The organism is Streptomyces caeruleatus, assembly GCF_001514235.1.
GTDB classification, from domain to species: Bacteria; Actinomycetota; Actinomycetes; order Streptomycetales; family Streptomycetaceae; genus Streptomyces; species Streptomyces caeruleatus.
In genome coordinates this window covers 227,006-282,965 of sequence record NZ_KQ948936.1, presented here as the reverse complement: position 1 = coordinate 282,965, position 55,960 = coordinate 227,006, and the positions used below count along the sequence as shown (strand labels likewise).

Sequence of the window (55,960 nt, the reverse complement as noted above, 5' to 3'; positions counted from 1 at the left end):
GGTCGAGCGCGGCGACCGCCCGGGCGCGGGCCTCCTTGCGGGAGACGTGGGCCACCGACCGTACGGCGGCGGCGAGTTGGTCGCCCACCGGGTGCACGGGGGAGAGGGCGGAGAGGGCGTCCTGCGGGACCAGGGAGATACGACGGCCGCGGTGGGCCGACAGGTCCGGCTCGATCGCGCCGCTCGTCGTCGCGCCCCGCGGCAGCATGCCCAGCAGCGCCCGGGCGGTGAGGGACTTGCCCGCGCCCGACTCGCCGACGATCGCGAGGGCCTCGCGGGGGCGGACGTCGAAGGACAGACCGCGCACCACCTCGATGCCGTCGAAGGCGATGCGCAGGTCGCGCACCGAGAGAAGTGCCTCGGTCGAGAGGAGTGCGTCAGACGGCAACGGAGGCCTCCTTCTTCGGGGCGCGCTTCTTCGGGGCGCGCTTCTTCGCGGCGCGCTTCTTCGGGGCGCGCTTCTTCGCGGTCGGCGTGGCTCGCCGTACCCATGCCCTCCTGCCCTGCACGGCCGCCGCCCCCGACACCGCGAGGCCCGCCAGCAGGGCGAGTGCGACGGCCGGGGCCAGGGCTGCCCAGGGGGCGCGTTCGACGTAGGCGCGGGACTCGTCGAGGAGCAGGCCCCACTCGGGGGCGGGCGGCTGGGCGCCCAGGCCCAGGAAGCCGAGGGAGGCCAGGGCGAGGGCGATGCCGGGGAGGCGGAGGAGGGCGTGCCGGGCGACGGGCGCGGCGACGGACGGCAGGACGTGCCGGGTGAGGATCCAGAACGGGGTCGCGCCCATGGCGCGCTGGGCGGTCAGGAACGTCGACGCCCGCACCTCCTGCACCAGTGCCGCCGCGTGCGCGGACAGGGCCGGCCAGGAGATCAGCGCGACCGCGAGGGCCGCGCCGCCGGTGCCGGGGCCGGTCGCCGCGGCGACCAGGATGCCGACGATCACCGGGGGCAGGGCGTTGGCGATGTCGGCGGCGCCGGCCGCGACGCCGGGCAGGAAGCCGAGGGCGAGCGCGACCAGCAGGCTCAGTACGCAGATGGCGGCGGCCGTGCCCACGGTCGAGGCGGCGCCGTGTCCGAGCCGGGCGAGCACGTCACGGCCGAGGGCGTCGGTGCCGAGCGGGTGGGCCCAGGTGGGGGCGGCGAGGCGGGCGGCGGTGTTGACGGTGTACGGGTCGCGCAGCAGACCCCAGCCGATGGTCACGGCGAGGACTGTGAACAGAGTCAACGGGATCGCCGGGTGTGTACGGACCGGACGCGCCGGGGGCAGCGTCAGACCGGCGTCACGCAGGGCGGGGCCCAGCAGCCGTCGCCGGGTGAACGCGGCCGCCGCGCCCGCGACCAGGCCGAGCAGCAGCAGCGCCAGCACCGACCCCTGGAGCAGCGGCAGATCCTGCGACTTGGCCGCGCCGAGCGCCGTACGGCCGATGCCGGGCACCGCGAACACCATCTCCACGGCGACCGCGCCGCCGGTCAGGCCGACCGCGACCATGCCGAACTGCGGTACCAGCGGCGGCAGTACGCGCTTGAGGGCGGCCGCCGAGATCGCCGTACGACTCACTCCCGCGCCCCGCCACAGCTCCACCCACCGTTCGTCGAGGACGGCGGGCAGCGCGTCCGCGACCAGCCGGCCGAGCAGGCCGCCCGCCGGGACGCCGAGGGCGAGCGCGGGCAGCACCAGATACTCGGGGCCCGCCCACCCGGCCGTCGGCAGCCATCCCAGCCACACCCCGCACACCAGCAGCACGACGGTGGCCAGCAGGAACTCGGGGACCGCGGCGAGCATGGCGGCGAAGGCGCCGGCCGATCCACGCCCCCGCACCAGCACGGGCGCCACCAACACGGCGGCGAGTACGACCGCCACGCCGAGCGCCGCGCCCATCAGGCCCAGCGACACCTGGAGCCCGGCGATCACGGACGGCAGGACGTCGGTGCCGGACACCCAGGAGGTGCCGAAGTCGCCGCGCAGCAGGTCCGAGGCCCACCTTCCCAGCAGGGAGAGCGGACCGGCGTCCAGCCCGAGGTCCGCGCGGATCGCCGACAGGGCCTCCTCGGTCGCCTCCTGCTCGGCCGACCGGGCGCGCAGCACGGTGAGCGCCGGGTCCCGGTGCGAGAGCCAGGGCAGCAGGCCGACGGTGGCCAGGACGGCGACGAGACAGACGAGGCGGGTCAGCCCGGCGGAGCCGACCAACTTCCTTGCCGCGGACCTCACTTGACGCTGAGGGGCCTTCACTTGACGTAGGTGTCCGCCGTGACGAGTTCGCGCTCGCGCGGGTCGTGGGCCGCGTCGACGACACCGGCCGCGTCGCCCTGGATCACCCGCTCGTGGAGCAGGGGAACCGCCGCGTCGGCCGCGAGCACGGCGGCCTCGGCTGCCATGACCGCCTTGCGGCGGGCGTCGCCGACCTTGGCGCCGGAGGCCTTCTGCAGGGCCTTGTCGACCTCCGGGGACGCCAGTTGCGCGATGTTGAAGGTGCCCTTGGAGGCGAAGTCGCTGTAGAGGTACGCGGCCGGGTCGCCGGAGTCGAGGACGGTGGCGCGGGAGAGGATGAACGCGTCGAAGCGTCCCGCGAGCGCGTCGGACTCGATGTTCGCGTACTCGCGGATGTCCAGCTTCACCTTGAACCCGGCCTTCTGCAGCTGCTGCTGCAACGCGGCGGCGACCTCCGGCAGTTCGGCCCGGTCGGTGAAGGTGCCGATGGTGATCTCCGTGCCGTTCGGCCGGCCGGCCTTGGCGTGCTCGACGGGCGAGCGCAGTTCGGAGGCCCAGGGGAGGGCGGGGCCGAGGAGGCCTTCGGCGACGTCGGCGCGGCCCTCGTACACCCCCTCGACGATCGACTCGGCGTCGATGGCCTCGCGGGCGGCGGCCCGCAGCGAGGCGTCCTTGAAGGCGCCCTGCTCGGTGTTGAGGTAGAAGGTGTTGGTGCGCGGCATCGGCACCTCGGTGATCAGGTCCTGGTCGAGCACCGCGGCCTGCGAGACGGGTATCGCCTCGACGATGTCGGCCTCGCCGCTGCGCAGCGCCGCCGCGCGGGCGGTGCCGTCCGGGACGAACGTCACGTCGATGCCGGGGGCCTTGGCCTTGCCGCCCCAGTAGGCGTCGTACCGGTCGAGACTGGCGGAGGCGGTGCCGTTGACCTTGGTCAGCTCGAAGGGGCCGGTGCCGGCGCCCACCGGGTCGACCGTCTTCCCCTGGTAGGCCTTGGCCGCCAGGATCGACAGCTGTGGTGAGCTGAGCCGCTGCGGGACCAGGGGGTCCTCGGTTGCGGTGGTGACGGTGACCTTGTCGCCGGCGGCCTTCGCGGTCAGGTCCACGCCGTCCAGGATGCGGGGCTTGGGGGAGGCGGTGGCGGCCTTGGTGAGGGAGGTGACGACCGCTTCCGGGGTGAGCTTCGTGCCGTCGTGGAAGGTGACGCCGTCGCGTATCTCGAAGGTCCAAGTGCGCCCGGACTGCTGCCACTTGGTGGCCAGCGCGGGCCGGGCGTCACCGTCCTCGTCGAGCTTCACCAGGGTTTCGGCGGTCGACCAGCGGGACAGTTTGAACGCGTCGTCGGACAGCGGTGACAGCCCGGAGCGCGGGGGCTGCATCATCGCGACGCGGACGCGCTTGCCGTCCGCACCCGCGTCAGCGGTGTTCTCCGCCCCGGCGAAGCAGCCGGTGAGCAGTGCGGAGGCCGCGGTGAGGGCGGTGGCGGGGAGCAGGCGGCGAGCGGGCAGGCGCACGGGACCCTCCGGGTAAAGGGGCGGTCAAGAGAGCGGTTGCTGCGAACCGTAGCATGATGACAATCATTTCCAATACTTCCCCCAATGGCTCCGAAGCCGCGCTCCCTTCAACGCCATGTGCAGCAACAACCGGTCCTCCCCGTCGTCCAGGTCAAGGCCCGTGAGCTGTTCGACGCGGGAGAGGCGGTAGTAGAGGGTCTGGCGGTGGATGCCGAGTTCGGCGGCGGTGCGGGCGGCCTGGCCGGCGCGGTCGAGGTACGTCTCGGCGGTGCGGGCGAGTTCGTGGTGGGCGGGGGAGAGGAGCTGGGCGACCGCGGGGTCGTCGGCGGTCTCCGGGGGCAGGGACGTCAGCAGGCGGTACGGGCCGATGTGCGCCCACTCGGCGATCGGGCCCAACCGGGGTTCGGCGAGGGCGGCGCGGGCCGCGGCCGAGGCCTCCTGCCAGGCGGCGGGCAGTTCGCCGAGGCCCGTGCGGGGTGCGCCGATACCGACCGCCGAACGCGCCGCCTCGTCCTTGAGCAGCCTCGACGCCGCCGCCTGGGCAGGCGTCCGCACCTCCGCCGAGCGCAGCCGCACCAGCACCGCGAGGCTCTGCCCGCCCGCCCCCCATGGCACCGTGCACAGGGCCGTCGCGTGCGGCACCGTACGCACGGACGGGGCGTCGTCCGGGTCGGCCGACGGCCACGGGGCGACGCAGACCACGGTGTGCGGGCCGTCGCCGCGGGCGCCGAGGGCCGTACGCAGCGCCGCCACCGCCATGTCGCCCTGCCAGCCCGGCTCGGCGACCAGCACGGCCCGCAGTTCCCGGCTCAGATCCGCCCCGTGCTGCGCCTCGTCCGCGAGCAGCGCGCCGATCCGTGCCGTCACGTCCATCGCGGCCGCCAGCTGCTGCTCGGTCGGCCCCGGATCGTCGTCCAGGAGCCAGACGTAACCGAGCACGACCCCCCGATGGCGTACCGGCAGACAGATACGCCCCCGGTACACCCCGGCCTCCGGAGTCGGCGGGATCCGCACCGGGCCCGTCGCGCGTGTGATGCCGAAGCCCTCGAACCACGTCCGTACGGCCGCCGTGGAGCGGCGGGTCAGGATCGAACGGGTGCGGACCGGGTCAAGGGCCGACGCGTCGAGCTCGTCCTCACTGTCGTAGGCGCCGAAGGCGATCAGCTCGAAGTCGCGGTTCTCCAGCGTCGCGGGCACGCCCAGCAGCTCCGAGATCTCGTCGACCAGCTCCTGGAAGTCACCCTTGTATTCGGACGTCACCCGGGCATTCTCCCGCATTTCCGCGCGCCCTTCATACATCTGTCTGAGATCTGCGGCACGGATGCGTGACAGCTGTCGATGGCCGACGATCGGAGGGATCCTTAGGTTTCACGGTGGTTCTATCTGCTGGTTTGTGGAGGTGCCCCGTGCTGGGTCCCGTGATTCTTGCCGCGTCGCGCAGCGACCGGATGCGACGCCTGATCTCGGCGGCCCCGGTGACCAAGCAGGTCGTCGACCGCTTCATCCCCGGCGAGACGGTCGACGGGATCGTGCCGATCATCCAGGACCTGACCTCCCGGGGCCTGGAGCTGACGATGGACGTCGTCGGCGAGGACATCACCAGGCCCGAGCAGGCGGAAGCCGCCCGGGACGCCTATCTGGCGCTCATCGACCGGCTGAAGGAGCTGGAGCTGGGCACCAGGGCCGAGATGTCCGTCAAGCTGTCCATGTTCGGTCAGGCGCTGGAGGGCGGCCACGAACTCGCCCTCGCCAACGTCCGGCCGGTCGTCGAGGCCGCCGCCGCCATCGGCACGACGGTCACGCTCGACGCCGAGGACCACACCACCCTCGACTCGATGTTCGCCATCCACGAGGAGCTGCGGAAGGACTTCCCGCAGACCGGCTGCGTCATCCAGGCCTACCTCTTCCGCACCGAGGCCGACGCCCGTCGCCTCGCGGACAACGGCAGCCGCGTACGGCTGGTCAAGGGCGCCTACAAGGAACCCGCCGAGGTCGCCTACCAGCAGAAACACGAGATCGACAAGGCGTACGTCCGGGTCCTCGGCATTCTCATGGAGGGCGCCGGGTACCCGATGATCGGCTCCCACGACCCGCGCCTGATCGCCATCGCCCAGGAGCTCGCGTACCGCGTCGGCCGAAAGCTCGACGAGTACGAGTTCCAGATGCTGTACGGGATCAGGACCGACGAGCACCTGCGGCTGGCCGCGGAGGGCCACCGCATGCGCGTCTACACCGCCTACGGCACCGACTGGTACGGCTACTTCATGCGCAGGCTCGCTGAGAAGCCCGCCAACCTGCGGTTCTTCCTGCGCTCCATGGTCAGCAAGGGCTGAGCCCCACACAACGGCTCGAAAACACACCGCTCAGTAAGGAGTTACGGAACCCATGGACGCTGTGACCCAGGTCCCCACCCCCGTCAACGAGCCGGTGCACGGCTACGCCCCCGGCTCGCCCGAGCGTGCCCGGCTGGAGGTCAAGCTCAAGGAGCTGGCCGAGAACCCGATCGACCTGCCCTGCGTCATCGGCGGCGAGAAGCGCATGGGCGGCGGCGAGCGGTTCGACGTCGTGCAGCCGCACAACCACAAGGCGCGCCTCGGCAGCTACGGCAACGCCACCCAGCAGGACGCCCAGGACGCCATCGACGCGGCCCTCGCCGCCGCGCCGGCCTGGCGCGCGATGTCCTTCGACGACCGCGCCGCGATCATCCTGCGCGCCGCCGAGCTGCTCTCCGGCCCGTGGCGCGAGACGCTGGCCGCCTCCACCATGCTGGGTCAGTCCAAGACCGCCCAGCAGGCCGAGATCGACACGCCCTGCGAGCTGATCGACTTCTGGCGCTTCAACGTCAAGTACGCCCGTGACCTGCTCGCCGAGCAGCCCCCGGCGAACTCCCCGGGCGTCTGGAACCGCCTCGACCACCGCCCGCTGGAGGGCTTCGTCTACGCGATCACGCCGTTCAACTTCACGGCCATCGCGGGCAACCTGCCCACCGCGCCCGCCCTGATGGGCAACGTCGTGGTCTGGAAGCCGTCCCCGACGCAGACCCACGCCGCCGTGCTGCTCATGCAGCTCCTGGAGGAGGCCGGTCTGCCCAAGGGTGTCATCAACCTCGTCACCGGCGACGGCATCGAGGTCTCCAAGGTCGCCCTTGAGCACCGCGACCTCGCGGGCATCCACTTCACCGGCTCGACCAAGACCTTCCAGTACCTGTGGAAGACGGTCGGCAACAACATCGAGAAGTACCGCTCCTACCCGCGCATCGTCGGTGAGACCGGCGGCAAGGACTTCGTCGTCGCCCACCCGAGCGCCGACAAGGCCGTCCTGAAGACCGCCCTGACCCGGGGCGCCTTCGAGTACCAGGGCCAGAAGTGCTCGGCGACCTCCCGGGCGTACATCCCGGCGTCGATCTGGAACTCCGGCTTCAAGGAGGAGTTCGCCGCCGAGGTCGACTACATCACCATGGGTGATGTCACCGACCTGTCCAACTTCATCGGCGCCGTCATCGACGAGCGTGCCTTCGCCAAGAACAAGGCCGCCATCGACCGCGCGAAGTCCGACCCCACCTGCACGATCGTCGCGGGCGGCTCCTACGACGACTCGGTCGGCTACTTCGTCCGCCCGACCGTCGTCGAGTGCACCGACCCGGAGAACGAGGTCTTCACCACCGAGTACTTCGGCCCGTTCCTCGCCGTGCACGTCTACGAGGACGACAAGTACGACGAGATGCTGGAGCAGATGGAGTCGGTGTCCGCGTACGCGCTGACCGGCTCGGTCATCTCCGGCGACCGCGCGGCGGCGGCGTACACGATGGAGAAGCTGCGCTACGCGGCCGGCAACTTCTACATCAACGACAAGTCGACGGGTGCCGTCGTCGGCCAGCAGCCCTTCGGCGGCGGCCGTGCCTCCGGCACCAACGACAAGGCCGGCGCCCCGCAGAACCTGATGCGCTGGACGCTGACCCGCGCCATCAAGGAGACGCTGGTCGCGCCGACCGACTACGGCTACCCGCACATGGGCTGACGATCAGCCGGAGTGTGATGAGGGCCGGGCGCTTCGCCCGGCCCTCGCGCGTCCGCGGCAGCGGGCAGACTGTCCACCATGACGGACGCGGAGATGGTGACGACCGACGACGGGGCGGGGCTGTGGACCTCGCGGACGGGCCGGGGCCGGCCCCTGGTGCTCTGCCACGGCGGCCCCGGCCTGTGGGACATGTTCGGGGACGTGGCCGCCATGCTCGCCGACCTGGCCACGGTCGTCCGCTGGGACCAGCGCGGATGCGGACGGTCCGAGCCGTGCGCGGGCCCCTGGACCACCGACCGCTTCGTGGCCGACCTGGACGCCGTACGAACGCACCACGCGCTCGACCGGCCGGTGCTGCTCGGCCACTCCTGGGGCGCGCAACTGGCGCTGAGCTACGCGCTGGCCCACCCGGAGCGGGTCGCCGCGCTCGTGTACGTGAGCGGCACGGGCATCGACCCCGTGCCGTCCTGGCACGGGACGTACCGGGACCAGTTCACCGCCCGGCTCGACGAGGTGCCCGAACGGCACGCCCGCTGGCGGGAGTTGCCGGACGGGGACCGTGAGAAGGCGGTGCTGCAGTGGAGCGTCGAGTTCGAGGACCGGGAGCGGGCCCTGGAGCAGGCCGGGCGGATGGCCGAGCCCTGGTTCGGGATCAACCGCGAGTGCAGCAAGGCCCTGAACGCCGAGACGAAGCGGACCTGGGGCACTCCTGAGCTGTACGCCGCCTGCCAGGCGCTGGACGTCCCCGTCCTCGTCGTCGACGGCGAGCGGGACATCCGGCCGCGCTGGGCGGTCGACTCCCTGGAGCGGGCGCTGCCGAACGTGACGCGGGTGATCCTGCCGGGCGCCGGGCACCTGCCCTGGGCGGAGGACCCGAAGGGCTTCCGGGAGGCGGTGGCGGCCGCGCTGAGCTGAGCGCGGCCGACCGTCGGCCTACTCGGCGATCTCCGTCCGCTCCCACCACTCGTACACGGGCAGCGCGCCCTCGGACGTGTCCGACTGCCGCGAGGTCGGCCGGAAGTGCTCGTACCCGCCGCGGAGCTTGATCTTCACGTCCGGGCCGGGGGACGGGGCCGGGACGATCCGCTCGGGCAGGTCGTCCGGGCCGCCCTCTAGGAACACTTTCGCCGTGTCGTTCATGACCTCACCGTTCCCCTCGCGGTCACCGTCTGTCCCGTACCGCGCGGAGGATCAGCCGAGTGGGCGATCCGCCGCCGCGCGGATACTGGACGGATGACCACACCCACGGCCCCCGGCACACCCCGCACCGCGCACACTGCCGACCTCACGGCCGCCGAACTGCGCGCCGTCCGCGCCCTGTTGGACGAGGCGTTCGACGGTGACTTCTCCGACGAGGACTGGGACCACGGGCTCGGCGGCATGCACGCGCTCGTCCACGACGACGCCGGAAGGCTGGTCGCGCACGGGTCGGTGGTCATGCGCCGGGTGCGGCACCGGGAGCGGTGGCTGCGGGTCGGGTACGTCGAGGCGGTCGCCGTACGCTCCGACGCGCGCCGGGCCGGGCTCGGCGGCCGGGTGATGGCCGAGCTGGAGCGGGTGATCGACCGGGCCTACGACGCGGGGATGCTGTCCGCGAGCGGCGAGGGGGCCGCGCTGTACGCCGCCCGGGGCTGGCAGGTGTGGAGCGGGCGGGTCTGCGCGCTGGGTCCGGAGGGCGTCGTCCATCTGCCGGACGAGGAGGGCGGCACGTTCCTGCGGCCCGCGCTCGCCGGTCCGCTGGACCCGGCGTTCGAGCTGGTCTTCGACTGGCGGGACGGTGACGTGCTCTGACGGGGTCACGGGGAAAAGCGCAGGTCAGCGGTGTGTGACCTACTCCACCGTCTCAGATAGTAGGAAGTCCGAGTAATTGTGGAGACAGACGCGCTGTCCTCCCTTAGCTTTGTAGAAGCCGAACGTCTCGCTCGATCAAGCGAATGGCGGTCGTGAGCCGGGCCCCGTGCAGGCAACCCCTGCGGCACCGCTCCCCGCCCCATCCGGCGTCTCGTAACCCTTTCCGCACTCCGGAATGTCGAAGGAGTCGATTTCCCATGGCCGAGACGACCGCCCGCCGCCGAGTCCGTCACCTCTCCCGCACGAGCGAGTCCGACCGTAAGAACGCCGCCGCCGCCCTCCAGCGCGCCCTGGACCGCAGGGACAATGGGGGCGCCACGGGTCACCAGGCCGCGTGACCTCGGCGGGGCGTCGGGCGCCGCACCTCGAAGTGGTCGATGCGCTCCCCGCTCTGCGCCAGTGCCGACACCGTCAGCCGGGGCTTCGGGCCGCTCTCCGCCTTCACGGAGAGGAACGAGAAGCCCCGGTAGCGCACCCGGGACCACTCCACGCTCTCCGCCTTGGTGTCGCGTGACCTGGTCCACTTGAAGGTGGCGACCGACTCCCGTTCGGTCACCTGGCCCTCGTAGCTCTCCTCGACGCCCGTCGGGAAGCCGTACAGCTCCTTGCCGCCCCCGCCGGCGGTGACGTACACGATGCCGTCCCGGGTCGGGTCGGTGGAGGCGCCGATCGGGACCTGCCTGCCGACCTCGCCGTTCTTGATGGCGTCCGTCCGCTCGTAGACGTGGTTGTGCCCGTTGATCACCAGGTCCACCTGGTGCCGGGCGAACAGCGGCACCCACTCGGCCCGCACACCCCCGTCGGACGCGTGCGTGGACGTCGAGTACGCGCAGTGGTGGAAGTAGACGACGACGAAGTCGACGTCCTTCGCCGCCCGCAGCTCACCGAGCCGTTCGTCCAGCCACTTGGTCTGACGGCCCTCCGTGTGCCCCCGGTTGGCGGGGATCTCGTACGACACGTCGTTGGCGTCCAGCGCCACGAAGCCGACGTTGCCGTAGACGAAGGAGTACGCGCCCGGAGCCTTCCGGGGATCGAAGCCGCTCTCCGGCAGGGACCAGCGGGCCAGTTGCCCGCCGTAGCCGTCCGGCGAATACCAGGCCTCCATGTCGTGGTTGCCGGTCGTCACCATCCACGGCACCGACCTGGACACCGCTTCGGTCTGCTTCAGATAGAAGTCCCAGAAGCCGGGGTCGTAGGCGTCCGACTCCTTGCCCAGGCCCTTGACGTCGGCGTAGCAGATGTCACCGGCGTGGAGGTGGAAGGCCGGGTTCTGGCTCAGCAGGAGTTTGTCGTTGGTGGCGGCCGCCTCGCTGACGCCCTGGTCGCCGAAGGCCGTGAAGGTGAAGGCCTCCGGGGTCGCGGGCGCGGTCCGGAACTCGGCGATCGTCGAGCGGTTCTGCGGGGAGGCGGGATCGAAGCCCTCGTGGCCCACGCCGTAGTAGTACGTCGTGCCGGGCCGCAGGCCGTCCAGCGCGGCGTGCAGGTAGTACTGCTCCAGCGCCGCGCGGACGCCCCGCAGTTCGGGCGTGCGCAGATCACGGACCTCGGCCTCGATCCTGCGGCTCAGGTCGTCGGGGCGCAGGCCGACGCGGATGTACGGCTTCCGCACCGCGGCCGGCACCTGCCAGGAGACCCGCATCTGGGCCTTGGGGTCGGCGCCGAAGGCGAGATGGCGGCCGAAGGGGGCGACGGCGGAGCCCGGCACCTTGGCGAGAGAGGACGCGGCAGCCGAGGCGGAGGCCGGCGTACCGGAGGCACCCGTGCCCGGGCCCGACCCCGAGCAGCCCGTCAGCAGGCCGCCCGCCACCGCGCCGGCGGTGACCAGTGTGCGGCGCCGGGTCAGCTTCGTACGCAGGTACTCGTGCTGTTCCGCCATGGTCATGCGGCGGGCGAGCCGGGGCGGGATGCCGAAGTCGGGGAGGTCCATGAGAGGGAACTTCCCAGCGGAGGCCAACACCTGCCCTACATGCGGGTGAACGGCACTCGAAGGGCAAGAGCCTTCCCCCGTCCGGCTGTCCGTATCGCGGACATCGCGTGTCATCCCATGGGACGAGGAGTAGGGTGCCGACATGTCTCGCAGCCTCAATCTCGCAGTGATCCCCGGTGACGGCATCGGGCAGGAAGTCGTGGCCGAAGGCCTCAAGGTCCTCTCCGCCGTCCTCCCGCAGGATGTGAAGCTGGAGACCAAGGAGTACGACTTCGGCGCCAGGCGCTACCACGCCACCGGTGAGACCCTCACCGACGCGGACGTCGACGCCCTGAAGAAGCACGACGCCATCCTGCTCGGCGCGATCGGCGACCCGTCGGTCCCGTCCGGTGTCCTGGAGCGCGGCTTCCTGCTGAAGCTCCGCTTCCTCTTCGACCACCACGTCAACCTGCGTCCGTCGAAGCTCCTCCCGGGTGTCGCCACCCCGCTCGCCGGCCAGCCCGAGATCGACTTCGTCGTCGTCCGTGAGGGCACCGAGGGCCCGTACACCGGCAACGGCGGCACCATCCGCAAGGGCACCGAGCACGAGGTCGCCACCGAGGTCTCCGTGAACACGGCCTTCGGTGTCGAGCGCGTCGTCCGTGACGCCTTCGCCCGCGCCCAGGCCCGCCCGCGCAAGAAGCTCACGCTGGTCCACAAGAACAACGTGCTGGCCTTCGCGGGTCACCTGTGGACGAACGTCTTCAACAAGGTGGCCGAGGAGTTCCCCGAGGTCACCACCGACTACATCCACGTCGACGCGGCGACCATCTACCTGGTCACCGACCCCGGTCGCTTCGACGTCATCGTCACCGACAACCTCTTCGGCGACATCATCACCGACCTCGCCGCGGCCGTCTCCGGCGGCATCGGCGTCGCCGCGAGCGGGAACATCAACCCCTCCGGCGAGTTCCCCTCGATGTTCGAGCCGGTCCACGGTTCCGCGCCCGACATCGCCGGCCAGGGCAAGGCCGACCCCACCGCCACGGTGCTGTCCGTCGCCCTGCTCCTGCGCCACCTCGGCTACGACGCCGAGGCCGCCCGCATCGACGAGGCGGTCTCCGCCGACCTCGGCGAGCGCACCGGCAAGCCCGCCCGCTCGACGTCGGAGATCGGCGACGCGCTGGCCGTACGAGTAGCCGGCTGACCCCGCCGCCACTCGAACACCCTTCGAAGCCGCCGGGTCACTGAAGCACCCGGCGGCTTCCCCATGTCCGCCGTCGGGTGACACCATCAACCCCTGGGTCGCGAATCACTCCGGATCACGCCGATCAGGCCGATTTCTTCCACGGCTCCCGCTTGCGATAATCGAACGCGGAGCCGCGGAACGACGGAATGCTCGGACGTCCTAGCACTGGCCACTGGCAGTACTGGCGTGAGCACGGCCCGCCACAATCAAAACCGGTGAAGGACATCTACTCATGACGACGCCCACGATCGAGCTCAAGCCCTCCGCCAGCCCGCTCTCCGCCGCCGAGCGCGAGGCGATACTGGCCAACCCGGGGTTCGGACGCCACTTCACCGACCACATGGTGACGATCAAGTGGACCGAGGGCCGCGGCTGGCACGATGGCGAGCTCGTGCCGTACGCGCCGCTCTCCCTCGACCCGGCCACCATGGTCCTGCACTACGCGCAGGAGATCTTCGAGGGTCTGAAGGCCTACCGCCAGCCCGACGGGTCCGTCGCCTCCTTCCGCCCGGAGAAGAACGCCAAGCGCTTCCAGGCGTCGGCCCGCCGGCTCGGCATGCCGGAGCTGCCGGTCGAGACGTTCATCGAGGCCTGCGACGCGCTGGTGAGCCAGGACGAGGCGTGGGTCCCGGCACACGGCGGCGAGGAGTCCCTCTACCTGCGTCCGTTCATGTTCGCCACCGAGGTCGGGCTGGGCGTGAAGCCCGCCAGCGAGTATCTCTTCATCGTCATCGCCTCCCCGGCCGGCGCGTACTTCCCGGGCGGCGTCAAGCCGGTCTCCATCTGGGTCTCCGAGGACCACGTCCGCGCCGTGCCCGGCGGCATGGGCGACGCCAAGACCGGCGGCAACTACGCCGCGTCCCTGCTCGCCCAGGCCGAGGCCGCCGCCGAGGGCTGCGCCCAGGTCTGCTACCTGGACGCGGTCGAGCGCAAGTGGGTCGAGGAACTCGGCGGCATGAACCTGTACTTCGTGTACGGCGACAGGATCGTCACCCCGTCCCTCACCGGCTCCATCCTGGAAGGCGTCACCCGCGACTCCCTCCTCGCCGTCGCCCGTGACCTCGGCTACGAGGCCGAGGAGGGCCGCGTCTCCGTCGACCAGTGGCAGCGCGACTCGGAGAACGGCACCCTCACCGAGGTCTTCGCCTGCGGCACCGCCGCGGTCATCACCCCCGTCGGCACCGTCAAGCGCACGGGCGCGCAGTGGCGGCAGGGCGACGGCGAGCCCGGCGAGGTCACGCTGAAGCTGCGCCGGGCTCTGCTCGACATCCAGCGGGGCACTGCCGTGGATCAGCACGGGTGGATGCACAAGCTGGGCTGATCTGTGCTCGGGGTCGAGGTCGAGGTCGCTGGGGGCTGCCGCCCCCAGACCCCCGCTTCGGCCTAAACGGCCTCGTCCTCAAACGCCGGACGGGCTGTCATTCCCGGGCTCGGCTGGGGCTGAGTCCGGGGTTCCAGCAGCGTGTAGGCAACGCCCCCCACCAGCCCCGACAACAGGAAGCTGCAGTCCACCCCGCCGGTCAGCCCCAGCAGCGGCCCCTCGTACGACGGGAGGGAGACGGCCAGCAGGCCGACCGTCGCGCCCGCCGCCCAGGCCGCGGTCGCGGGGATGTTCCAGCCGCCCCGGAACCAGTAGATCCCGCCCCGCGCACGGCGGTTGAAGACCTGGAGGGCCTCCGCGTCGTACACGCCTCGGCAGCGGGCGAAGCCGATCAGGGTGATGACCGCCCACGGGGTGCCGATCGCCGTCAGCAGCAGTACGAAGGACGTCATGGCGTCCTGGGCGCTGGAGGCGTAGTGGCCGACGAAGACGCAGGCGGTCGCGACGACGGCGACACAGTAGGTGGCCCGGGCACGCGAGGCGCGCGGGAGGATGGCGTCCAGGTCGAGGCCCATGGAGTAGAGCATCAGACCGGCGTTGCCGACGGAGCCGGCCGAGGCGGCCAGCAGGAGCGGGACCAGGTACCAGGTGGGCGAGGCGGAGACCAGCGGTCCGGCGTAGTCGAGGGCCGCCCGGGCCGCGTACGCCGTGAAGGTGCCGAACAGCTGGGGGACCAGCAGGCCCAGGAGCAGGCCGAGCCAGGTCGCGTGCAGCACCCGGCGTGAGGTGTGGCGGGCCGGGGAGATGTAGCGGGTGTAGTCGCCGAGCAGGGTGATGAAGGCGATCGGTCCGGACAGGCCCGCGGCCACCGTCGCCAGCAGCCACGTCGGCCAGAACCCGCCCAGCAGATAGCCGCCCGCCTCGGGCAGCGCGGTGGTCGAGAAGTGCGGGGCGTAGGCGACGACGCCGAGGACCAGCAGGGCCGTCATGCCGATCGCGAGGACGCGGGACAGGGCGAGCAGCACCCGGTAGCCGTACACCGCGCCCGCGACGGTCGCCGCCGCCAGCAGCCCGTAGACCACGCCGTACGACACGCCGCTCGCCGGCAGCTCGAAGAGCCGGCCCAGTACGCCGACCATCACGTCGCCGCCGATCCACACGGTCAGGGCCGTGTAGCCGAGGGCGAGCAGGAGGCCGACGACCGAGCCCACGAGCCTGCCGCGTACGCCGAACTGGGCGCCGGAGGAGGTGGAGAGGTTCGTCGCCGTGCGCAGGGAGATCAGCGCGAGCGGGGCGGTCAGGGCCGTGCCGACCACCGTGCCGGCCACGATCGAGCTCACCGAGGCCCACCAGCCCAGGCCGAACGACGGCGGCAGCCAGCCGAAGACGATCACTCCGAGGCAGAGGTTCGAGCCCAGCAGGATCGAGACGAGGTCCCGGGGACCGCTGGTGCGTTCCTCGTCGGGGATGGTGTCGACTCCGCGCTGTTCCATCGGCATGGCAGGTCTCCTTCGATCGGCCGCCAGAGTTAGAGCGACGTTCAATATCGAGAATCCGTGGTGTCGAGTCAACACTTCGTTGCACTGGATTTCGTGTTTAGAGTGATGCTCTAATGCGGGAGAGGCAAGGAGGTGCCCGCGTCATGAGACTCACCCCCACGGAACGTGACCGGCTGCTGCTCTTCGGAGCCGCCGAGCTGGCCCGGGCGCGCAGAGCCCGCGGGCTCAGGCTGAACGTGCCGGAGGCGACCGCGCTGATCGCGGACACCGTGTGCGAGGCGGCCCGAGACGGGGCCCGGCTGGCGGAGGCCATCGAGCGCGCCCGCTCCGTGCTCGGCCCGGACGACGTGCTGCCGGGTGTCGCGGACGTCGTCACCGAGGTCCATGTCGAGGCCGTCTTCGACGACGGCTCGCGGCTCGCGGTCGTGTCCGATCCCCTCGGGGCCGGGCTCGGGGCGCAGGCGCCCGGCGCGCTGCTGCCGGGGCCCGAGCACGCCGACCCGGAGCCGGTCGTCCGGCTGACGGTCACCAACACCGCCACCGTGCCCGTCTCCGTGACCTCCCACTTCCACTTCTTCGAGGCCAACCCGCGGCTCGACTTCGACCGCGCGGCCGCCTACGGCATGCGGCTCGCCGTGCCCGCAGGCTCCTCGGAGCGGTTCGGGCCGGGGGAGAGCGCCGAGGTCGGGCTCGTGCCGATCGGGGGCGAGCGGATCGCGATCGGGTTCGCGGGGCTCGTCGACGGGGCGCTGGACGCGCCCGGCGCCCGCGCGGAGGCACTGCGCCGCGCCGCCGCCTGCGGCTACCTCGGCGTCACGCGAACACCCGACCAGGAACAGGAGGCCGAGCGATGAGCCGTCCCGGAGGCCACCCCGCCGAGGCCCGCCGCCTCACCCCGTACGAGTACGCCGCCACCCACGGCCCCCGCGCCGGCGACCGGGTCCGCCTCGGCGACTCCGGGCTGACGATCCGCGTCGAGTCGGACTCCCAGCGGTACGGCGACGAGTTCCTCGCCGGGTTCGGCAAGACCGCCCGGGACGGACTGCACCTCAAGGCCGCCGCCGTCCGCGAGACCTGTGACGTCGTCATCAGCAACGTCGTCGTGATCGACGCGGCGCTCGGCATCCGGAAGGTCTCCATCGGGATCAGGGAGGGCCGGATCTGCTCGATCGGGCGGGCCGGGAACCCCGACACCCTGGACGAGGTCGACGTCGTGGTCGGCACGGGTACGTCCATCGTGTCCGGCGAGGGGCTCATCGCCACCGCCGGAGCCGTCGACACCCATGTGCACCTGCTGTCGCCGCGCGTCATGGAGGCCTCGCTCGCGTCCGGCGTGACCACGATCATCGGGCAGGAGTTCGGGCCCGTGTGGGGCGTCGGCGTCAACTCGCCGTGGGCCCTCAGGCACGCCTTCAACGCCTTCGACGCCTGGCCGGTCAACATCGGCTTCCTGGGCCGCGGTTCGTCGTCGTCGTCCGCGCCCCTGGTCGAGGCGCTCGCCGAGGGCGGTGCCTCGGGGTTCAAGGTGCACGAGGACATGGGCGCCCACACGCGCGCGCTGGACACGGCACTTCGCGTCGCCGAGGAACACGACGTCCAAGTCGCCCTGCACAGCGACGGGTTGAACGAATGCCTGTCGGTCGAGGACACCCTCCGGGTGCTGGAGGGCCGCACCATCCACGCCTTCCACATCGAGGGCTGCGGCGGCGGACACGTCCCGAACGTCCTGAAGATGGCCGGCGTCCCGAACGTCATCGGTTCCTCCACCAACCCCACCCTGCCCTTCGGCCGGGACGCGGTCGCCGAGCACTACGGCATGATCGTCTCCGTCCACGACCTCAAGACCGACCTGCCGGGCGACGCCGCCATGGCCCGCGACCGCATCCGCGCCGGGACCATGGGCGCCGAGGACGTGCTGCACGACCTGGGCGCGATCGGCATCACCTCGTCGGACGCGCAGGGCATGGGCCGGGCCGGCGAGACGGTCCGCCGTACGTTCGCGATGGCCGGGAAGATGAAGGCCGAGTTCGGCGCCCCGGACGACGGCCACGACAACGAGCGCGTCCTGCGCTACATGGCCAAGCTGACCATCAACCCCGCCATCGCCCACGGACTCGCCCACGAGGTCGGCTCGATCGAGGTCGGCAAGCTCGCCGACATCGTGCTGTGGCGGCCGGAGTACTTCGGCGCCAAGCCGCAGCTGGTGCTGAAGTCGGGCTTCCCCGCGTACGGCGTGGTCGGCGACCCCAACGCCGCGACCGACACCTGCGAACCCCTCGTCCTGGGACCGCAGTTCGGGGCGTACGGGGCCACACCCGCCGACATCTCGGTCGCCTTCGTCGCCCAGGCCGCCGTCGACCAGGGGGGCGACTCCATGCCCACGCGCAGGAGGCGGGTCGCCGTCCGGGGCACCCGGGGCATCGGACCGGCCGACCTGCGCCTGAACTCCCGTACCGGAGCCGTCGACGTCGACCAGCGCACCGGTCTGGTCACCCTCGACGGCGAGCCGCTGCGCTCCGAGCCGGCCGACTCCGTCTCCCTCAACCGCCTCTACTTCCTCTAAGGATCACTCATGTCCGCAGCCGCCGACGGCTTCCGCATGCCCGCCGAGTGGGCCCCGCACGAACGCACCTGGATGGCCTGGCCGGGCCCCAACGCGACCTTCGACGACCCGCAGGACCTGGCCGACGCCCGCGCGGCCTGGGCGTCGGTCGCCCGTGCGGTGCGCCGCTTCGAGCCGGTGACGGTGGTGTGCGGACCCGGGCAGTCGGCCGAGGCCCGCGCGCTGCTGGGCGACGGCGTCGAGACGGTCGAGCGGGACCTCGACGACGCGTGGATGCGGGACATCGGCCCGACCTTCCTGACCGACGGAAAGGGCGGACTCGCCGCCGTCGACTGGACGTTCAACGGCTGGGGCGCCCAGGACTGGGCCCGCTGGGAGCACGACGCGAAGATCGCCGCGTACGTCTCCGACCTCGCGGGCTCGACGAAGACGTACGCCTCGAAGCTCGTCAACGAGGGCGGTGCGATCCATGTGGACGGCGACGGGACGGTCCTGCTGACGGAGACGGTCCAGCTCGGTCCCGAGCGCAATCCGCACTGGACGCGGGAGGAGGTCGAGGCCGAGATCCACGGCATGCTCGGCACCCGCAAGGCGATCTGGCTGCCGCGCGGTCTGACCGGCGACTATCCGCCGTACGGCTTCGGCACCCTCGGCCATGTCGACATCGTCGCCGCGTTCGCCCGTCCCGGCGTGGTCGTCGCCCATGTGCAGCCGGACCCCGCGCACCCCGACCACGAGCTGACCAAGGAGGTCGTAGGGCTGCTGCGGGCGCAGACGGACGCGCGGGGCCGCAGCCTGGAGGTCGTCGAGGTCCCGGCGCCCACCGTCCTGGAGGCGGAGGGCCACTGGGCCGACTACTCCTACATCAACCACTACCTCTGCAACGGCGGCGTCGTCCTGTGCGGCTTCGACGACCCGCGTGACGAGATCGCCGCCGGCATCTTCCGCCGGCTGTTCCCGGACCGCACGGTGACGCTCGTCGACGCGCGGACGGTCTTCGCGGGCGGGGGCGGCATCCACTGCATCACCCAGCAGCAGCCGAGGACGGTCGTCAGGTAGAACGTACGGGTGAACGTACGACTGCTCTGCACGGCCTGCGGCCGCCGTCTCAGCGAACCGCTGCGCCCGCTGCCCGAGCTGCCCGCACGTCCCGAGCACGACGGGCGGATCAAACCCGACGGCTCGCGGCACGCCCCGTCCACCGTGCCGCGCGGCGCCTACGCGGTGGACCCCGAGCCGTCCGGGGCGCCCTTCGTCGCGCACCCGGACCCGGAGTGGGCGGGCGCGGCGATCCCGGGGGTCAGCATGTCGGACCCCGAGGGCGACGGGTTCCTGATGTCGGCCGGACCCCGGAACACGCTGGTGGTCCACCACGAGGACACCGTCGGCTTCCTGGCGCCCAACCCCGCCCTGGAGGAGATCGGCTGCTGCGGCCCGCCCGGACTGGAGGGGCCGAACTGGGTGTGCCCGGGGTGCGGGGCACCGGTGGCAACGTTGTTCGCCGACTGCTCCGGCCCGTTCGAGACGCACTTCCTGCCCGACGTCGTGCGGGTGACCGCCGTATGACCACCCCGGGAGCCCGCCGCCGTACCCCCGCCCCACCCCGCGAGGACGTCCTCGCCGCCGCCATGGAGATGATCGCCGAGCGCGGCCTGGAGAAGCTGACCATGGCCGCGCTCGGCCGTGAGGTCGGCATGAGCAGCGGCCATCTCCTCTACTACTTCCACTCCAAGGACGAGTTGCTGCTGCGCACCCTGGAGTGGAGCGAGGGCCGGCTCGGCGCCGAGCGCGGACGGCTGCTGACCCGGGCGTCCGCCTCGGTACGCGAACGGGTCGAGGCGTACGTCGACCTGTACGTTCCCGAGGGCCACCGCGACCCGCACTGGACGCTGTGGCTGGAGGTCTGGAACCGCTCGCAGAACGCCGACGACGACGCCCGTGACCGGCAGGCCGCGATCGAGGGCGCCTGGCATCGCGACCTGGTGGCGCTGGTCGCCGAGGGCATGTCGCGCGGGGAGTTCCGGGCGGTCGACCCGGACCGTTTCGCGGCCCGGCTGCGGGCGCTGCTCGACGGGTTCTCCATCCATGTGGCGATCGGCCTGCGCGGCACGGACCGGGCACAAGTTCTCGGCCACGTAAGGGAGTTCCTCCACGACAGCCTCCTCGCGGACTCCTGAGCTCACGTCCAGGTTGTACGTAATACGTCGGATTGACCCTGTCACGCGTGGTGCGTTTGCCTCGATGGGAGCCCTCGGCAGCGAGTCAGGCGAAGAGGAGAAGAGGAGAAGAGGAGGGGGCCGGGGGAAAGCGTCCACGGGGACCACAGGGGGGAACATGACCAGAGTCGCACGTGTGTCCGGAGGCTCCTTGGCGGCGGCGCTGCTGCTCGCGCTCACCGGCACGATCGCGTCCGCCGCGCCGCCCGCACCGCACGTCGAGCGGGTCAGCACCGCCGCCGACGGCACCCAGGGCGACGGTGCCTCCAACGCCGCCCACACCACGCCGAACGGCCGTTTCGTATCGTTCCGTTCCTCGGCGACCAACCTCGTGCCCGAGGGCATCACCCACCCGGGCACCTACTCCTACATACGCGACCTGAGAACCGGCCACACCACCAAGATCGAGGCCGCGCTCAGCACACCCCGCCTCAGCGCCGACGGCCGCTGGGCCACGTACACCGACTGGGGCGTCCGCAAGATGAACGTCTTCCTGACGGACCTGAGCACGGGTACGCGGATCCGGGCCGGCGGCGACGCCCAGGACAGCGCGTCCGCCCCGGACATCAGCGCGGACGGCCGCTACGTCGTCTACACCTGGTCCGGACACCCGCAGTACCCGAACCGCATCGACCTCTACGACCGGGTCACCGGCACCCGCGAGACCGTCAGCGCCGGACCGCAGGACGACGAGAGCCGGGACATGGACGACGCGTCGATCAGCGGCGACGGCCGCTATGTCGCCTACGAGGACGAGGGCAGCGGGGACGTGTGGGTGGCCGACCGCACGACCGGCACCCGGACCGAGGCCGACGACGGCACGTTCTCGACCGTGGTCCAGCTGAGCGCCGACGGCCGTGTCCTGGCGATGGACTCGGCGGACGGTTCCTACGTACGGGACCTGCGCACCGGCCGTGTCCAGTACTTCCCCGGCGCCGAGGCGCGGGCCGTCAGCCCCGACGGGCGCCGGATCCTCCTGCAGGACACCCAGTCGAACCTGTGGCTGCGCAACCTCCACGGCGGACGCCAGGTCCTCGTCGGACACGGCAGCGCCGTCGACGGATCGCTCTCCGACAGGGGCCGCACGGTCGTCTACTCCTCGCCGGACACGGACATCGTCCCCGGTGACACGAACGGCGTGGACGACGTCTTCCTGCGGACCGTTTCATGACAGCGGCCGGCCACAGGGGAACCAACATCCTGCCGGGCCGCGTTGCCGACGACGCCGACGTCTGCGTACGACAGTTGCGGTGAATGGGAACATCGGGCAAGCACTACGAACCACGGGGGAAATCGTGTTCAGAACCATGCGCGGAATGTCCGTCGCCGTCCTCGCCGGGGCGATGGTCGCCCTGACGGCCACCTCGGCCGCACCGGCACCGCCGCCGAGCACCGAGCGGGTCACGCTCTCGGCGACGGGCGAACAGGGAGACGGCGACTCGTACGGCCCGCGGTTCAGCGCGGACGGCCGGTTCGCGGCTTTCACGGCCTACGCGACCAACCTGGTGCCGGGCGACACCAACGGCCACGCGGACGTCTTCGTGCGCGACCTGCGCAAGGGGACGGTGGAACGGGTCAGCGTGGCGTCGGACGGCACACCGGCCGACCAGCCCGCCACGCTGGCCGCCATCAGCGCGGACGGCCGCTACGTCCTGTTCCGCTCCAACGCCCGCAACCTGGTCCACTGGGACCAGCCGCCCACGAACGACGCGGCCGAGGACATCTACCTGCACGACCGCCGCACCGGAAAGACGGAGCGGATCAGCGTCGCCCACGACGGCGGCTCGGCCTTCGCGGCGGGCGCCCACATGTCCGCGGACGCCCGCCACATCGTCTTCAACGCCAAGGCAGACCGCATGGAGCCCGGCGCCCGCGACCTCTTCGGCGCCGTGTACGCCTTCGACCGGCGCACCGGCGCCACGCAGCGGATCAGTAACGGCGACCGCCCGACCAACCCCGCGCTCCTGGAGGACATCAGCGCCGACGGCCGCTACGTGGCGTACACCCAGCTGGTGCCGCGCAGCGGGGAAGGCGTCACCTGGGTACACGACCGCCGCACCGGCACCGAGGAACAGGTCAACGTCAAGGCGGACGGCACGCCGGCCCGGCGCTACGCGATGCCCGTCTCCCTGTCGGCGGACGGCAGGACGGTCGCGTTCAAGTACGTCGGCGACGACCTGCTCCCGGACGACGCCCCCGGCGACGGCACCGACCTCTACGTCCGCGACCTGCGCTCGGACGTGACCCGGCGCATCGCCCCCGGCCCCGACGGGGAACGCCTGCCGGACAACCCGCTGCTCAGCCCGGACGGCCGCCACCTGGCCTACGAGGCGGAACCGCGGCTGGCCGACGGACAGTACGGGCCGGACAACGTCTACCTCCGCGACCTGCGCACCGGCGCGACCCGTCTGATCAGCGCCTCCGTCACCGGCGGCCCGGTCACCGACGAGTACGTGACGCTCTACGAGGTGGGCACCGGCGGACGGATCGGCCTCGGCAGCCGCTCCGCCCAACTGGTCCCGGACGACACCAACGGGCACTACGACGGATTCGTCCACCGCCGGCGGTGATCAACGCAGTGCTCGCATCCTGAGACGGACGGTGAGCCCGGGGGCGGTGTGTGCCAGACTTCCCCCGTGCTCTCGTTCGCCATGATTATTGGCAGCAGGCGCGCCGGTCCGCAGTGACCGCCACGTACGACCAGGTACGGGCGGACACCGTCGTCCTCGACCCGCGCGCAGACCTCTCGCACCCGCGAGGGGTTTTTCGCTTTTCTGGCCCACCTTCAGCCGGGAGTAAAGCGCGAGGGATCATTGGGGACGGTGGAGCCGGTCATTCCGGTAACGACCGTGATCCGACGGGATCCAACAGCAGGAGCCTTGACACCATGACCGCAACCAGCGAGCTCGACGATTCGTTCCACGTGTTCGACACCACCCTGCGCGACGGCGCGCAGCGGGAGGGCATCAACCTCACCGTCGCGGACAAGCTGGCCATCGCCCGGCACCTGGACGAGTTCGGCGTGGGCTTCATCGAGGGCGGCTGGCCCGGTGCCAACCCGAGGGACACCGAGTTCTTCGCGCGCGCCCAGCAGGAGATCGACTTCCGGCACGCCCAGCTGGTCGCCTTCGGCTCCACGCGCCGCGCAGGCGCCAAGGCCTCCGAAGACCCCCAGGTCAAGGCGCTCCTGGAGTCCGGCGCCCCGGTGATCACGCTGGTCGCGAAGTCCCACGACCGGCACGTCGAACTGGCCCTGCGCACCACCCTCGACGAGAACCTGGCCATGATCCAGGACACGGTCGCCTACCTGTGCTCCCAGGGCCGCCGGGTCTTCGTCGACTGCGAGCACTTCTTCGACGGCTACCGCGCCAACCCCGAGTACGCGAAGTCGGTGGTCCGCACGGCGTCCCAGGCCGGCGCGGACGTCGTCATCCTCTGCGACACCAACGGCGGCATGCTCCCCGCCCAGGTCCAGGCGGTCGTGGCGACCGTCCTCGTGGACACGGGCGCCCGCCTCGGCATCCACGCCCAGGACGACACCGGCTGCGCGGTCGCCAACACCCTCGCCGCCGTCGACGCGGGCGCGACCCACGTCCAGTGCACGGCCAACGGCTACGGCGAGCGCGTGGGCAACGCCAACCTCTTCCCGGTGGTCGCGGCCCTGGAGCTGAAGTACGGCAAGAAGGTCCTCCCCGACGGCCGCCTCCGCGAGATGACCCGCATCAGCCACGCCATCGCCGAGGTCGTCAACCTCACCCCCTCCACCCACCAGCCCTACGTCGGCGTATCGGCCTTCGCCCACAAGGCCGGCCTGCACGCCTCCGCGATCAAGGTCGACCCGGACCTGTACCAGCACATCGACCCCGAACGGGTCGGCAACACCATGCGCATGCTGGTCTCCGACATGGCGGGCCGCGCCTCCATCGAGCTCAAGGGCAAGGAACTCGGCATCGACCTGGGCGGCGACCGCGAGCTGGTCGGCCGGGTCGTCGAGCGCGTCAAGGAACGCGAACTCAAGGGCTACACCTACGAGGCGGCCGACGCGAGCTTCGAGCTGCTGCTGCGGGCGGAGGTGGAGGGCAAGCCCCTCAAGTACTTCGACGTCGAGTCCTGGCGCGCCATCGTCGAGGACCGTCCCGACGGCACCCACGCCAACGAGGCCACCGTCAAGCTCTTCGCCAAGGGCGAGCGCATCGTCGCCACGGCCGAGGGCAACGGTCCCGTCAACGCCCTCGACCGCGCCCTGCGCGTCGCCCTCGAGAAGATCTACCCCCAGCTCGCCCAGCTCGACCTCGTCGACTACAAGGTCCGCATCCTGGAGGGCGTCCACGGCACCCAGTCCACGACCCGGGTCCTGATCTCGACGTCGGACGGCTCGGGGGAGTGGTCGACGGTCGGCGTCGCGGAGAACGTGATCGCTGCTTCGTGGCAGGCCCTGGAGGACGCGTACACCTACGGGCTGCTGCGAGCCGGCGTCGAGCCGGCCGAGTAGGCACGCGTAGACCGAACGGACCTCGCCGCCGCCTCCGGGCCTGTCGTCCACGGCACAGTGGAGCCATGGACGACAAGGACACGGACTCCCGACACTTCCTCGCCCGGGGGCAGGTGGCGACCCGCCTGCCCGCCCACGATTTGGAGCGGGCCCGGCGCTTCTACTCCGAGAAACTGGGTCTCGAACCGGCCGACGAACGTCCGGGCGGGCTGCTGTACCGCTGTGGCGGCACGGAGTTCGCCGTGTACCGGTCGACCGGGTCCTCTCCCGGCACCTTCACGCAGATGGGCTGGCAGGTCGAGGACGTCGAGGCGGTGGTGGCGGAACTCAGGCGGCGCGGGGTGCGGTTCGAGGAGGTCGACGTCCCCGGCTTCCACACCACGAACGGCATCGCCGACATCGAGGGCCACTACCCGACCAAGGGCTTCAGGGGCGAACGGGCCGCCTGGTTCCACGACAGCGAGGGCAACCTGCTGGGCATCGGCGAGCCGTACGTCTGAGCCGGGGCCGGTGACCAGAGGATTCCGGCCACCGGGGCCGCCGCCTTTTCCCGGTCCATCAGGTAGCGTCGAAGTATGAGGACTCCGCTCTTCCGGGGTCTCATGCGTCTGCTGATCGTGCCGGTCGCCGCGACGGTCGCGGTGCTCACGGCCGGCGCGCCTGGCGCACATGCGGCCACGGACCTCTCGAAGGTCGCCGAGGCGCTGCGTGAGGAACCCGTGTATGTGGACCCCGCCGCCTCCGACCAGCTGTCGTCGGCCGACGCCGAAGCGCTCGCCGACAAGATCAAGGATGCCGACAAACCCGTGTTCGTCGCCGTCCTCCCGGCCGACCAGCCGACCGAGAACCTCCTGCTGAACCTCCGTACGGAGACCGGGGTCACGGGCCTGTACGGCGTCCGCGTCGACGATCGCTTCGACGCCGCGGCCGACGCCTCCGTGATGTCCCGGCAGGCGGTGGACAACCTGGTCGCCTCGGTGCAGAGCGCCGGCGACCCCAAGGCCCAGCTGAACGACTTCGTCGACGCGGCGCTGCGCAACGTGGGCGGCGCCGCACCCGCGAGCTGGAGCGACGGCGCGGGCGGCTCCGGCGTGGACGTCAGCGGACTGATCGCGGCCGGGGCCGTGCTGGTGGCGGGCGGCGCGGGCGCCTACGCGCTGGTGAAGCGCAACCGGCGCCGCCGCGACGAGGAGCGGCAGGCGGCGCTGGAGAAGCTGCGGGTCGTGGTCGACGAGGACATCACCGCCTTCGGCGAGGAACTGGACCGCCTGGACTTCCACCCGGGCGCGCGCGAGGCCGACGACGCGATGCGCGAGGACTACGAGCACGCCCTGGACGCCTACGACCAGGCGAAACGGCTTATGGACGCCGCGCGCCGACCGGAGGAGGTCAAGGCCGTCACCCAGGCCCTGGCGGACGGCCGTTTCGCCCTCGCCCAGCTGGCCGCCCGACGGGAGGGCCGGCCCCTTCCCGAGCGCCGCCCGCCGTGCTTCTTCGACCCCCGGCACGGCACCGCGGTGGCCGACGAGACCTGGACGCCGCCCGGCGGCAGCCCCCGCGAGGTGCCGGTCTGCGCGGCCGACCGCACCCGGCTGTCCGAGGGCCGCGACCCCGTGATCCGCGAGGTCGACACGGAGTACGGCCGCCGCCCGTACTGGGACGCCGGCCCGGCCTACGGCCCCTGGGCGGGCGGCTACTTCGGCGGCGGCATCCTCCCCGGCCTCCTCATCGGCACGATGCTGGGCAGCGTGATGGCCGGCCCCGCCTACGCGGCCGACTACGGCGCGGGCTACGGCTACGGCTACGGCGGTTACGAGGGCGGCGACGTGTCCGGGGCGGACTTCGACGCCGGGGACTTCGGGGGCGGGTTCGGCGGCGGGGGCGACTTCGGTGGCGGAGGAGGCTTCGACGGCGGGGGGTTCTGACCCCCGCGTCGGGCCCGCAGGGTGCCCGGGGTCCCCGGGGTGCCCGAGGACGGCACACGGCGCGGGCCCGGCGTCCTGGGACACCGGGCCCGCGGCTGCGCGACAGCGGTCAGGTCACAGAGAGGACGCGGCCGACGCGATGGCGGAGGCGAACGTCGAGACCTCGGTGTAGACACCGGGCGCGTTCGGCCGGGCGCAGCCTATGCCCCAGCTGACGATGCCGACCTGGATCCAGGCGTTGCTCGCGTCCCGGCGGAACATCGGGCCGCCGGAGTCACCCTGGCAGGTGTCCACGCCGCCGGACGGGAGGCCGGCGCAGATCTCCTCGCTCGCGATGAGGCCGCTGTAGCCGCTGTAGGAACGGCACTGGGCGTCGCTGACGAACGGCACGTTGGCCTTCAGCATGTACCGCTGCTGGCCGCCGCCCTCGGTGGCCGCGCCCCAGCCGGCGACGGTGAAGGTGCCGGTGTTGTACTGCGTCGTGGTGGCGATCTTCAGCGTCGGCAGGTTGATCGGCTGGGCCAGCTTGATGAGCGCCCAGTCCTTGCCGGTGCCGTTGTAGCCGGGGGCCCGGTACACGTACGTGGAGCGGACCTGGACCCGGCCGCTGGTGGACTGGAGGTCCACGACGCCCGCGGTGGCCGTGATGCTGGTGTTGGCGCCGGTCGAGCCCACACAGTGCGCGGCGGTGAGCACGATCTGCTGGGTGTACAGCGCGCCGCCACAGCCCATGGAGAGCCGGACCATGAACGGGAACTCACCCTGCGTGGCACGGGTTCCGCCGACGACACGGGAATCCGCGGCGTGCGCGGCCGAGACAGGCTGAAGGCTGACGATCGCCAGAGCGGCGGCGGAGAGGGCCGCGCATCTCTTGAGCGCGGTGAGGAGCTTCTTCAACGTGATGCCTTCCGTGGGGGGTTGGACATACGAACGTGGAGAGCGCTGAGATGTCAGGGGCATGTCATGCAGGGGATCCAGGGGAGCGGGGTAACGGAAGCCCCTACTTATGGCATGCGCCGGTCAAAATCTGTTGCTGGCCATTGTGGATCCTGTGAGCCTCCGGACAAGGGCCCAAATCCGGCCAGGCGCTTCAGGACACCGGCCGTGCGGGCCCGGGTCCTGTCTACGGCCGGGTGTCGCAGGGCTCTGCGTCCCGGTGGCGACGTACGCCACGGCCGCGAGCCGTTCCGCCCCCGCGCGCACCCCTGCCGTGCCCGCCCCCGCCCCCGCGCTCGCGACGCACGATGACCACCGCGGCCAGCCCGACGCCCAGGCCCAGCGCCGTCTGCACGCCGAACGGCTCGCCGAACATGAGCGCGCCCCAGACCGCCGTGACCGGAGCCATCAGGAACATCAGCGCGTTGACCTCGGTGACTCCGGAGCGGCGCAGGATGATCCAGTACAGCCCGTACCCGCCGAAGGTGGACAGAGCGACGAGCCAGCTGATCGCGACCCAGAAGCCGGGCTCGGCGGGCGGCGCGGCCGCTCCCGTGCCCACGGCGAGCGCGGTGAACAGCACGGCGCTGGTGGCGCAGTGGACGGTCATCGCCACCCCGGGCGCGACCGGCGCGGGGGAGCGGCTCTCCAGGAACGTGGCCGCCACCAGCGACAGCATGCCGAGGAACGGCACGAGATAGGCCCACGGGGTCACACCGGTCGCGGCCGCGGCGTCGGCCAGCGTGACGATCGCGACGCCGCTCACCCCCAGGCACAGCCCGAGCCACTGCCGACCTGAGACGTACTGCCGCAGCAGCGGCCCCGCCAGCGCGCCGGCGACGAGCGGCTGGACCCCGTCGATCAGGGCCGTGGTGCCGCTGGAGACCCCGAGCTGGATGGCGTAGTACACGGTGAGCAGATAGCCGCTCTGCGACAGCACCCCGATCGCGGCCTGCCGCGCGGCGTCGCGCGCCGTGAAGCCCCGCCAGGACGCGCGCCCCACCGTGGCGGCGACGACGACCAGGACCGCGGCGAGCGGCAGGAACCGCCACATCAGGACCGTGACCGCCGCCGCGCTCCCCGCCCCGAGCTTGGCCCCGATGAACCCGGAGCTCCAGCACAGGACGAAGGCGATCGAGAGCAGAGCGTTCGCCGGTACCACGGGGGATCACCCACCACTAGACAGATCGGTATACCTGGCTCCGGAGTCCACTATACAGACCGGTATACTTTTGAGCATGGGAAGCGGTGAGAGCAGTAGCACGGGCGGCGCGGAGCAGCCGCGGCGCGTCACGCTGACGCCCGCCGCGCGGCGCGTCCTGGAAGCCGCCGAGCGGCTGTTCTACGAGCGGGGCATCCACGCCGTCGGAGTGGACCTCATCGCCGCGGAGGCAGGGGTCACCAAGAAGACGCTCTACGACCGCTTCGGCTCCAAGGAGCAGATCGTCGTGGAGTACCTGGCGGGCCGCGACGAACGCTGGCGGACCTTCCTCGCGCAGTACGTCGACGACCACCACGACGCGGCACACGCGACGCCCCGGGCCCGCGTCCTGGCCGTGTTCGACGCCGCACGGGCCTGGTCGGCGGAGCAGGCCTCCAAGGGGTGCAGCATGGTCAACGCGCACGCCGAGATCAGCGACCCCGCCCACCCCGCCCACGCGGTCATCACGGGCCAGAAGGAGTGGATGCTGGCCCAGTTCACGGGCCTCGCCCAGGACCTCGCCTCGGATGCGCCGAACGGCGGGCTCGACGCGGACTGCCTGGGCCGTACGCTCATGCTCCTGCACGAGGGAGCCCTCGTCGCCCACGGCCTGAAGATCTTCCCGGACCCCTTGGTGCTCGCCCGCGAACAGGCCGAAGCTCTCCTCAAGTCCTACGGGACGGCCATATAGGACGGAATCCGACCTCTTTCCCGCCTACCGTGCTCGTATGGACCCTCTCGCCTTCGAGTCCGCCCCCGCCCTCGACGCCTGGCTGACCGACCACCCCGCCCCCCACCCCGGCCTGTGGCTCAAGGTCGCCAAGAAGGGCTCCGGCGTCCCCTCCGTCAGCGCCGCCGAGATCAACGACGTGGCCCTGTGCCACGGCTGGATCACCGGACAGCGCAAGGGGATCGACGCGTCGTACTACGCACAGCGGATCACCCCGCGCCGGCCCGGCAGCCTCTGGTCGATGGTCAATGTGCGGCGGGTGGCGGAACTGACCGCCGAGGGCCGGATGCGCCCCTCCGGTCTCGCCGAAGCGGACGCGGCCAAGGCCGACGGGCGCTGGGAGGCGGCGTACGAGTCGCAGAGCAACGCGCGGGTCCCGGCCGAGCTGACCGCGGCTCTGGAGGAGAACCCCGAGGCCAAGGCGGTGTTCGAGCGGCTGGGCCGCACCGACCGCTACCAGGTCATGCTCGGCCTGCTCCAGGCCCGGACCCCGCGCGGCCGGGAGGCCCAAGTCGCGGCGATTCTGCGGGAGTTGGCGAAGCGCCGGTGAGCCGTTCGCTCACCGGCGCCCCCTGTGCGCAAGCGTCAGGCGTTCCGGATCGCCGAGATGTCGAAGTTCAGCTTGATCTTGTCGGAGATCAGCACGCCACCCGTCTCCAGCGCCGCGTTCCAGGTCAGACCCCACTCGGAGCGCTTGATCTCCGCCTTGCCCTCGAAGCCGACGCGCTCGTTGCCGAAGGGGTCCTTCGCGGCGCCGTTGAACTCGAGGTCGATGGTGAGCGGCTTGGTGGTGCCGAGGATCGTCAGGTCGCCGGTGATGCGGTAGTCGTCGTCGCCGAGGGCCTCGGCGGAGGTCGAGCGGAAGGTCATCGTCGGGAACTCGTCGATCTTGAAGAAGTCCGCGCTCTTCAGATGGCCGTCACGGTCGGCGGAGCCGGTGTCGATGCTGTCCATCTTGACGTCGATGGACGCCGTGGACGCGGTCGGGTCGCCGCCGTCCAGGTGCAGCGAGCCGCTGAAGTCGAGGAACTTGCCCTTGACGTTGGTGACCATGGCGTGGCGGACGGTGAAGCCGATCGTGGAGTGGGCGGTGTCGATGGTGTAGTCGCCGGTCAGCGCGGTCAGGTCGGCGTTCGTCATGACGTGCTCCTTCGAGAGGACCGATGATGTTGAATCTTTAACTACATCAACGCGACCGACCGTAGACCTATTCCGTTCAGGATTCAACATCATCCGCAAAGTGTTGGCGTGATTACGGTGAGGTGGTAGATGCCCATGACATGACCTCTCAGCGCACAGGGCTCACGAGACCCACCCGCCGAGCCGTCCTGCTCGCGGCGGCGCTCCTGGCCACCACCGCCCCCGCCGCCCCCGCCGCCCGCGCGGCCGCGGCCGACGCCTACGACACCCTCCGCCTCCGCTGGCTCGACATCGCCCTCGGCACCGGCTACGACCCCGCCGCCGAGCCGTACGCCGCCCGCCTCGCCGAGACCGGCACCCTCGCCCGCGGTTTCCGGGCCACCATGAGCCCCACCCCCACCTCCCTCTGGCCCGGCCACCCCTACGACCCGCCCGCCGGCATCACCCAGAGCTACGGCCGCCTGTGGACGATGACCCAGGCCTACGTCCAGCGGGGCACCGGCTCCACCGCGGACCCGGCCCTCCTCGCCGACGTCCTGCGCGGCCTGGACCACCTCTCCGCCACGGTCTACAACCCCGCCACCACCCGCTACGGCAACTGGTGGGAATGGCAGATCGGCAGCCCGCGCCCGCTGATGGACAGCACGGCCGCCCTGTACGACCACCTCACCGAGGAGCAGGTCGCCGCCGCCTGCGCGGCCGTCGACCACTTCGTCCCGGACGCGATGCTCACCGACTACTCCGGCACCTCCACCGGCGCCAACCGCGTCGACCTCTGCCGCAGCGTCGCCCTGCGCGGCATCCTCGGCCGCGCCCCCGCGAAGATCGCGCTCGCCCGCGACGCGCTCTCCCCGGTCTTCCCGTACGTCACCGAGGGCGACGGCCTCTACGCCGACGGCTCCTTCGTCCAGCACACCTGGGTCGCCTACTCCGGCACCTACGGCCAGGTCCTCCTCGACGGCCTCGGCCGCCTCTTCGCCCTGCTCGCCGGATCCGAGTGGGAGGTGACCGACCCGAACCGGCAGATCGTCCTCGACAGCGTCGAACGTGCCTACGCGCCCCTCATCCACGACGGGTTGATGATGGACAGCGTCAACGGCCGTGCCATCAGCCGGGGTTACCTCAAGAGCGACGACCGCCATGTCATGCGCAGCGACCACTTCCACGGCCAGGGCGTCATCGCCGCCATGGCCCTGCTCGCGGGCGGCGCGAGCGCGGCGGAACGCGAGCGCTGGTACGGCCGTGTCAAGGGATGGATCGAACGGGACACGGTCACCCCGATACTGACGGCCCCTCAGTTCGGCGTCGCCGATCTCGCGCGCCTGCACGCCGTCGCCCAGTCGCCGGTCCCGGCCGCCCCCGAACCAGCCGGCCACCATCTCTTCGCCGCCATGGACCGAGCCGTCCACCGCCGCCCGCGCTTCGTGGCGAACCTCGCCATGGCCAGCGACCGCATCGCCCACTACGAGTGCGGCAACGGAGAGAACCCGCGCGGCTGGCACACCGGCGCCGGAATGCTCTCCTGGTGGGCGGAGGGCCTGGGCGACCAGTACACCGACTGGTACTGGCCGACCGTCGACTGGTACCGCCTCCCGGGTACGACCGTCTCCACGCTCCGCCTGCCCGACAAGGCGGGCGGCGAATGGGGCGAGCCCAAACCCGACGTGCGCTGGGTCGGCGGCACGACCGACGGCGAGTACGCGGCGATCGGACAGCACCTGAAGGGCCTCGCGTCGACGCTCGAAGCCCGCAAGTCGTGGTTCTGCGTCGACGACGCCGTGATCTGCCTCGGCGCCGGGATCAGTTGCGCCGACGGCGTCCCCGTCGAGACCGTCGTCGACAACCGGAACCTGGGGGAGGGCGGCACCCAGGCCCTCGTACGCGGCGCGGGCTGGGCGCACCTGGAGGGCCACGGCGGCTGGGTCGTGCCGTACGGCGATCTGCGCACCCTGCGCGAGGACCGCACCGGCGCCTGGGCCGACATCAACACCACCAGCACGACGGAGACCCGCACCCGGCGCTGGCAGACCCTCTGGCTGGACCACGGCACCGACCCGGCCGACGCCACCTACGTCTACCTGCTCATGCCCGGCGCCGGCCGCCGAGCGGTCGCCGTCCGGGCCGCGCAGGGCCGCCGCTGGCTGTCGGTCCTGGCCAACGACCGCACCTGCCAGGCGGTGCGCGTCCCCACCCTGGGCCTCACGGCCGCCAACTTCTGGCAGCCGGGCACGGCCGGCCCGCTCACCGCGTCCGCCGGGGCGAGTGCGCTGCTCCGCCACCGGGGCCGTACCGCTACGCTCTGCGTCAGCGAGCCGCCGCGCACGGGCGAGCCGCTGGAGATCACCTGGGACCACCCCGTACGCGGCGTTCTGCGCGCGGACGACACGGTCGAGATCCTCTCGACGGGCCGCCGACTGCGCCTCCGTGTCACTCCGGGGATGGTATGTGCCACCCACCGATGTGAGGTGCTTCTCGGCTGACGCCTTTGTACGACCCCCACAACGCGGACGCCCTCTGAGCAGTCGGAAAGGCTGCACGCCTCCATGGTTCTGTTCAGGGGTACCAGGAAAAGGGTCCGAGGACTGTACGGAGTCAACGGCTCGCTTTCCTCGGTGTCCTTCGTAAGGTCGCTACATGACCGTTTTGGATGAGGCACCGGGTGAGCCGATCGACGCCCGCGGGCGGACCGCCGAGCTGCACGAGATCCGTGCGCAGGCGCTGGCCGGCCCGAGCGAGAAGGCGACCACGGCGCAGCACGCCAAGGGCAAGCTGACCGCCCGGGAGCGCATCGAGCTGCTCTTGGACCCGGGCTCCTTCCAGGAGGTCGAGCAGCTGCGCCGGCACCGGGCCCAGGGCTTCGGCCTGGAGACCAAGAAGCCGTACACCGACGGTGTCATCACCGGCTGGGGCACGGTGGAGGGCCGCACGGTCTTCGTGTACGCGCACGACTTCCGGATCTTCGGCGGCGCGCTGGGCGAGGCCCACGCCACGAAGATCCACAAGATCATGGACATGGCCATCGCGGCCGGTGCCCCGCTGGTCTCCCTGAACGACGGCGCGGGCGCCCGTATCCAGGAGGGCGTCTCGGCGCTCGCCGGCTACGGCGGCATCTTCCAGCGCAACACCAAGGCATCCGGCGTCATCCCGCAGATCAGCGTGATGCTCGGCCCGTGCGCGGGCGGCGCGGCGTACAGCCCGGCCCTGACGGACTTCGTCTTCATGGTCCGTGAGACGTCCCAGATGTTCATCACCGGCCCGGACGTGGTCAAGGCGGTGACGGGCGAGGAGATCACCCAGAACGGCCTCGGCGGCGCGGACGTGCACGCCGAGACCTCCGGCGTCTGCCACTTCGCCTACGACGACGAGGAGACGTGCATCGCGGAGGTCCGCTACCTCCTCTCGCTCCTCCCGCAGAACAACCGCGAGAACCCGCCCCGGGTGGAGGCCGGCGACGCCGCCGACCGCCGCTCGGACGTCCTGCTCGACCTGGTCCCGGCGGACGGCAACCGGCCGTACGACATGGCCAAGGTCATCGAGGAGATCGTCGACGACGGCGAGTACCTGGAGGTCCACGAGCGCTGGGCGCGGAACATCATCTGCGCGCTCGCCCGGATCGACGGCCAGGTCGTCGGCATCGTCGCCAACCAGCCGCAGGTCCTCGCCGGCGTCCTGGACATCGAGGCTTCGGAAAAAGCTGCGCGCTTTGTCCAGATGTGTGACGCTTTTAACATCCCGATCGTCACCTTCCTGGACGTCCCCGGGTTCCTTCCCGGTGTCGACCAGGAGCACGGCGGAATCATCCGGCACGGCGCGAAGCTCCTGTACGCCTACTGCAACGCGACCGTGCCGAGGATCTCGCTGATCCTGCGCAAGGCGTACGGAGGTGCCTACATCGTCATGGACAGCCAGTCCATCGGTGCCGACCTCACCTTCGCCTGGCCGACGAACGAGATCGCCGTGATGGGCGCGGAAGGCGCCGCCAACGTCATCTTCCGCCGGCAGATCGCCGAGGCCGAGGACCCCGAGGCCATGCGGGCCCGCATGGTCAAGGAGTACAAGTCCGAGCTCATGCACCCCTACTACGCGGCCGAGCGTGGCCTGGTGGACGACGTGATCGACCCCGCCGAGACCCGCGAGGTGCTCGCCAGGTCCCTGGCGATGCTCCAGAGCAAGCACGCCGACCTGCCGTCCCGCAAGCACGGCAACCCCCCGCAGTAACCCAGCGGATCCTTCGCGGTACCCCCGCGGAAACCTCTCTCACGGAGACTGTGACCTATGAACTCCCCTGACATCCGCGTCGAGAAGGGCCACGCCGAGCCCGAGGAAGTCGCCGCCATCACGGCCGTCCTCCTGGCCCGCGCCGCCGCCCAGCCCGCCGACCCCACCCCGGCCCACCGAGGCCGCCCCAGGGCCGGCTGGCGCCGCCTGGAGCGCGAGCCCGGCTTCCGGGCGCCGCACAGCTGGCGGTAGCCTGCGGCGCTTGAGCGGCCCCGTTCTCCCGTGGGGAGGACGGGGCCGCTTGTTTTTGCGCCCGGGAGCTCGGGAGGCGTTGTCTCGTGGGCGACTGGTCCCACTTCCAGGGGCGCGGCACTGTGTCGATTTGCGGCTCCGCCGCGTGGGCGCGAACGGCCACTGGGCTGCCGCAGACGGCATACAACCGTCCGTGGCAGCCCAGTGGCCGCAACAGCAACTACCTACCGCAGGCGGGCCATCAGAGCGTGCTCGACCAGGGTGATCAGCGCCGACTTGGCGTCCGCCCGATGCCGCGCATCCGTCGTGATGATCGGCGTGTCAGGCCCGATCTGCAGAGCCTCCCGCACCTCGTCCGGGTTGTACGGCTGATTCCCGTCGAACCCGTTGAGGGCGATCACAAAAGGAAGCCCCGAGTTCTCGAAGTAGTCGACCGCCGGGAAGCAGTCGGCAAGACGCCTCGTGTCGACGAGGACGATCGCGCCGATCGCGCCGCGCACCAGGTCGTCCCACATGAACCAGAAGCGGTCCTGGCCGGGCGTACCGAAGAGGTACAGGATCAGGTCCTGGTCCAGGGTGATACGGCCGAAGTCCATGGCGACCGTCGTGGTCGTCTTGTCTCCGGTGTGGGTGAGGTCGTCGATGCCCGCGGAAGCAGACGTCATGACGGCCTCTGTGCGCAGCGGGTTGATCTCCGAGACGGCGCCGACGAACGTGGTCTTGCCCACGCCGAAGCCGCCAGCCACCACGATCTTCGCGGACGTGGTGGAGCGGGAAGGCCCTCCGCTAGAGCTTGCGAAGTCCACTGAGCACCCTTTCGAGCAGTGTCACGTCTGGCTGGCCGCCGGCGTTCTCGTCGCCGCCGGGCTGATGGATGGCGACCAGGCCCGCCTCCGCCAAGTCGGCGACGAGGATCCTGGCCACGCCGAGAGGGATCGTCAGCAGGGCCGAGACCTCGGCGACCGACTTGATCTCACGGCAGAGGTTGCAGATCCGCTGATGCTCGGGCAACTGGCCCTGCATCTGGTGCGGCTGCGCGGTGGTGTGCACCAGCGCCTCGATGGCGAGCTGGTAGCGCGGGCGCGTCCGTCCGCCGGTCATGGCGTACGGGCGCACCAGGGGGTTGTTCGACGACCCGGCGGGCGCCGGCTCAGGGGCGCGTCGCTGCGGCTGCACGGGCTGGATGCGCGGCGCCGACGGCTGGTCGTACGGCGAGGGCCCGGGGCCCTGCGGAGCGTACGGCTGCCGCTGGCTGGGCGTGGAGGGGAAGTTGTAACGGTTCGGGTTCTGGGAACCGTCGTTCTGGCCCTGGCCAGGGCCGTACGACCAATTACCCGACGATGAACCGCCTGGGGGTGTTGCCACTCTCTCTCCTCCTCCGACTGTGCCTGGCACCCATCATGTGGAGCCGCGTCCCGAAACCTTACGGCCACGGGACGCCAAAACGCACCGACTGTCTGTTAGTTGAGCAGGCTGCCTTGGAGCTCCGCACGCAGGTCCGGCGTCAGGACGGAACCGGCACGGTCCACGAGAAGCGCCATCTCGTACCCGATGAGGCCGATGTCCGCCTCGGGGTGAGCGAGAACCGCGAGTGAGGAACCGTCGGATACGGACATGATGAAGAGGAATCCCCGCTCCATCTCCACAACCGTCTGGTTCACGCTGCCGCCCTCGAAGATGCGCGAGGCACCGGCGGTCAGTGAGGTCAGACCGGACGCGACGGCCGCAAGCTGATCGGCGCGGTCGCGCGGAAACCCTTCGGACATCGCCAGAAGGAGTCCGTCGGCGGAGACCACCACCGTGTGCGACACCCCGGGGGTGTTGTCCACGAAGTTGGTGATCAACCAGTTCAGGTTCTGTGCCGCCTGGCTCATCGGGCTCACACTAACGCTCCTGGTTGTAGGTGCTGTCAGAACCGAAGCCCTGACCGTTCGTTTCACTTCCCGCGCTGCGTCCCCGCTGGACACCGCGGCGCAGGTTGCTCAGCCTGCCCCGGACGTCCTCGGGAGCGCGGGAGATCTGTGGACCTCCCTGGGGGGTGGTCTCGGCGGCTCCCTCGACCAGGTTGGCCTTGGGCACCCGCCGCGGCAGTCCGGAGGAGGTCACCCCGCCTGCCTTGGGCTTGCGGAGCTGCGCGGCCTGCTGCCAGCGGTCGTCGTTGGCCGAACGCCAGCTGCTGTCACCGTTGGCCTCCGGCGTGGGGGCCGGCGATTCCTGCCGCACCGGCCGGGCGCCGTTGGTGCCGCTCGCGGGGGATCCGCGGCGCGGAAGGCCGGCGTCGGTCAGTGCGTGGGCGGCGGAGGAGGCCGGCCCCGGACGGTCGAAGCCTACGCGGTCGTGCTCGCTGGAGTCATCGGCCTGCGCAGATTCCGTTTCCGGAGCGTACTGGTCCTGGTAACCGTTGCGGTAGCCGTTCTGCTGCGGCCAGTCGTCCTGGTGACGCCGCTGCTCGAAGGCCGGGAAGCTCTCCGGGGCGGGGGCACTCGCGGCGGCGGGCTCCTCACGGACCGGCTCCGGATAGGAGGGCTCGGGGTAGCCGCCGTTGGACGAGAAGGTGTCGTTCTGCGACAGGCCGCCGTTCGGCGCGTAGTACGTGTCGTCGTACGACCGACGCTGCTGCTCCTCGTACTGCGTCTGCCGCTGTTCCTCGTACGTCGGCTGCGCCTGCTGCGGGTCGTATCCGCCGGGCTGCTCGGGGAAGCCGCCCCGGCCGTCGTAGGCCGGCTGACCGGTGAACTCGTCGTACCCGTTCGCCTCGGGGTTCTCCAGGGCGGGCGGCTGGCCGTTGTTCTGGGCCTCCAGGGCCGCCCGGCGCTCCTCGCGCATCAGGGAGCGGCCGACGGGGTCCAGGTCGCGGAGGTCGTCCGGGACCTCGTAGCGGCTGTCGTCGAAGCCCAGCTCGGCGGCCGTGCGCAGCTGCGGCTGGTTGAAGTTCTCACCCTGGAACTGCTGCTCCGGGATGATCTGCGAGACCGTGAACTCGTCCTGGGACGGCTGCTGCTCGCCGCCGCCACCGTGCGTGATCGCGTCCGGCAGCATGACCAGCGAGGTGGTGCCGGCCTGCTCGCCCGAGGGGCGCAGCTGGACGCGGATGCCGTGCCGGTCGGACAGCCGGCCGACCACGAACAGGCCCATGCGCTGCGAGATCGCGGCGTCCACGGTCGGCGGGTTGGCCAGCTTGTGGTTGATGTCGGCGAAGTCCTCGGCGGTGAGGCCGATGCCCTTGTCGTGGATCTCGATCATGACCCGACCGTCGGGGAGACGGGTGGCGGTCACACGGACCTTGGTCTGCGGGGAGGAGAACGTCGTCGCGTTCTCCAGCAGCTCGGCGAGCAGGTGCACGAGGTCGGTCACGGCACGGCCGTGGATCTCGGCCTCCGGGACGCCGGAGAGCTCGATGCGCTCGTACTGCTCCACCTCGGAGGAGGCGGCGCGCAGCACGTCGACCAGCGGGACCGGCTGGTCCCAGCGGCGGCCGGGCTCCTCGCCGGCGAGGACCAGGAGGTTCTCGCCGTTGCGGCGCATACGGGTCGCGAGGTGGTCCAGCTTGAAGAGGTTCTCCAGCTGGTCCGGGTCGGCCTCGTTGTTCTCCAGGTCGGTGATGAGGGTCAGCTGGCCCTCGATCAGCGACTGGTTGCGGCGCGACAGGTTGGTGAAGATCGCGTTGATGTTGCCCCGCAGCAGGGCCTGCTCGGCGGCGAGCCGGACGGCCTCGCGGTGGACCTGGTCGAAGGCGCGGGCGACCTCACCGATCTCGTCGCGCGTGTTGATCGGGATGGGCTGGACACGGGTGTCCACGCGGCCCGGGTCGGTGCGCGAGAGCTGGTCGACCAGCATCGGCAGACGCTGCTCGGCGATACCGAAGGCGGCGTTGCGCAGCTGGCGCATCGCGCGGGACATCTGGCGGGCGACCATGCCGGCCAGGATGAACGCGGCGAGCAGGGCGACCACCACGGCGGCACCGGTGATCAGGGCGTCGCGCTTGGCGTCGTCGGAGATGACCGAGGCCTCGTTCACCGCGGTGTTGGCGAGGTCGTTCTCGATGTCGCGGTAGGCGTTGTACTTGAGGGTGTTGACCGCCCACCAGTTCTCGGCGCTGATGCCCTGCTGGGCGAGCGCCGCGCGCTCACTGGTGTCCGTGGAGCTGAGCTGGGCCAGCGCGCCGACCATCTTGGTGGGGTCGGCCGGCGGCGCCACGTAGTCGGGGTTCTTCTGCTTGGCCGCGGCGGCCATGGCGGCGCCGTCGGCCTTGATCTTCGTCGTGGCGTCCTGGAGCTTCTGGATGTCCTGCTCGGTGCCACCGCTCTGGTACTCCTGGATGGCGATGCCCTCCAGGTAGGCGTACGAGGAGAGGGCGACGCGCTGCCTGGCCAGGTCCGTGGCCTTGGGGCCCGGCTTGACCAGCATGTGCATACCGATGGAGCGCTGCAGGGAGAGCGCGCCCTTGGTCAGCGAGATGGCGTAGACGGTACGGCCGTAGCTGGTGATGTTGCCGGTGCCCAGGCCCAGCTCGTTGGAGAACTCCAGCAGCCGGTGCTCGACCTCGACGTAGCCCTCTTCGGTCTGTACGCCGGTGAGCTTGGTGGTGTAGGCGGCCGCGCGCAGGTCCGTCAGATCGGGCTCGACCTCACGGAAGCGCTCCAGACGGCGCACCAGGTTCGGCCGGTCGGGCATGTTCTGGGCGGCCACGTCGAAGGCGTCGGCGGCCTCGTCGGTCTTCTTGCGGGCGGCCACGACCGTCGGGTCGTCCTCGCCCTTGCCCTGGAGCAGGGGAGCGGCGGTCGAGTCGCGCTCCTCCAGCAGGGCATCGCCGTAGGTGGCGGCGGCGGCGACCAGACGCGCGGTGTTCTCCGCGTCCTCGGCCTCCTGCCAGGTGTCGATCGAGCTCTTCACCTGGAAGCCGCCCATGACGAGGCCGACCAGCACGGGTATGAGCAGGATCGCGTTCAGCCGGGTCGGCACGCGCCAGTTGCGTGGGGAGAGACGGCCGCCGCTTGGCGCGGGCGCCGCCGTCGGTTCCGATCCGGGCACAGGGGCGGGCGCCGCTCCGCGCGGCGGCGGGGTGAAGTTGCCCCGGGCCGACGGCTCGGGACTGTTCTTGCTTCGCCTCACTCGACCAACAACCTTCCGGCGGGGTCGGCACCTACGTATGTGCCGCTGTGTCTCAGAGCCCAGTGCGCCATCGAGTAGTACGCAGTACTGCTGAGTACGTCTTTGACTATTGGGCAGTTCTCGCATTCCAGCACGTCGGCCTGCGCTCTTCCAAACAGTGGAAGCGGATCATTCCACGGGAGGTAAGCCCCAGATAAAACGGTCATAAAGAGCGAGCCCCGTCAAAAGACGGGGCATTTGTGCGCGCAGCGACACCGGCTGACCGCGACGAGTGGCCGTACCACCCGATTCCTCTGCCGAAACGTTATGAACAACGAAGCCGACCGTGTCAAAAGCCACAGCCGGCTCCGGCACATCTACGACAACTGCCGTATTGCGCTACCGACTTGATCTACCGCAGCCGGGCCATGAGCGCATGCTCGACCAGCGTGATCAGCGCACTCTTGGCATCGGCCCGGTGCCGGGCGTCGGTCGTGATGATCGGCGCGTCCGGGCCGATCTGCAGCGCCTCGCGCACCTCGTCGGGTGTGTAGGGCTGGTGTCCGTCGAAACCGTTGAGGGCTATGACGAAGGGAAGTCCCGAGTTCTCGAAGTAGTCGACCGCCGGGAAGCAGTCGGCGAGCCGGCGGGTGTCGACCAGCACGACGGCGCCGATCGCGCCGCGCACCAGGTCGTCCCACATGAACCAGAAGCGGTCCTGGCCGGGCGTACCGAAGAGGTACAGGATCAGGTCCTGGTCCAGGGTGATACGACCGAAGTCCATCGCCACCGTGGTGGTGGTCTTGTCACCGGTGTGCGTGAGGTCGTCGATGCCCGCCGAAGCAGACGTCATGACGGCCTCGGTGCGCAGCGGGTTGATCTCCGAGACCGCGCCGACGAACGTGGTCTTGCCCACGCCGAAGCCACCCGCCACCACGATCTTCGCGGAGGTGGTCGCCCGGCCTGGTTCAGAGCTTGCGAAGTCCACTGAGCACCCTTTCGAGCAGCGTCACATCCGGAGCGCCGCCGTTGTTCTCGTCGCCGCCCGGCTGGTGGATGGCGACCAGGCCGGCCTCGGCGAGGTCCGCGACGAGGATCCTGGCCACACCCAGCGGCATGGACAGCAGCGCGGAGACCTCGGCGACCGACTTCACCTCACGGCACAGGTGGCAGATGCGCTGGTGCTCCGGGAGGAGCCCCATGAGCGCTGCCGGGTCGGCCGTGGTGCTGATCAGGGCCTCGATGGCCAGCTGGTAGCGCGGCCGGGTCCGGCCGCCGGTCATCGCGTACGGACGTACCAGCGGCTGGTCGCCCTCATCCTCGTACGGCTCCGCGTACGGATCATGAGAGGCGGTGGGCGGGGTCATGAATCCTCCGGGCGGGGACAGCAAGTCGGTCAGTCAAGCCGTCTGGGTGGGGGCCGGTGCGGGGATTGTGGCGGCCAAACGGTGATTTGGTGAGACGGGTGGATCCGCGGGTGATCAGTGGAGCAGACTGCCTTGGAGTTCGGCGCGCAGGTCCGGCGTGAGCACCGCGCCCGCCCGGTCGACCAGCAGCGCCATCTCGTAGCCGACGAGGCCGATGTCGCATTCCGGGTGTGCCAGGACGGCGATGGACGAACCCTCCGAGACGGACATGAGGAAGAGGAATCCCCGCTCCATCTCGACGACGGTCTGGGCCACGCTGCCGCCGTCGAAGATCCGGGAGGCCCCCGCGGTCAGCGACGTCAGGCCCGACGCGACGGCCGCCAGCTGGTCGGCACGGTCGCGGGGGAAGCCCTCCGACATCGCCAGCAGCAGGCCGTCGGCGGACACGACGACGGTGTGGGACACCCCGGGGGTGTTGTCCACGAAGTTGGTGATCAACCAGTTGAGGTTCTGTGCCGCCTGGCTCATCTGGCTCAACTAACGCTCCTGCTGGTGAGTGGGGTTCGGGAAGCTGCCGGTCTGGCCGTTGCGGACCTCACGACCCTGCGCGATACCCCGACGGAGATTGGTCAGCCGACCGCGTACGTCGTCAGGCGCACGCGAGACAGCGGGACCGGATTGGTGCTGTTGCTGCTGAGCCGTGCCCGGGACGAGGTTCGCCCTGGGCACCCGGCGCGGCAGGCCGGAGGTGGTGACCCCGCCCGCGGCCGGCTGCCGGACGCGTTCCGCCTGCCGGACGAGATCGTCGTTCGGCGAGCTGCGCCAGGCGGTCGACGAGGTCCGCTGGGGAGCGGAGGACGACTGCGCGGGAGCCTGCGGCTCCTGGGGAGCGGAGGCCGGTGCCGAGCCGTCCGCACCGGGCTGACGCCCCTGCGGACCGCCGTGGAACCAGTTGGTCTCCAACGTGTCGTACAGCGGCGTACGCCCGTCACCGGGACCCGTCGCGGGCGGCAGCGCCTCGGGCTCCTGCCGTGCGGGCCGCTGCTGCGGACGCGCCGGGGCCGGGGCCGGGGGCTGCGGGGCGCCGTAGCCTGCGTTGCCGCCGTACGTGCCATTGGCCTGCGGCCGCTCGTACTGCCCGGTGGACTCGGGGTTCTGGCGGCCGGGCAGCGCGTGCTGGCCCGTCGAGCTGCCGTCGTACGCCTGCGGCGCCGTCGGCCGGCCCTGCTGCGCCGGGGTGTTCTGCCCGTTCGGGGCGCCGAAGACGTCCGAGCGGACGAACTGGCCCGTGCCCTGCGGCTCGTTCGCGGCGGGGCGGGCGAACTGGCCCGTGCTCTGCGGGTTGTACGAGGCCGGGCCCGCGGCGTCGAAGTCCGGGCGGGCGTCGGGGCGCGGGATCGCCGGGATCTCCGCCGTCGAGCCGGGGTCCTGACGGTCGTCGATACGCGGCATCCGGGAGGTCTGCGAGGGGTCCTCGTCGTGCCCGCGCGGGGTGTCGAGCGAGGCGCGCGGCACCGGCGGCAGCGCGTTCTCGTCGCTCCAGCTCGGGCGGGACGGCTGGTTGCCGCCGGGCAGCTCGGCACGCGGACCACCGCGCGGCGGAAGCTGCGGCTGACGGCCACGGCGGCCCTTCTCACCACCGGCGGGCGGGGACTGCGGCGCCGACGGTGCGCCCGGCCGGGACTGCTCGCGGCCGGGGCCCGCGCCACGGGAGCCGCCGAAGGCGTCCTGGCCCGCGCCGAACGGGTCCTGACCGGTGCCCGCGGCCTGCATCCCCTGCGGAGCACCCGGAGCCTGGCCACCGAAACCGGCACCGGCACCCGCGGGAGCCGGCCGGCCCTGCGACGGCGCGCCGCCCTGGCCCTGCGGTACACGCGGGGCACCCGGTCCGCCCGGAAGCCCGCCACCGTCACGTCCGGGCAGCGCGGCCCGCGGACCCTGACCGGTACCGAGCCGGCCACCGCCGGAGGCACCGGCACCGAGGGCACCGCCACCCGGCGCACCCGCGCCGAGCGGGCCGCCACCGGCCTGGGCCTGACGACGAGCGGCGGCCGCACCTGCGGCGGCCTGCGCGGCGGCGGGGCCGCCGGAGCCACCGGGACCACCCGGGCCGGGCTTGCCCGGAGCGGGCTTCTTGCCGCCCTGGGCGACGTCGACGGGCAGCATGACCAGCGCGGTCGTACCACCGGAGTCGGACGGGCGCAGCTGGATGCGGATGCCGTGCCGCTGGGACAGCCGACCGACCACGAAGAGGCCCATGCGGCGGGAGACGGAGACGTCCACGGTGGGCGGCGAGGCGAGCCGCTCGTTGATCGCGGCGAGGTCCTCGGGGGAGAGGCCGATGCCGGTGTCGTGGATCTCGATCAGCACCCGGCCGTCGGGCAGCGCGTGACCGGTGACCTTCACCTTGGTCTGCGGGGAGGAGAACGACGTCGCGTTCTCCAGCAGCTCGGCGAGCAGGTGCACGAGGTCGTTGACGACCCGGCCGGCCACTTCGGTGGTCGGCACGGAGGACAGCTCGATGCGCTCGTACTGCTCCACCTCGGACGCGGCGGCGCGGAGCACGTCGACCAGCGGGACCGGGCGGGTCCAGCGACGGCCGGGCTCCTCACCGGCGAGGACGAGGAGGTTCTCACCGTTACGGCGCATGCGCGTCGCGAGGTGGTCGAGCTTGAAGAGGGAGGACAGCTGGTCCGGGTCGGCCTCGCGGGACTCCAGTTCGGAGATGAGCGAGAGCTGACGCTGGATGAGGCCCTGGGAGCGACGCGAGAGGTTGGTGAACATCGCGTTGACGTTGCCCCGCAGCAGGGCCTGCTCGGCGGCCAGTCGGACGGCTTCGCGGTGCACGTCGTCGAAGGCCGCGGCCACCTGGCCGATCTCGTCCCGGGAGTGCACACCGACCGACTCGACGGAGGTGTCGACGTCCTGCGGGTCGGACTCGGAGAGCTGCTTGACCAGCTCGGGCAGCCGGTCCTGGGCGACCCTGGTGGCGGTCTCCTCCAGCCGGCGCAGCGAGCGGATCATGGAGCGGGCGACGACGAAGGCGCCGACCAGCGAGACACCGAGCACGAGCAGGATCAGCGCACCGGAGATGATCGCCTCGCGCTCCGACTCGTTGCGCAGCTCGCGGGCCTTCTGCTCCATGTCCTCCAGCAGCGTCGTCTCGATGGCGCGCATCTGCTGGATCTTGGTGGTGCTGTCGTCGACCCAGTCGCGGTACGACCGCTTCTCCAGGTCGTCGAGGGCATTGGGGTTGCCGAGCGCACGGTTGGCGTACTTGTCGCTCGCCGTGATCGTCGGGTTGCCCTTCTCGATCGACTTGAGCAGGTCGGCGGCGCCCTGGGTGCCGTAGATGCTCCGGAAGCTCTTCAGCTCGGAGCGCTGGCTCGCCAGCGCGGACTCGGCGTACAGCCGGTCGTTCTCGGAGAGGTCGCCGACGCTGTCGTTGTTCGCGGGCAGCGCCGCGGCGAGGACCGCGCGCTGGATGGACGCGTACTCCTTGGCGGTGGAGAAGGCCGCCAGGGCACGCGTGCTCTGGATCATCTCCGGGTTGCTGGTCGCCTCCGCCATGTCCTGCGAGAGACCGAGCAGGTTGGTGATCAGCCGGTGGTAGGCCTCCACGGTCTGCGTGGAGTTGTCCTTGGCCTCGTAGGCGGTGCTGCGGATCTTCTCGATGGTGCCGAGGTCACCGACGAGCTGGACGAGGTTCTCGCGGACGCCCTTGAGGTTGCCGTCCTTGCTGGAGTCGTCGATCTCCTCGGACGCCTCGATGAAGCTGTCGCGGGCCCGGTTGGTCTTGTCCCGGTAGCCCTTGACGGTGTAGTCGGTCGCCTTGGCACCGTGCGCGAGCGGGCCGGCGGACTGGTCGCGCTCCTCCTGGAGCGCGGCGGCGAGCTCGGTGGCCCGCTTGGTCATGTCCGTCAGCAGCTTCATGTTGTCGAGCTGCTGGATGTCGTCCATGTTGTCGCTGATGCGCAGGGCACCCAGCGAGGTGGCCGCGACCACCGGAAGCGTCAGCAGCGCCACCAGACGCGTGGAGATACGCCAGTTGCGCAGGGCTATTCGCGTGCCCGGACCACCGGTGCCCTTGGGCGCCTTCTTCGGGGCCGGCGCGGAAGGGCTCGCCGCCCCCGGAGACGCCGACACGGCGGGGCGCCCGGAGCGCTCACCGCCGTCGACGGACAGGGCCGGGCCCCCCTGGTTCTGGGCGTGCTGGGTCGAGGGACCTCGGTCGGTCCCGCCGTGCTCCGGCTCCGCCGAAGCGCTGCCATCCCTCTTGAAACGTCCCTGCACTAGCGTCGCAACCTCTGGACCAGGCGCCCCTCCGCGTGAACGGACGGACACGGTGTCGGCGTCATGGGGAGCGTCCTGAACACGCTCCCCGGTGGTCGTGAGTGACCGGCGCTGGTTCCCCCTATCTCGCCGCCACCAGGCGCTCGGTGCGCCCCCTGTGCGCCGGCTCGATCCTGCGGCGGTCCGTGGAATTCCAGCACAGTGCAGGATCTCCAACAAGGCCCGTAGGTCGAGCCGTGACATACGTGACACCGCGTGAGGGCGAGATTACCTGCCGTAGAAACTGATCCGGACCATAACGGACTTATGCCCGCGAGCTGCTCGGGTGCGGGAGGTGTCCCAGTCGCCATGATCAGGAGCGGAATGATGGGTTCAGGTGGCGAATGTCCGTTTCATGAGGGTGAGTTGCGGGCCTGAATTGCCCCTTTTGTTTGCGGGCTCGTGAGCAAACTCACACGCACATCAAGGGTCCCCGCGACCCCGGAGGGGAATCGCGTGTTTAGCCTGGCGCTTTACATGATGTAAGACTTTGACAACCCCGCGCCCGCGCGAGACCAGGCTCCACCGGCGCCCGACACGACAGGGTCACGTACAACCGTGAAGACGACGATGATGTTCCACAACATAGCCAACCCGCGGCGCACGACGCTGGCGCACCTCAAGGACGCCGACGCCCTGCAGACCCCGGAGCAGGAGCACTCCGTCGACCTCCCCACCCAGACCGCCAACCCGCGGCGCACCATCCTCATGGAAGCCCCCGCCACGGCCCCCGTCGCCGGGTAGTACGCGCACCGGCCCCGGATCACTCAAAGCGCCCGCGTACGGCAGTAATGCGCGAGGCCCTTGCCCCTGAGGGGCGCCCCTTCCGCGTTAGCCTGGAGCGTCAGACTCCAGCCGGCTCAAGTGAGGGGCGCAGCATCCCGTGCGCATCGCCAGATTCTCCATCGACGGGAACGTCGCCTTCGGCGCGGTCGAGGGCGACAAGCCGGACGAGCTCGTGCTCGACATCATCAAGGGCATCCCGTTCGCGGACTTCGAGCTCTCCGGTACGAAGGTCCCGCTCAGCAAGGTGCGTCTGCTGCCCCCGGTGCTCCCCAACAAGGTCGTGGCCTTCGGCCGCAACTACGCCGAGCACGCCCAGGAGCTGGGCAACGAGGTGCCCGACGCCCCGTTCGCCTTCTTCAAGCCGTCCACCTCGGTGATCGGCCCGGGCGACGACATCCAGTACCCGTCCTTCACCGAGGACCTCCACCACGAGGCCGAACTGGCCGTCGTCATCGGCCGCATGTGCCGCGAGGTCCCGCGCGAGCGCGTCAAGGACGTGATCTTCGGCTTCACCTGCGCCAACGACGTCACCGCCCGGGACGTCCAGAAGCGCGAGAAGCAGTGGGCCCGGGCCAAGGGCTTCGACAGCTCCTGCCCGCTGGGCCCCTGGGTGGAGACCGACCTGGCCCTCGAAACGGCCGCCGACCTGACCATCCAGCTCACGGTCAACGGCGAGCAGCGCCAGCTCGGCCGTACCAGCGAGATGATCCACCCGATCGAGGATCTGATCGTCAACATCTCCGAGGCCATGACGCTGCTCCCCGGCGACGTGATCCTCACGGGCACCCCGGCAGGCGTCGGGCCGCTCACCGTCGGCGACGAGGTCGCCGTCACCATCGAAGGCATCGGCACTCTCACCAACAAGGTTGTCAAGCGTGGCTAGCGCACCCGTCCGCGTACGTTTCTGCCCCTCGCCCACCGGTAACCCCCATGTGGGCCTGGTCCGCACCGCCCTGTTCAACTGGGCGTTCGCCAAGCACCACCAGGGCACCCTGGTCTTCCGCATCGAGGACACCGACGCGGCCCGCGACTCCGAGGAGTCGTACACCCAGCTGCTCGACTCGATGCGCTGGCTGGGCTTCGACTGGGACGAGGGCCCCGAGGTCGGCGGCCCGCACGCGCCGTACCGCCAGTCGCAGCGCATGGACCTCTACAAGGACGTCGCGGCCAAGCTCCTCGACGCCGGCCACGCCTACCGCTGCTACTGCTCCCAGGAGGAGCTGGACACCCGCCGCGAGGCCGCCCGCGCCGCCGGCAAGCCCTCCGGCTACGACGGCCACTGCCGTGAGCTGACCGCCGCGCAGGTCGAGGAGTACGTGGCGCAGGGCCGTGCGCCCATCGTCCGCTTCCGGATGCCCGACGAGACGATCACCTTCACGGACCTGGTCCGCGGCGAGCTGACCTTCACCCCGGAGAACGTCCCGGACTACGGCATCGTCCGCGCCAACGGCGCCCCGCTGTACACGCTCGTCAACCCCGTCGACGACGCCCTGATGGAGATCACCCACGTCCTGCGCGGCGAGGACCTGCTCTCCTCGACGCCCCGTCAGATCGCCCTGTACAAGGCGCTGACGGAGCTGGGCATCGCCAAGGGCATCCCCGAGTTCGGCCACCTGCCGTACGTGATGGGCGAGGGCAACAAGAAGCTCTCCAAGCGCGACCCCCAGTCGTCGCTGAACCTCTACCGCGAGCGCGGCTTCCTTCCCGAGGGCCTGCTCAACTACCTCTCCCTCCTCGGCTGGTCGCTCTCGGCCGACCAGGACATCTTCACGATGGACGAGATGGTCGCGGCCTTCGACGTCGCCGACGTGCAGCCCAACCCGGCCCGCTTCGACCTGAAGAAGTGCGAGTCGATCAACGGCGACCACATCCGCCTGCTGGACGTGAAGGACTTCACGGAGCGCTGCGCCCCCTGGCTGAAGGCCCCCTTCGCCCCCTGGGCCCCGGAGGCCTTCGACGAGGTCAAGTGGCACGCGATCGCCCCGCACGCCCAGACCCGTCTGAAGGTGCTGTCGGAGATCACGGACAACGTCGACTTCCTCTTCCTCCCGGAGCCGGTCTTCGACGAGCCGTCCTGGACCAAGGCCATGAAGGAGGGCTCGGACGCGCTCCTGCGCACGGCCCGCGAGAAGCTGGACACGGCCGACTGGACCTCCCCCGAGTCCCTCAAGGAGGCCGTCCTGGCCGCCGGCGAGGCCCACGGCCTCAAGCTCGGCAAGGCCCAGGCCCCCGTCCGCGTAGCCGTCACCGGCCGCACCGTCGGCCTGCCCCTCTTCGAGTCCCTCGAGGTGCTGGGCAAGGACACGACCCTGGCCCGGATCGACGCGGCGCTGGCGAGGCTGGCGGCGTAGTACGCCCATGTACGTGAGGGGCGGCACCGGAACCCGGTGCCGCCCCTCACGCGTCCGCCTCAGACCGCGTCGGCCTCGTCGATCAGGTACGCGAACTCGTCAAAGATCTCCAGCACGACGATGACCATGACGGCTCCCGCGACCATGTACTCCAGCATCACACCGGGCGCCACATATGCCTTGCGCAGGTGCTCGTCGGGACCGAGCTGCGCGGTCGCGTTCTTGCGGAACGGGTCACGCGCCAGTATCCGTACGGCCCTGTCCAGATGGACTCGCCGCTCTTCGCGCAAGGCTTCGTACGCCGCACGGGCTTCGACGGTGAACTGGACGCGGTACTCGGTCATGCCCCCAGTGTGCCAGTCTGTCAGGGTGATCAAAGCTGTTGTCTGGGACGTCGACGACACCCTTTTCGACTACACCACGGCCGACCGCGCGGGAATGCGGGAGCACTTGCTGGCCGAGGGACTGCTCGACGCGTACGGCGACGCCGAGCAGGCTCTCGTGCGGTGGCGGCAGGTCACGGACGCCCAGTGGGCACGGTTCTCGGCCGGCGAGGCGACCTTCGAGGACCAGCGACGTGATCGCGTACGGGTCTTCCTGGGCACGGAGCTGACCGACACCGAGGCCGACGCGTGGTTCCAGCGCTACATCACGCACTACGAGACCGCCTGGGCCCTGTTCCCGGACGTCCTGCCCGTCCTGGACGCCCTCGCCGCCAGCCATCGCCACGCGGTGCTGTCGAACTCCAGCATCCACGTCCAGGACCGCAAACTCCGCGTCCTCGGCGTGCACGGCAGGTTCGAGGCCATCCTGTGCGCCGCAGAGCTCGGCGTCGCCAAGCCGGAGGCAGGTGCCTTCCATGCCGCCTGCGCCGCCCTGGAGCTCGCCCCGCACCAGGTGGCCTACGTCGGCGATCACCCGGAGATCGACGGGCGGGGCGCCGCGGAGGCCGGGCTGCTGTCCGTCTGGATCGACCGTGCGGGCGTGTACACCAGCGCGGGCGCCCCCGGCGGACCGCACCGGATCGCCTCCCTCTCCGAACTCCCCGCGCTCCTCGGCGCGGATACCCGTTTTGGAGCCCCGTCCACCTTCGGGTAATGTTCTTCCTGCGCCGCCGAGGAGCGGGCCGAAAGGCCGGAACCCGGAGGAGCAAACTAGAACAAGATCCCCTCAGGGGCTTGCGTTCCAGTGGCCTATGGTGTAATTGGCAGCACGACTGATTCTGGTTCAGTTAGTCTTGGTTCGAGTCCAGGTAGGCCAGCTCGCAGAGCTCATCTGCAAAGCCCCCGTTGTGTAGCGGCCTAGCACGCTGCCCTCTCAAGGCAGTAGCGCCGGTTCGAATCCGGTCGGGGGTACTGATCTCGATCAACTCGGGATCGCTAGGGCCCCCGTTGTGTAGCGGCCTAGCACGCCGCCCTCTCAAGGCGGTAGCGCCGGTTCGAATCCGGTCGGGGGTACAAACTGGTCTAAACCACTTTGGTCTATGGTGTAATTGGCAGCACGACTGATTCTGGTTCAGTTAGTCTTGGTTCGAGTCCAGGTAGACCAGCTCGGATCTGCGGAAACGCAAGATCCTCGCCCCCGTTGTGTAGCGGCCTAGCACGCCGCCCTCTCAAGGCGGTAGCGCCGGTTCGAATCCGGTCGGGGGTACAGAGTGAAGGCCCTCCACTTCGGTGGGGGGCCTTCGTCATTCCCGGTCGCCGAAGCCGTACCGGCGCGCCGACTCCTCCTCCTGTGCCAGCCGGTGCAGCGCCTGGAGCATCGGCTCGACGAGGATCGCCCCCAGGACCGCCGTCTCCACCTTCTCCGCCTCCGAGGCATGGGTCTCGACGAAGTCCAGGTCGAGGACCGCCGCCCCGTGCATCAACCGGGCGTACGCCAGCAGCAGTTGAGGGTCCCAGTCGTACCCGAGCCGTCTGAGCGCGGCCATCGCCACCACCAGTGAACGGTACGAGGGCGAGATCGTGACCAGGGCCTTGGCGTTCGACCAGCCCAGGGACTCCAGCAGTTCATCCGCCACGTCGTGCGCGGCCCGGACGTACTCGTCGTCCTCGTCCGGCTCCGGGACCTGCGGCAACGCCCACAGGGCCGCGCCCAGGCGGATCGTCCGGGGGAGGGCGTCGTCGTCGACGTGTCCGAGCACCTCCCGGACCGTCGCCACGGGCACCCGCCCGACCTGGATCATCGCGCGCACCAGCCGCAGCCGGCGCAGATGCTCCTCGTCGTACTCCGAGGTGCGGGCGTTGATCTGGCGGCCGGGAGTCAACAGGCCTTCGCGCAGGTAGTACTTGATCGTCGCGATGGGCACCCCGCTGCGCTCACTGAGTTCCGCCAGCCGCATCTCTTGCGCCTCTCCTTGGGGAGTGCCACTATCCAATCACCGACCAGAAGGATAGTGCCGCTATCCGGTTACGGAGCCAGGGGGCCGACATGTTCGCGAAGCCGGTGTTGGGTCGTACGACCGCGGAGGCCGAGGGCGATGTGGTGGTCCTGCTCATCGGGATGCGGATCAACCACTTCTGGGCGGTGCACCAGTGGCTCCCGGTCATGCTGGCGATGTTCCGCATGCTGGGGGAGCTTGCGCGGGACGGTGACCGGGGGCTGCTGGGGCGTGTGCTGCTGACGGCTTCACCGCGGACGTACTACGTCGTCCAGTACTGGGAGTCCAAGGAGAAGCTCTACGCGTACGCCGCCTCGCCGGACATGTTCCATCACCGGGTGTGGGGGATCATCAACCGCAAGGAGCGGGCGGGGAAGGTGCGGGGGCACGTGGGGCTGTGGCACGAGGCGTACGTGGTGCCCGAGGGGTCGTACGAGTCGATCTACGCGGACATGCCGGCGTTCGGGCTGGCGGCGGCGCATGGGCAGGTGCCCGTGGAGCGGCGGGGCCGGTATGCGAAGGACCGGTTCGCTCACAAGTCCGGGAGCGCAACGTCCTAGGGGCGCGGGGAACAGCGCGACCGGCCACGACGGCGTCGCAGACGGCGGACGGCCGGTGGTGGCGGATCCTGCGCCGTTGATGGTTCGGACGGGGGCGGGTACGGGTCGAATGTGGCTGGTCGCGCAGTTCCCCGCGCCCCTGGGGTGCGTCACCTGACCGTCGGAGAAGGGCCGCCGCGGCGTTGAGGCTGCCCTTTCCCGACGTACGGTGACGCCGTCAGCCCGTGCGGCGCAGGGCCTCGGAGAGGCGGGCCGCGGCGTCGATGACCGCCTGGGCGTGCATGCGGCCGGGGTGGCGGGTGAGGCGCTCGATGGGGCCGGAGACGGAGACGGCGGCCACCACGCGGTTCGACGGGCCGCGGACGGGCGCTGAGACGGACGCGACACCCGGCTCGCGCTCGCCGATCGACTGGGCCCAGCCCCGGCGCCGTACGCCGGAGAGCGCGGTGGCCGTGAAGCGGGCGCCCTGCAGGCCCCGGTGCAGACGCTCCGGCTCCTCCCAGGCCATGAGGATCTGGGCCGAGGAACCCGCCTTCATCGTGAGCGTCGAGCCGACCGGGACCGTGTCCCGAAGGCCGGACAGGCGTTCCGCCGCGGCGACGCAGATGCGCATGTCGCCCTGGCGGCGGTAGAGCTGCGCGCTCTCACCCGTGACGTCACGGAGGTGGGTGAGGACCGGGCCCGCCGTCGCGAGGAGACGGTCCTCACCGGCCGCCGCGGCCAGTTCCGCGAGCCGAGGGCCGAGAATGAACCTGCCCTGCATGTCACGCGCCACCATGCGGTGGTGTTCAAGGGCCACGGCCAGCCGATGGGCCGTGGGTCGTGCCAGTCCGGTGGCCGAGACGAGCCCTGCGAGGGTGGCCGGACCGGACTCCAGGGCGCTCAGGACAAGGGCTGCCTTGTCCAGAACGCCGACGCCGCTACTGTTGTCCATGCAACGATACTCGCGTCTCACTCTGTGAAACGCAAGTTCAATTTTCCGTGGAACACGCCACTCTGGAAGAACGAAGGCAGAGCGGCCCGTGAACCGAACGGGCCTGGCGGCGGACGCCCGGAAGCAGGGGCGCGGGCGGTGGCCGCCTTCTCAAGATCTCTAGTTGGGCCGGCGGACCGTAAGCCGGCCGGAGGGAAAGCGATGGGTAGGACACTCGCGGAGAAGGTCTGGGACGACCATGTCGTCCGGCGCGCCGAGGGCGAGCCCGACCTCCTCTTCATCGATCTCCACCTCCTGCACGAGGTGACCAGCCCGCAGGCCTTCGACGGCCTGCGCAAGAGCGGCCGCACGGTGCGCCGCCTGGACCTCACCATCGCGACCGAGGACCACAACACCCCGACCCTCGACATCGACAAGCCCATCGCGGACCCGGTCTCCCGCGTCCAGCTGGAGACGCTGCGCGCGAACGCCGCCGAGTTCGGTGTGCGCCTGCACCCGCTGGGCGACGTCGAGCAGGGCGTCGTGCATGTGGTGGGTCCGCAGCTCGGACTGACCCAGCCGGGCATGACCGTCGTCTGCGGTGACTCCCACACCTCCACGCACGGTGCCTTCGGCGGCCTGGCGTTCGGTATCGGCACCTCCCAGGTGGAGCACGTGCTGGCCACCCAGACGCTGCCGCTGGTCCGCCCGAAGACCATGGCCATCACCGTCAACGGCGAACTGCCCGACGGCGTCACCGCCAAGGACCTGATCCTGGCGATCATCGCCAGGATCGGCACGGGCGGCGGCCAGGGCTACGTCCTGGAGTACCGCGGCGAGGCCATCGAGAAGCTCTCGATGGAGGCCCGGATGACCATCTGCAACATGTCGATCGAGGCCGGCGCCCGCGCGGGCATGATCGCGCCCGACCAGACCACCTTCGACTACCTCGAGGGCCGCCCGCACGCCCCCAAGGGCGAGGACTGGGACGCGGCCGTCGCGTACTGGAAGACGCTGAAGACCGACGACGACGCCGAGTTCGACGCCGAGGTCGTGATCGAGGCCGCCGAACTGTCGCCGTTCGTCACCTGGGGCACCAACCCCGGCCAGGGTGCGCCGCTTTCGGCGTCCGTCCCCGACCCGGCTTCGTACGAAGACGCTTCGGAGCGCCTCGCCGCCGAAAAGGCCCTGGAATACATGGGGTTGGAGGCCGGCCAGCCGCTGCGCTCCATCAAGGTGGACACCGTCTTCGTAGGTTCGTGCACCAACGGCCGCATCGAGGACCTGCGCGCCGCCGCCGAGCTCGTCAAGGGCCGCAAAGTCGCCGACGGCGTACGGATGCTGGTCGTCCCGGGCTCCGCGCGGGTGGGTCTGCAGGCCGTTTCCGAGGGCCTGGACGTCGTCTTCAAGGAGGCCGGCGCCGAGTGGCGGCACGCGGGCTGCTCGATGTGCCTGGGCATGAACCCGGACCAGCTGGCCCCGGGTGAGCGCTCGGCGTCCACCTCCAACCGCAACTTCGAGGGCCGGCAGGGCAAGGGCGGTCGTACGCACCTGGTGTCGCCGCAGGTCGCCGCCGCCACGGCGGTCCTGGGCCACCTGGCCTCCCCGGCCGACCTGTCCGACGCCGAGACCCGTACGCCCGCTGGAGTCTGATCAGCCATGGAAGCATTCACCAAGCACACCGGCCGGGCCGTCCCGTTGCGCCGCTCCAACGTCGACACCGACCAGATCATCCCTGCTCACTGGCTCAAGAAGGTCACGCGGGACGGTTTCGAGGACGGGCTGTTCGAGGCCTGGCGCAAGGACGAGACGTTCATCCTCAACCAGCCCGAGCGGCAGGGCGCCACGGTCCTGGTCGCCGGTCCCGACTTCGGCACCGGTTCCTCCCGTGAGCACGCCGTGTGGGCGCTGCAGAACTACGGCTTCAAGACGGTCATCTCCTCCCGCTTCGCCGACATCTTCCGCGGCAACTCGCTCAAGAACGGCCTGCTCACGGTGGTTCTGGAGCAGAAGATCGTGGACGCGCTGCAGGAGCTCTCCGAGAAGGACCCGCAGGCCGAGATCACGGTCGACCTGGAGGCCCGCGAGGTGCGCGCCGAGGGCATCACCGCCTCCTTCGAGCTGGACGAGAACTCCCGCTGGCGGCTGCTGAACGGCCTCGACGACATCTCGATCACCCTCCAGAACGAGGACGACATCGCCGCCTACGAGGCGAAGCGGCCGTCGTTCAAGCCGCGCACGCTTCAGGCCTGAGCCCGGGGCCGCCCCGGTTCGGACCGAGGTCTGAGCGCAAGGCGACTTTCGGACACCGCAACACCCCCTCAGTACCCCCGATCAGCCCGATCGGGGGTACTGCCATGTCTGCACCCGAACGGCCCTGCGCCGCTTGCGTCCCTCCCTCAACTTCCCACGTTAAGAAGGGTGTTGCGGGGGTACGCGAGTGGTGTAACCGTGACTTCCGCAAGTGCCCGGAAGGCCATTTGAGGCCGGAGTTGCACCCCTGGCAGGCGACAACTCGCCCCAGATGGCACAATCTGTGCATGGAACACGACGGCCAACTCGAGCTCTATGCGGCAGTCGCGGACCAACTGAAGGAAGCGCACGCAGCGGTGCGCGCACTGCAAGTCCCGGAGGGCGTACGGATGGCGCTGACCCGGAAGCTGCTGGTCATTACGGCCGCGGCCAAGCACGACGTCGCCGAAGCGACAAGGCGTCTGGAGCGGTTCATGGCGGATCTCGACGCGGGGCGATTCCCCGAAGAGGAACGCTGAACACCTTCGAGACAGTCGAGTCTGTTGCGGCACAAGGGTGATTAGCCCGTTTCGTGTTTGATTTGCGGTATATATCTGCCTAACGTGCGAAAAAGCTTGAACACTTTCGTTCTGGCGATGTCTCCGAAGGGGAAGACGTGAACAAGGCGCAGCTCGTAGAAGCGATTGCCGACAAGAT

Annotated in this window: 52 protein-coding genes and 5 tRNA genes (2 of these 57 cut by a window edge); 36 read left to right on the top strand and 21 right to left on the bottom strand. The window is 70.7% G+C overall.

Annotated features, from left to right (window positions below):
• From AQJ67_RS34335 to AQJ67_RS34320, 4 genes are all read right to left on the bottom strand, one after another.
• Window positions 1-388, bottom strand: partial view of an ABC transporter ATP-binding protein gene (locus AQJ67_RS34335; protein WP_062723252.1) — the 5' portion only. 584 nt of this gene lie to the left of the window's left edge; only the first 388 of its 972 coding nucleotides appear in the window; its start codon is at window positions 386-388; the stop codon falls past the left edge of the window.
• A complete protein-coding gene (locus AQJ67_RS34330) occupies window positions 378-2,183 on the bottom strand; it encodes an ABC transporter permease subunit (RefSeq protein ID WP_244190664.1) in 1,806 nt (601 codons plus the stop codon). Before AQJ67_RS34330 ends, AQJ67_RS34335 begins: the two co-directional genes overlap by 11 nt.
• Before the next feature lie 38 nt (window positions 2,184-2,221).
• Window positions 2,222-3,715 (bottom strand): ABC transporter substrate-binding protein, encoded by a 1,494-nt coding sequence (locus AQJ67_RS34325; protein ID WP_062723250.1) that lies wholly within the window; start codon window positions 3,713-3,715, stop codon window positions 2,222-2,224.
• Between the two features lie 63 nt (window positions 3,716-3,778).
• On the bottom strand, window positions 3,779-4,993 hold the full coding sequence (locus tag AQJ67_RS34320) for a PucR family transcriptional regulator (RefSeq protein WP_062723249.1): 1,215 nt from the start codon (window positions 4,991-4,993) through the stop codon (window positions 3,779-3,781).
• Window positions 4,994-5,121: 128 nt separating this feature from the next.
• Here AQJ67_RS34320 and AQJ67_RS34315 point away from each other — a divergent pair, with 128 nt between their 5' ends.
• The 3 genes from AQJ67_RS34315 (at window position 5,122) to AQJ67_RS34305 (ending at window position 8,647) form a co-directional block, all read left to right on the top strand.
• A complete protein-coding gene (locus AQJ67_RS34315; RefSeq protein WP_062723248.1) occupies window positions 5,122-6,048 on the top strand; it encodes a proline dehydrogenase family protein in 927 nt (308 codons plus the stop codon).
• A 52-nt stretch (window positions 6,049-6,100) separates the two neighbouring features.
• Window positions 6,101-7,732 (top strand): L-glutamate gamma-semialdehyde dehydrogenase, encoded by a 1,632-nt coding sequence (gene pruA / locus AQJ67_RS34310; protein WP_062723247.1) that lies wholly within the window; start codon window positions 6,101-6,103, stop codon window positions 7,730-7,732.
• Window positions 7,733-7,810: 78 nt separating this feature from the next.
• A complete protein-coding gene (locus AQJ67_RS34305) occupies window positions 7,811-8,647 on the top strand; it encodes an alpha/beta fold hydrolase (protein WP_062723246.1) in 837 nt (278 codons plus the stop codon).
• Window positions 8,648-8,665: 18 nt separating this feature from the next.
• Here the strand turns inward: AQJ67_RS34305 and AQJ67_RS34300 are convergent, their stop codons facing one another.
• A complete protein-coding gene (locus AQJ67_RS34300) occupies window positions 8,666-8,872 on the bottom strand; it encodes a DUF5988 family protein (protein ID WP_062723245.1) in 207 nt (68 codons plus the stop codon).
• Between the two features lie 93 nt (window positions 8,873-8,965).
• Between AQJ67_RS34300 and AQJ67_RS34295 the strand changes: the two genes are divergently transcribed.
• Together AQJ67_RS34295 and AQJ67_RS47130 are read left to right on the top strand one after the other, a co-directional pair.
• A complete protein-coding gene (locus AQJ67_RS34295) occupies window positions 8,966-9,523 on the top strand; it encodes a GNAT family N-acetyltransferase (protein ID WP_062723244.1) in 558 nt (185 codons plus the stop codon).
• 257 nt (window positions 9,524-9,780) lie between these two features.
• Window positions 9,781-9,921: a hypothetical protein gene (locus AQJ67_RS47130; protein WP_107083653.1), complete on the top strand. Its 141-nt coding sequence runs from the start codon at window positions 9,781-9,783 to the stop codon at window positions 9,919-9,921.
• Here AQJ67_RS47130 and AQJ67_RS34290 read toward each other — a convergent pair.
• Window positions 9,906-11,510 carry a purple acid phosphatase family protein gene (locus AQJ67_RS34290; protein ID WP_062723243.1) on the bottom strand — a complete coding sequence of 535 codons (1,605 nt, stop codon included), beginning with the start codon at window positions 11,508-11,510 and terminating at the stop codon, window positions 9,906-9,908. The two genes, AQJ67_RS47130 and AQJ67_RS34290, sit on opposite strands and share 16 nt — an antisense overlap.
• A gap of 142 nt (window positions 11,511-11,652) precedes the next feature.
• Between AQJ67_RS34290 and AQJ67_RS34285 the strand changes: the two genes are divergently transcribed.
• Together AQJ67_RS34285 and AQJ67_RS34280 are read left to right on the top strand one after the other, a co-directional pair.
• On the top strand, window positions 11,653-12,696 hold the full coding sequence (locus tag AQJ67_RS34285) for a 3-isopropylmalate dehydrogenase (protein WP_062723242.1): 1,044 nt from the start codon (window positions 11,653-11,655) through the stop codon (window positions 12,694-12,696).
• 274 nt (window positions 12,697-12,970) lie between these two features.
• Entirely contained in the window at window positions 12,971-14,059 is a 1,089-nt protein-coding gene (locus tag AQJ67_RS34280) for a branched-chain amino acid aminotransferase (RefSeq protein WP_062723241.1), read from the top strand.
• Window positions 14,060-14,121: 62 nt separating this feature from the next.
• Here AQJ67_RS34280 and AQJ67_RS34275 read toward each other — a convergent pair whose 3' ends face one another.
• The gene (locus AQJ67_RS34275) at window positions 14,122-15,558 is read right to left on the bottom strand and encodes a cytosine permease (RefSeq protein WP_107123052.1); all 1,437 of its coding nucleotides are present in this window, start codon (window positions 15,556-15,558) and stop codon (window positions 14,122-14,124) included.
• Window positions 15,559-15,701: 143 nt separating this feature from the next.
• Between AQJ67_RS34275 and ureA the strand changes: the two genes are divergently transcribed.
• The 10 genes from ureA to AQJ67_RS34225 all read left to right on the top strand — a co-directional run bounded on the left by ureA (window position 15,702) and on the right by AQJ67_RS34225 (window position 26,754).
• Window positions 15,702-16,412, top strand: a complete 711-nt coding sequence (gene ureA / locus AQJ67_RS34270; RefSeq protein WP_062723240.1) for an urease subunit gamma — start codon at window positions 15,702-15,704, stop codon at window positions 16,410-16,412.
• Window positions 16,409-18,121: an urease subunit alpha gene (locus AQJ67_RS34265; protein ID WP_062723239.1), complete on the top strand. Its 1,713-nt coding sequence runs from the start codon at window positions 16,409-16,411 to the stop codon at window positions 18,119-18,121. Before ureA ends, AQJ67_RS34265 begins: the two co-directional genes overlap by 4 nt.
• 9 nt (window positions 18,122-18,130) lie before the next feature.
• The gene (locus AQJ67_RS34260; protein WP_062723238.1) at window positions 18,131-19,180 is read left to right on the top strand and encodes an agmatine deiminase family protein; all 1,050 of its coding nucleotides are present in this window, start codon (window positions 18,131-18,133) and stop codon (window positions 19,178-19,180) included.
• A gap of 9 nt (window positions 19,181-19,189) precedes the next feature.
• Window positions 19,190-19,687, top strand: coding sequence for a hypothetical protein (locus AQJ67_RS34255; protein ID WP_062723237.1), 498 nt, complete (start codon window positions 19,190-19,192; stop codon window positions 19,685-19,687).
• On the top strand, window positions 19,684-20,298 hold the full coding sequence (locus AQJ67_RS34250; RefSeq protein ID WP_062723236.1) for a TetR/AcrR family transcriptional regulator: 615 nt from the start codon (window positions 19,684-19,686) through the stop codon (window positions 20,296-20,298). Before AQJ67_RS34255 ends, AQJ67_RS34250 begins: the two co-directional genes overlap by 4 nt.
• Window positions 20,299-20,455: 157 nt before the next feature.
• On the top strand, window positions 20,456-21,508 hold the full coding sequence (locus AQJ67_RS34245) for a TolB-like translocation protein (RefSeq protein WP_062723235.1): 1,053 nt from the start codon (window positions 20,456-20,458) through the stop codon (window positions 21,506-21,508).
• Window positions 21,509-21,653: 145 nt separating this feature from the next.
• Window positions 21,654-22,907: a TolB family protein gene (locus AQJ67_RS34240; protein WP_062723234.1), complete on the top strand. Its 1,254-nt coding sequence runs from the start codon at window positions 21,654-21,656 to the stop codon at window positions 22,905-22,907.
• Window positions 22,908-23,224: 317 nt separating this feature from the next.
• The gene (cimA, locus tag AQJ67_RS34235; RefSeq protein WP_062723233.1) at window positions 23,225-24,829 is read left to right on the top strand and encodes a citramalate synthase; all 1,605 of its coding nucleotides are present in this window, start codon (window positions 23,225-23,227) and stop codon (window positions 24,827-24,829) included.
• Between the two features lie 65 nt (window positions 24,830-24,894).
• Complete coding sequence (locus tag AQJ67_RS34230) at window positions 24,895-25,329, top strand: VOC family protein (RefSeq protein WP_062723232.1); 435 nt, start codon at window positions 24,895-24,897, stop codon at window positions 25,327-25,329.
• Window positions 25,330-25,404: 75 nt separating this feature from the next.
• Window positions 25,405-26,754, top strand: coding sequence for a hypothetical protein (locus tag AQJ67_RS34225; RefSeq protein ID WP_062723231.1), 1,350 nt, complete (start codon window positions 25,405-25,407; stop codon window positions 26,752-26,754).
• A gap of 114 nt (window positions 26,755-26,868) precedes the next feature.
• Here AQJ67_RS34225 and AQJ67_RS34220 read toward each other — a convergent pair whose 3' ends face one another.
• Together AQJ67_RS34220 and AQJ67_RS34215 are read right to left on the bottom strand one after the other, a co-directional pair.
• Window positions 26,869-27,651 (bottom strand): serine protease, encoded by a 783-nt coding sequence (locus AQJ67_RS34220; protein WP_062723230.1) that lies wholly within the window; start codon window positions 27,649-27,651, stop codon window positions 26,869-26,871.
• 226 nt (window positions 27,652-27,877) lie between these two features.
• Window positions 27,878-28,852 carry a DMT family transporter gene (locus tag AQJ67_RS34215; RefSeq protein WP_079056315.1) on the bottom strand — a complete coding sequence of 325 codons (975 nt, stop codon included), beginning with the start codon at window positions 28,850-28,852 and terminating at the stop codon, window positions 27,878-27,880.
• A gap of 76 nt (window positions 28,853-28,928) precedes the next feature.
• Here AQJ67_RS34215 and AQJ67_RS34210 point away from each other — a divergent pair, with 76 nt between their 5' ends.
• Together AQJ67_RS34210 and AQJ67_RS34205 are read left to right on the top strand one after the other, a co-directional pair.
• Window positions 28,929-29,582, top strand: a complete 654-nt coding sequence (locus tag AQJ67_RS34210; protein WP_062723229.1) for a TetR/AcrR family transcriptional regulator — start codon at window positions 28,929-28,931, stop codon at window positions 29,580-29,582.
• Between the two features lie 37 nt (window positions 29,583-29,619).
• Window positions 29,620-30,171, top strand: coding sequence for a YdeI/OmpD-associated family protein (locus AQJ67_RS34205; protein WP_062723228.1), 552 nt, complete (start codon window positions 29,620-29,622; stop codon window positions 30,169-30,171).
• Window positions 30,172-30,206: 35 nt separating this feature from the next.
• Here AQJ67_RS34205 and AQJ67_RS34200 read toward each other — a convergent pair whose 3' ends face one another.
• Window positions 30,207-30,761, bottom strand: coding sequence for a YceI family protein (locus AQJ67_RS34200; protein ID WP_062723227.1), 555 nt, complete (start codon window positions 30,759-30,761; stop codon window positions 30,207-30,209).
• 140 nt (window positions 30,762-30,901) lie between these two features.
• Here AQJ67_RS34200 and AQJ67_RS34195 point away from each other — a divergent pair, with 140 nt between their 5' ends.
• From AQJ67_RS34195 to AQJ67_RS34185, 3 genes are all read left to right on the top strand, one after another.
• A complete protein-coding gene (locus tag AQJ67_RS34195) occupies window positions 30,902-33,241 on the top strand; it encodes a polysaccharide lyase 8 family protein (RefSeq protein WP_062723226.1) in 2,340 nt (779 codons plus the stop codon).
• A 154-nt stretch (window positions 33,242-33,395) separates the two neighbouring features.
• Window positions 33,396-34,979, top strand: coding sequence for an acyl-CoA carboxylase subunit beta (locus AQJ67_RS34190; protein ID WP_062723225.1), 1,584 nt, complete (start codon window positions 33,396-33,398; stop codon window positions 34,977-34,979).
• Between the two features lie 57 nt (window positions 34,980-35,036).
• Complete coding sequence (locus AQJ67_RS34185; RefSeq protein ID WP_062723224.1) at window positions 35,037-35,231, top strand: acyl-CoA carboxylase subunit epsilon; 195 nt, start codon at window positions 35,037-35,039, stop codon at window positions 35,229-35,231.
• A gap of 224 nt (window positions 35,232-35,455) precedes the next feature.
• On the opposite strand, the gene AQJ67_RS34180 is transcribed toward AQJ67_RS34185, so the two are convergent.
• The 8 genes from AQJ67_RS34180 to AQJ67_RS34145 form a co-directional block, all read right to left on the bottom strand.
• Entirely contained in the window at window positions 35,456-36,037 is a 582-nt protein-coding gene (locus AQJ67_RS34180) for a GTP-binding protein (RefSeq protein ID WP_026248371.1), read from the bottom strand.
• On the bottom strand, window positions 36,018-36,596 hold the full coding sequence (locus AQJ67_RS34175) for a DUF742 domain-containing protein (RefSeq protein ID WP_062723223.1): 579 nt from the start codon (window positions 36,594-36,596) through the stop codon (window positions 36,018-36,020). The genes AQJ67_RS34180 and AQJ67_RS34175 overlap by 20 nt, the downstream gene beginning before the upstream one ends.
• Window positions 36,597-36,691: 95 nt before the next feature.
• Entirely contained in the window at window positions 36,692-37,105 is a 414-nt protein-coding gene (locus AQJ67_RS34170) for a roadblock/LC7 domain-containing protein (RefSeq protein ID WP_037781109.1), read from the bottom strand.
• Between the two features lie 10 nt (window positions 37,106-37,115).
• Window positions 37,116-40,343: a sensor histidine kinase gene (locus AQJ67_RS34165; RefSeq protein ID WP_062723222.1), complete on the bottom strand. Its 3,228-nt coding sequence runs from the start codon at window positions 40,341-40,343 to the stop codon at window positions 37,116-37,118.
• Window positions 40,344-40,734: 391 nt separating this feature from the next.
• Window positions 40,735-41,310: a GTP-binding protein gene (locus AQJ67_RS34160; protein ID WP_030051303.1), complete on the bottom strand. Its 576-nt coding sequence runs from the start codon at window positions 41,308-41,310 to the stop codon at window positions 40,735-40,737.
• Window positions 41,291-41,689: a DUF742 domain-containing protein gene (locus AQJ67_RS34155; RefSeq protein ID WP_003997626.1), complete on the bottom strand. Its 399-nt coding sequence runs from the start codon at window positions 41,687-41,689 to the stop codon at window positions 41,291-41,293. Before AQJ67_RS34155 ends, AQJ67_RS34160 begins: the two co-directional genes overlap by 20 nt.
• A 114-nt stretch (window positions 41,690-41,803) precedes the next feature.
• Window positions 41,804-42,217: a roadblock/LC7 domain-containing protein gene (locus AQJ67_RS34150; protein ID WP_030051302.1), complete on the bottom strand. Its 414-nt coding sequence runs from the start codon at window positions 42,215-42,217 to the stop codon at window positions 41,804-41,806.
• Window positions 42,218-42,226: 9 nt separating this feature from the next.
• The gene (locus AQJ67_RS34145) at window positions 42,227-45,982 is read right to left on the bottom strand and encodes a sensor histidine kinase (RefSeq protein WP_062723221.1); all 3,756 of its coding nucleotides are present in this window, start codon (window positions 45,980-45,982) and stop codon (window positions 42,227-42,229) included.
• A gap of 597 nt (window positions 45,983-46,579) precedes the next feature.
• Here AQJ67_RS34145 and AQJ67_RS34140 point away from each other — a divergent pair.
• The 3 genes from AQJ67_RS34140 to gltX all read left to right on the top strand — a co-directional run bounded on the left by AQJ67_RS34140 (window position 46,580) and on the right by gltX (window position 49,158).
• Complete coding sequence (locus AQJ67_RS34140; protein ID WP_062723220.1) at window positions 46,580-46,765, top strand: hypothetical protein; 186 nt, start codon at window positions 46,580-46,582, stop codon at window positions 46,763-46,765.
• 139 nt (window positions 46,766-46,904) lie between these two features.
• Window positions 46,905-47,690, top strand: coding sequence for a fumarylacetoacetate hydrolase family protein (locus AQJ67_RS34135; protein WP_062723219.1), 786 nt, complete (start codon window positions 46,905-46,907; stop codon window positions 47,688-47,690).
• Window positions 47,674-49,158, top strand: a complete 1,485-nt coding sequence (gene gltX, locus AQJ67_RS34130) for a glutamate--tRNA ligase (RefSeq protein WP_079056314.1) — start codon at window positions 47,674-47,676, stop codon at window positions 49,156-49,158. Before AQJ67_RS34135 ends, gltX begins: the two co-directional genes overlap by 17 nt.
• A 59-nt stretch (window positions 49,159-49,217) precedes the next feature.
• On the opposite strand, the gene AQJ67_RS34125 is transcribed toward gltX, so the two are convergent.
• Window positions 49,218-49,502, bottom strand: a complete 285-nt coding sequence (locus AQJ67_RS34125) for a hypothetical protein (RefSeq protein ID WP_062723217.1) — start codon at window positions 49,500-49,502, stop codon at window positions 49,218-49,220.
• On the opposite strand from AQJ67_RS34125, the gene AQJ67_RS34120 reads away from it, so the two are divergent.
• The 6 genes from AQJ67_RS34120 (at window position 49,501) to AQJ67_RS34095 (ending at window position 50,808) form a co-directional block, all read left to right on the top strand.
• Window positions 49,501-50,256: an HAD family hydrolase gene (locus AQJ67_RS34120; protein ID WP_062723216.1), complete on the top strand. Its 756-nt coding sequence runs from the start codon at window positions 49,501-49,503 to the stop codon at window positions 50,254-50,256. The genes AQJ67_RS34125 and AQJ67_RS34120 overlap by 2 nt on opposite strands.
• 91 nt (window positions 50,257-50,347) lie before the next feature.
• Window positions 50,348-50,419 (top strand) — tRNA-Gln (locus tag AQJ67_RS34115).
• Window positions 50,420-50,440: 21 nt separating this feature from the next.
• Window positions 50,441-50,513 (top strand) — tRNA-Glu (locus AQJ67_RS34110).
• A 29-nt stretch (window positions 50,514-50,542) separates the two neighbouring features.
• Window positions 50,543-50,615: transfer RNA gene (locus AQJ67_RS34105), tRNA-Glu, on the top strand.
• A gap of 20 nt (window positions 50,616-50,635) precedes the next feature.
• Window positions 50,636-50,707, top strand: a tRNA-Gln gene (locus AQJ67_RS34100).
• 28 nt (window positions 50,708-50,735) lie between these two features.
• A tRNA-Glu gene (locus tag AQJ67_RS34095) sits at window positions 50,736-50,808 on the top strand.
• 37 nt (window positions 50,809-50,845) lie between these two features.
• On the opposite strand, the gene AQJ67_RS34090 is transcribed toward AQJ67_RS34095, so the two are convergent.
• A complete protein-coding gene (locus tag AQJ67_RS34090; protein WP_062723215.1) occupies window positions 50,846-51,499 on the bottom strand; it encodes a MerR family transcriptional regulator in 654 nt (217 codons plus the stop codon).
• Window positions 51,500-51,588: 89 nt separating this feature from the next.
• Between AQJ67_RS34090 and AQJ67_RS34085 the strand changes: the two genes are divergently transcribed.
• On the top strand, window positions 51,589-52,098 hold the full coding sequence (locus AQJ67_RS34085) for a DUF4188 domain-containing protein (RefSeq protein ID WP_062723214.1): 510 nt from the start codon (window positions 51,589-51,591) through the stop codon (window positions 52,096-52,098).
• 217 nt (window positions 52,099-52,315) lie between these two features.
• On the opposite strand, the gene ndgR is transcribed toward AQJ67_RS34085, so the two are convergent.
• On the bottom strand, window positions 52,316-53,032 hold the full coding sequence (ndgR, locus tag AQJ67_RS34080; RefSeq protein WP_031485194.1) for an IclR family transcriptional regulator NdgR: 717 nt from the start codon (window positions 53,030-53,032) through the stop codon (window positions 52,316-52,318).
• 201 nt (window positions 53,033-53,233) lie between these two features.
• Between ndgR and leuC the strand changes: the two genes are divergently transcribed.
• The 4 genes from leuC to AQJ67_RS34060 form a co-directional block, all read left to right on the top strand.
• Window positions 53,234-54,664, top strand: coding sequence for a 3-isopropylmalate dehydratase large subunit (leuC, locus tag AQJ67_RS34075; protein WP_062723213.1), 1,431 nt, complete (start codon window positions 53,234-53,236; stop codon window positions 54,662-54,664).
• Window positions 54,665-54,670: 6 nt separating this feature from the next.
• Window positions 54,671-55,264, top strand: coding sequence for a 3-isopropylmalate dehydratase small subunit (gene leuD, locus AQJ67_RS34070; RefSeq protein ID WP_062723212.1), 594 nt, complete (start codon window positions 54,671-54,673; stop codon window positions 55,262-55,264).
• A 287-nt stretch (window positions 55,265-55,551) separates the two neighbouring features.
• Window positions 55,552-55,782, top strand: a complete 231-nt coding sequence (locus tag AQJ67_RS34065; RefSeq protein ID WP_062723211.1) for an SCO5555 family protein — start codon at window positions 55,552-55,554, stop codon at window positions 55,780-55,782.
• A 137-nt stretch (window positions 55,783-55,919) separates the two neighbouring features.
• A protein-coding gene (locus AQJ67_RS34060) for an HU family DNA-binding protein (RefSeq protein ID WP_062723210.1) crosses the window boundary here: on the top strand, window positions 55,920-55,960 show its 5' portion. The gene runs 604 nt beyond the window's last position; 41 of the gene's 645 nt are visible here — the first part of the coding sequence; it begins with the start codon at window positions 55,920-55,922; its stop codon lies off the right edge, out of view.

Excerpts from the sequence above, each read along its gene's own strand:
- cimA (WP_062723233.1), top strand. The coding sequence starts at position 23,225 with ATGACCGCAACCAGCGAGCTCGACGATTCGTTCCACGTGTTCGACACC.
- AQJ67_RS34205 (WP_062723228.1), top strand. The coding sequence starts at position 29,620 with ATGGACCCTCTCGCCTTCGAGTCCGCCCCCGCCCTCGACGCCTGGCTG.
- AQJ67_RS34065 (WP_062723211.1), top strand. The coding sequence starts at position 55,552 with ATGGAACACGACGGCCAACTCGAGCTCTATGCGGCAGTCGCGGACCAA.
- AQJ67_RS34305 (WP_062723246.1), top strand. The coding sequence starts at position 7,811 with ATGACGGACGCGGAGATGGTGACGACCGACGACGGGGCGGGGCTGTGG.
- AQJ67_RS34090 (WP_062723215.1), bottom strand. The coding sequence starts at position 51,499 with ATGCGGCTGGCGGAACTCAGTGAGCGCAGCGGGGTGCCCATCGCGACG.
- AQJ67_RS34275 (WP_107123052.1), bottom strand. The coding sequence starts at position 15,558 with ATGCCGATGGAACAGCGCGGAGTCGACACCATCCCCGACGAGGAACGC.
- AQJ67_RS34240 (WP_062723234.1), top strand. The coding sequence starts at position 21,654 with ATGTCCGTCGCCGTCCTCGCCGGGGCGATGGTCGCCCTGACGGCCACC.
- leuC (WP_062723213.1), top strand. The coding sequence starts at position 53,234 with ATGGGTAGGACACTCGCGGAGAAGGTCTGGGACGACCATGTCGTCCGG.
- AQJ67_RS34185 (WP_062723224.1), top strand. The coding sequence starts at position 35,037 with ATGAACTCCCCTGACATCCGCGTCGAGAAGGGCCACGCCGAGCCCGAG.
- ureA (WP_062723240.1), top strand. The coding sequence starts at position 15,702 with ATGAGACTCACCCCCACGGAACGTGACCGGCTGCTGCTCTTCGGAGCC.
- AQJ67_RS34285 (WP_062723242.1), top strand. The coding sequence starts at position 11,653 with ATGTCTCGCAGCCTCAATCTCGCAGTGATCCCCGGTGACGGCATCGGG.
- AQJ67_RS34320 (WP_062723249.1), bottom strand. The coding sequence starts at position 4,993 with ATGCGGGAGAATGCCCGGGTGACGTCCGAATACAAGGGTGACTTCCAG.
- ndgR (WP_031485194.1), bottom strand. The coding sequence starts at position 53,032 with ATGGACAACAGTAGCGGCGTCGGCGTTCTGGACAAGGCAGCCCTTGTC.
- AQJ67_RS34260 (WP_062723238.1), top strand. The coding sequence starts at position 18,131 with ATGTCCGCAGCCGCCGACGGCTTCCGCATGCCCGCCGAGTGGGCCCCG.
- AQJ67_RS47130 (WP_107083653.1), top strand. The coding sequence starts at position 9,781 with ATGGCCGAGACGACCGCCCGCCGCCGAGTCCGTCACCTCTCCCGCACG.
- AQJ67_RS34300 (WP_062723245.1), bottom strand. The coding sequence starts at position 8,872 with ATGAACGACACGGCGAAAGTGTTCCTAGAGGGCGGCCCGGACGACCTG.
- AQJ67_RS34200 (WP_062723227.1), bottom strand. The coding sequence starts at position 30,761 with ATGACGAACGCCGACCTGACCGCGCTGACCGGCGACTACACCATCGAC.
- AQJ67_RS34190 (WP_062723225.1), top strand. The coding sequence starts at position 33,396 with ATGACCGTTTTGGATGAGGCACCGGGTGAGCCGATCGACGCCCGCGGG.
- AQJ67_RS34290 (WP_062723243.1), bottom strand. The coding sequence starts at position 11,510 with ATGGACCTCCCCGACTTCGGCATCCCGCCCCGGCTCGCCCGCCGCATG.
- AQJ67_RS34170 (WP_037781109.1), bottom strand. The coding sequence starts at position 37,105 with ATGAGCCAGGCGGCACAGAACCTGAACTGGTTGATCACCAACTTCGTG.
- AQJ67_RS34120 (WP_062723216.1), top strand. The coding sequence starts at position 49,501 with ATGCCCCCAGTGTGCCAGTCTGTCAGGGTGATCAAAGCTGTTGTCTGG.
- AQJ67_RS34195 (WP_062723226.1), top strand. The coding sequence starts at position 30,902 with ATGACCTCTCAGCGCACAGGGCTCACGAGACCCACCCGCCGAGCCGTC.
- AQJ67_RS34295 (WP_062723244.1), top strand. The coding sequence starts at position 8,966 with ATGACCACACCCACGGCCCCCGGCACACCCCGCACCGCGCACACTGCC.
- leuD (WP_062723212.1), top strand. The coding sequence starts at position 54,671 with ATGGAAGCATTCACCAAGCACACCGGCCGGGCCGTCCCGTTGCGCCGC.
- AQJ67_RS34155 (WP_003997626.1), bottom strand. The coding sequence starts at position 41,689 with ATGACCCCGCCCACCGCCTCTCATGATCCGTACGCGGAGCCGTACGAG.
- AQJ67_RS34250 (WP_062723236.1), top strand. The coding sequence starts at position 19,684 with ATGACCACCCCGGGAGCCCGCCGCCGTACCCCCGCCCCACCCCGCGAG.
- AQJ67_RS34265 (WP_062723239.1), top strand. The coding sequence starts at position 16,409 with ATGAGCCGTCCCGGAGGCCACCCCGCCGAGGCCCGCCGCCTCACCCCG.
- AQJ67_RS34245 (WP_062723235.1), top strand. The coding sequence starts at position 20,456 with ATGACCAGAGTCGCACGTGTGTCCGGAGGCTCCTTGGCGGCGGCGCTG.
- AQJ67_RS34085 (WP_062723214.1), top strand. The coding sequence starts at position 51,589 with ATGTTCGCGAAGCCGGTGTTGGGTCGTACGACCGCGGAGGCCGAGGGC.
- AQJ67_RS34230 (WP_062723232.1), top strand. The coding sequence starts at position 24,895 with ATGGACGACAAGGACACGGACTCCCGACACTTCCTCGCCCGGGGGCAG.
- AQJ67_RS34225 (WP_062723231.1), top strand. The coding sequence starts at position 25,405 with ATGAGGACTCCGCTCTTCCGGGGTCTCATGCGTCTGCTGATCGTGCCG.
- AQJ67_RS34280 (WP_062723241.1), top strand. The coding sequence starts at position 12,971 with ATGACGACGCCCACGATCGAGCTCAAGCCCTCCGCCAGCCCGCTCTCC.
- AQJ67_RS34150 (WP_030051302.1), bottom strand. The coding sequence starts at position 42,217 with ATGAGCCAGGCGGCACAGAACCTCAACTGGTTGATCACCAACTTCGTG.
- AQJ67_RS34125 (WP_062723217.1), bottom strand. The coding sequence starts at position 49,502 with ATGACCGAGTACCGCGTCCAGTTCACCGTCGAAGCCCGTGCGGCGTAC.
- pruA (WP_062723247.1), top strand. The coding sequence starts at position 6,101 with ATGGACGCTGTGACCCAGGTCCCCACCCCCGTCAACGAGCCGGTGCAC.
- AQJ67_RS34210 (WP_062723229.1), top strand. The coding sequence starts at position 28,929 with ATGGGAAGCGGTGAGAGCAGTAGCACGGGCGGCGCGGAGCAGCCGCGG.